General features: G+C 44.3%; 47 protein-coding genes and 1 pseudogene (1 of these 48 running past the window's edge). 37 read left to right on the forward strand and 11 right to left on the reverse strand.

Annotated features, from left to right (window positions below; all coding sequences use genetic code 11):
* The first annotated feature begins 73 nt into the window (after positions 1-73).
* The 15 genes and pseudogenes from B0I27_RS16300 to B0I27_RS16370 all read left to right on the forward strand — a co-directional run bounded on the left by B0I27_RS16300 (position 74) and on the right by B0I27_RS16370 (position 25,981).
* Complete coding sequence (locus B0I27_RS16300) at positions 74-1,552, forward strand: hypothetical protein (RefSeq protein WP_106295327.1); 1,479 nt, start codon at positions 74-76, stop codon at positions 1,550-1,552.
* A complete protein-coding gene (locus tag B0I27_RS16305; protein WP_106295329.1) occupies positions 1,542-2,459 on the forward strand; it encodes a tyrosine-type recombinase/integrase in 918 nt (305 codons plus the stop codon). The genes B0I27_RS16300 and B0I27_RS16305 overlap by 11 nt, the downstream gene beginning before the upstream one ends.
* Positions 2,443-3,405 (forward strand): tyrosine-type recombinase/integrase, encoded by a 963-nt coding sequence (locus tag B0I27_RS16310; RefSeq protein WP_106295331.1) that lies wholly within the window; start codon positions 2,443-2,445, stop codon positions 3,403-3,405. Before B0I27_RS16305 ends, B0I27_RS16310 begins: the two co-directional genes overlap by 17 nt.
* A 1,366-nt stretch (positions 3,406-4,771) precedes the next feature.
* A pseudogene (locus B0I27_RS16315) lies at positions 4,772-5,563 on the forward strand (RHS repeat-associated core domain-containing protein); the annotation flags it as partial.
* 2 nt (positions 5,564-5,565) lie between these two features.
* Positions 5,566-5,973 carry a hypothetical protein gene (locus B0I27_RS16320; RefSeq protein ID WP_106295333.1) on the forward strand — a complete coding sequence of 136 codons (408 nt, stop codon included), beginning with the start codon at positions 5,566-5,568 and terminating at the stop codon, positions 5,971-5,973.
* 575 nt (positions 5,974-6,548) lie between these two features.
* Positions 6,549-10,034: an RHS repeat domain-containing protein gene (locus tag B0I27_RS16325; protein WP_146133148.1), complete on the forward strand. Its 3,486-nt coding sequence runs from the start codon at positions 6,549-6,551 to the stop codon at positions 10,032-10,034.
* Positions 10,035-10,409: 375 nt separating this feature from the next.
* On the forward strand, positions 10,410-11,129 hold the full coding sequence (locus B0I27_RS16330; RefSeq protein WP_106295337.1) for a membrane or secreted protein: 720 nt from the start codon (positions 10,410-10,412) through the stop codon (positions 11,127-11,129).
* 101 nt (positions 11,130-11,230) lie between these two features.
* The gene (locus B0I27_RS16335) at positions 11,231-12,217 is read left to right on the forward strand and encodes a DUF4097 family beta strand repeat-containing protein (RefSeq protein WP_106295339.1); all 987 of its coding nucleotides are present in this window, start codon (positions 11,231-11,233) and stop codon (positions 12,215-12,217) included.
* A gap of 49 nt (positions 12,218-12,266) precedes the next feature.
* Complete coding sequence (gene recD / locus B0I27_RS16340; RefSeq protein WP_106295341.1) at positions 12,267-14,054, forward strand: exodeoxyribonuclease V subunit alpha; 1,788 nt, start codon at positions 12,267-12,269, stop codon at positions 14,052-14,054.
* 1 nt (position 14,055) lies between these two features.
* Positions 14,056-17,244, forward strand: coding sequence for an exodeoxyribonuclease V subunit gamma (gene recC, locus B0I27_RS16345; protein ID WP_106295343.1), 3,189 nt, complete (start codon positions 14,056-14,058; stop codon positions 17,242-17,244).
* 2 nt (positions 17,245-17,246) lie between these two features.
* Entirely contained in the window at positions 17,247-20,642 is a 3,396-nt protein-coding gene (gene recB / locus B0I27_RS16350) for an exodeoxyribonuclease V subunit beta (RefSeq protein WP_106295345.1), read from the forward strand.
* 73 nt (positions 20,643-20,715) lie between these two features.
* Positions 20,716-21,942, forward strand: coding sequence for an MFS transporter (locus B0I27_RS16355; protein ID WP_106295347.1), 1,227 nt, complete (start codon positions 20,716-20,718; stop codon positions 21,940-21,942).
* Between the two features lies 1 nt (position 21,943).
* Positions 21,944-23,428, forward strand: a complete 1,485-nt coding sequence (locus B0I27_RS16360) for an ATP-binding cassette domain-containing protein (RefSeq protein WP_106295349.1) — start codon at positions 21,944-21,946, stop codon at positions 23,426-23,428.
* Positions 23,429-23,590: 162 nt separating this feature from the next.
* The gene (locus B0I27_RS16365) at positions 23,591-24,631 is read left to right on the forward strand and encodes a glycosyltransferase family protein (protein ID WP_106295351.1); all 1,041 of its coding nucleotides are present in this window, start codon (positions 23,591-23,593) and stop codon (positions 24,629-24,631) included.
* A 21-nt stretch (positions 24,632-24,652) separates the two neighbouring features.
* Positions 24,653-25,981 carry a GH1 family beta-glucosidase gene (locus B0I27_RS16370; protein WP_106295353.1) on the forward strand — a complete coding sequence of 443 codons (1,329 nt, stop codon included), beginning with the start codon at positions 24,653-24,655 and terminating at the stop codon, positions 25,979-25,981.
* A gap of 46 nt (positions 25,982-26,027) precedes the next feature.
* On the opposite strand, the gene B0I27_RS16375 is transcribed toward B0I27_RS16370, so the two are convergent.
* Both B0I27_RS16375 and B0I27_RS16380 read right to left on the reverse strand, forming a co-directional pair.
* Complete coding sequence (locus tag B0I27_RS16375; protein ID WP_106295355.1) at positions 26,028-26,756, reverse strand: acyl-CoA desaturase; 729 nt, start codon at positions 26,754-26,756, stop codon at positions 26,028-26,030.
* Positions 26,757-26,802: 46 nt separating this feature from the next.
* Positions 26,803-27,162: a DUF3817 domain-containing protein gene (locus tag B0I27_RS16380; protein ID WP_106295357.1), complete on the reverse strand. Its 360-nt coding sequence runs from the start codon at positions 27,160-27,162 to the stop codon at positions 26,803-26,805.
* Positions 27,163-27,248: 86 nt separating this feature from the next.
* On the opposite strand from B0I27_RS16380, the gene B0I27_RS16385 reads away from it, so the two are divergent.
* The 3 genes from B0I27_RS16385 (at position 27,249) to B0I27_RS16395 (ending at position 32,836) form a co-directional block, all read left to right on the forward strand.
* Positions 27,249-27,893 carry an HAD family hydrolase gene (locus tag B0I27_RS16385; protein WP_106295359.1) on the forward strand — a complete coding sequence of 215 codons (645 nt, stop codon included), beginning with the start codon at positions 27,249-27,251 and terminating at the stop codon, positions 27,891-27,893.
* A 3-nt stretch (positions 27,894-27,896) separates the two neighbouring features.
* The gene (locus B0I27_RS16390) at positions 27,897-28,523 is read left to right on the forward strand and encodes an HAD family hydrolase (protein WP_106295361.1); all 627 of its coding nucleotides are present in this window, start codon (positions 27,897-27,899) and stop codon (positions 28,521-28,523) included.
* A gap of 116 nt (positions 28,524-28,639) precedes the next feature.
* The gene (locus B0I27_RS16395) at positions 28,640-32,836 is read left to right on the forward strand and encodes a hybrid sensor histidine kinase/response regulator (RefSeq protein ID WP_181276811.1); all 4,197 of its coding nucleotides are present in this window, start codon (positions 28,640-28,642) and stop codon (positions 32,834-32,836) included.
* Between the two features lie 32 nt (positions 32,837-32,868).
* On the opposite strand, the gene B0I27_RS16400 is transcribed toward B0I27_RS16395, so the two are convergent.
* The 3 genes from B0I27_RS16400 to B0I27_RS16410 form a co-directional block, all read right to left on the reverse strand.
* Entirely contained in the window at positions 32,869-33,726 is an 858-nt protein-coding gene (locus tag B0I27_RS16400) for a sigma-70 family RNA polymerase sigma factor (RefSeq protein WP_106295365.1), read from the reverse strand.
* A gap of 274 nt (positions 33,727-34,000) precedes the next feature.
* Positions 34,001-34,534 carry a YfiT family bacillithiol transferase gene (locus tag B0I27_RS16405; protein WP_106295367.1) on the reverse strand — a complete coding sequence of 178 codons (534 nt, stop codon included), beginning with the start codon at positions 34,532-34,534 and terminating at the stop codon, positions 34,001-34,003.
* Between the two features lie 55 nt (positions 34,535-34,589).
* The gene (locus B0I27_RS16410) at positions 34,590-35,180 is read right to left on the reverse strand and encodes a Crp/Fnr family transcriptional regulator (protein ID WP_106295369.1); all 591 of its coding nucleotides are present in this window, start codon (positions 35,178-35,180) and stop codon (positions 34,590-34,592) included.
* 273 nt (positions 35,181-35,453) lie between these two features.
* Here B0I27_RS16410 and B0I27_RS16415 point away from each other — a divergent pair, with 273 nt between their 5' ends.
* Genes B0I27_RS16415 through B0I27_RS16455 form a run of 9 tightly spaced genes read left to right on the forward strand, consistent with a single transcriptional unit; the run spans position 35,454 to position 44,085 of the window.
* Entirely contained in the window at positions 35,454-37,133 is a 1,680-nt protein-coding gene (locus B0I27_RS16415) for a GMC oxidoreductase (RefSeq protein ID WP_106295371.1), read from the forward strand.
* A 4-nt stretch (positions 37,134-37,137) separates the two neighbouring features.
* A complete protein-coding gene (locus B0I27_RS16420; protein ID WP_106295373.1) occupies positions 37,138-37,707 on the forward strand; it encodes a gluconate 2-dehydrogenase subunit 3 family protein in 570 nt (189 codons plus the stop codon).
* A complete protein-coding gene (locus B0I27_RS16425) occupies positions 37,695-38,873 on the forward strand; it encodes a Gfo/Idh/MocA family protein (RefSeq protein ID WP_181276812.1) in 1,179 nt (392 codons plus the stop codon). The genes B0I27_RS16420 and B0I27_RS16425 overlap by 13 nt, the downstream gene beginning before the upstream one ends.
* Positions 38,860-39,915 (forward strand): sugar phosphate isomerase/epimerase family protein, encoded by a 1,056-nt coding sequence (locus B0I27_RS16430; protein ID WP_106295375.1) that lies wholly within the window; start codon positions 38,860-38,862, stop codon positions 39,913-39,915. Before B0I27_RS16425 ends, B0I27_RS16430 begins: the two co-directional genes overlap by 14 nt.
* Positions 39,916-39,924: 9 nt before the next feature.
* Positions 39,925-40,368 carry a c-type cytochrome gene (locus B0I27_RS16435; RefSeq protein ID WP_245925539.1) on the forward strand — a complete coding sequence of 148 codons (444 nt, stop codon included), beginning with the start codon at positions 39,925-39,927 and terminating at the stop codon, positions 40,366-40,368.
* 2 nt (positions 40,369-40,370) lie between these two features.
* Entirely contained in the window at positions 40,371-41,075 is a 705-nt protein-coding gene (locus B0I27_RS16440) for a 3-keto-disaccharide hydrolase (RefSeq protein ID WP_106295377.1), read from the forward strand.
* A gap of 15 nt (positions 41,076-41,090) precedes the next feature.
* Positions 41,091-42,317: a nucleoside permease gene (locus B0I27_RS16445; RefSeq protein WP_106295379.1), complete on the forward strand. Its 1,227-nt coding sequence runs from the start codon at positions 41,091-41,093 to the stop codon at positions 42,315-42,317.
* Positions 42,314-43,195 carry a hydroxypyruvate isomerase family protein gene (locus B0I27_RS16450; RefSeq protein WP_106295381.1) on the forward strand — a complete coding sequence of 294 codons (882 nt, stop codon included), beginning with the start codon at positions 42,314-42,316 and terminating at the stop codon, positions 43,193-43,195. Before B0I27_RS16445 ends, B0I27_RS16450 begins: the two co-directional genes overlap by 4 nt.
* Entirely contained in the window at positions 43,195-44,085 is an 891-nt protein-coding gene (locus B0I27_RS16455) for a sugar phosphate isomerase/epimerase family protein (protein WP_106295383.1), read from the forward strand. The genes B0I27_RS16450 and B0I27_RS16455 overlap by 1 nt, the downstream gene beginning before the upstream one ends.
* 5 nt (positions 44,086-44,090) lie before the next feature.
* Here B0I27_RS16455 and B0I27_RS16460 read toward each other — a convergent pair whose 3' ends face one another.
* Entirely contained in the window at positions 44,091-44,960 is an 870-nt protein-coding gene (locus tag B0I27_RS16460; RefSeq protein WP_106295385.1) for an AraC family transcriptional regulator, read from the reverse strand.
* 141 nt (positions 44,961-45,101) lie between these two features.
* Here B0I27_RS16460 and B0I27_RS16465 point away from each other — a divergent pair, with 141 nt between their 5' ends.
* Genes B0I27_RS16465 through B0I27_RS16480 form a run of 4 tightly spaced genes read left to right on the forward strand, consistent with a single transcriptional unit; the run spans position 45,102 to position 49,219 of the window.
* The gene (locus tag B0I27_RS16465; RefSeq protein WP_106295387.1) at positions 45,102-46,766 is read left to right on the forward strand and encodes a UxaA family hydrolase; all 1,665 of its coding nucleotides are present in this window, start codon (positions 45,102-45,104) and stop codon (positions 46,764-46,766) included.
* Between the two features lie 9 nt (positions 46,767-46,775).
* The gene (locus B0I27_RS16470) at positions 46,776-47,540 is read left to right on the forward strand and encodes an SDR family NAD(P)-dependent oxidoreductase (protein ID WP_106295389.1); all 765 of its coding nucleotides are present in this window, start codon (positions 46,776-46,778) and stop codon (positions 47,538-47,540) included.
* Positions 47,541-47,545: 5 nt separating this feature from the next.
* Entirely contained in the window at positions 47,546-48,409 is an 864-nt protein-coding gene (locus B0I27_RS16475; RefSeq protein ID WP_106295391.1) for a fumarylacetoacetate hydrolase family protein, read from the forward strand.
* 21 nt (positions 48,410-48,430) lie between these two features.
* Complete coding sequence (locus B0I27_RS16480) at positions 48,431-49,219, forward strand: SDR family oxidoreductase (protein ID WP_106295393.1); 789 nt, start codon at positions 48,431-48,433, stop codon at positions 49,217-49,219.
* A 47-nt stretch (positions 49,220-49,266) separates the two neighbouring features.
* On the opposite strand, the gene B0I27_RS16485 is transcribed toward B0I27_RS16480, so the two are convergent.
* Entirely contained in the window at positions 49,267-49,596 is a 330-nt protein-coding gene (locus B0I27_RS16485) for a YtxH domain-containing protein (RefSeq protein ID WP_106295395.1), read from the reverse strand.
* Between the two features lie 143 nt (positions 49,597-49,739).
* Between B0I27_RS16485 and B0I27_RS16490 the strand changes: the two genes are divergently transcribed.
* The 3 genes from B0I27_RS16490 to B0I27_RS16500 are packed head-to-tail and all read left to right on the forward strand — an operon-like array spanning position 49,740 to position 51,980.
* Positions 49,740-49,967, forward strand: a complete 228-nt coding sequence (locus B0I27_RS16490; protein ID WP_106295397.1) for a hypothetical protein — start codon at positions 49,740-49,742, stop codon at positions 49,965-49,967.
* A 13-nt stretch (positions 49,968-49,980) separates the two neighbouring features.
* A complete protein-coding gene (locus B0I27_RS16495) occupies positions 49,981-50,661 on the forward strand; it encodes a response regulator transcription factor (protein ID WP_106295399.1) in 681 nt (226 codons plus the stop codon).
* Positions 50,610-51,980, forward strand: coding sequence for a sensor histidine kinase (locus B0I27_RS16500; RefSeq protein ID WP_245925540.1), 1,371 nt, complete (start codon positions 50,610-50,612; stop codon positions 51,978-51,980). Before B0I27_RS16495 ends, B0I27_RS16500 begins: the two co-directional genes overlap by 52 nt.
* Here B0I27_RS16500 and B0I27_RS17410 read toward each other — a convergent pair whose 3' ends face one another.
* The 3 genes from B0I27_RS17410 to B0I27_RS16510 form a co-directional block, all read right to left on the reverse strand.
* A complete protein-coding gene (locus tag B0I27_RS17410) occupies positions 51,981-52,397 on the reverse strand; it encodes a hypothetical protein (RefSeq protein ID WP_146133149.1) in 417 nt (138 codons plus the stop codon).
* 66 nt (positions 52,398-52,463) lie between these two features.
* Positions 52,464-54,521, reverse strand: a complete 2,058-nt coding sequence (locus B0I27_RS16505; protein ID WP_245925541.1) for a M3 family metallopeptidase — start codon at positions 54,519-54,521, stop codon at positions 52,464-52,466.
* Between the two features lie 158 nt (positions 54,522-54,679).
* Positions 54,680-55,480 (reverse strand): SDR family oxidoreductase, encoded by an 801-nt coding sequence (locus B0I27_RS16510; protein WP_106295403.1) that lies wholly within the window; start codon positions 55,478-55,480, stop codon positions 54,680-54,682.
* A gap of 71 nt (positions 55,481-55,551) precedes the next feature.
* On the opposite strand from B0I27_RS16510, the gene B0I27_RS16515 reads away from it, so the two are divergent.
* Positions 55,552-56,169, forward strand: coding sequence for a thioredoxin family protein (locus tag B0I27_RS16515; protein WP_106295405.1), 618 nt, complete (start codon positions 55,552-55,554; stop codon positions 56,167-56,169).
* Between the two features lie 179 nt (positions 56,170-56,348).
* Positions 56,349-56,858, forward strand: coding sequence for a hypothetical protein (locus tag B0I27_RS16520; protein ID WP_106295407.1), 510 nt, complete (start codon positions 56,349-56,351; stop codon positions 56,856-56,858).
* A gap of 56 nt (positions 56,859-56,914) precedes the next feature.
* On the opposite strand, the gene B0I27_RS16525 is transcribed toward B0I27_RS16520, so the two are convergent.
* The gene (locus B0I27_RS16525) at positions 56,915-57,364 is read right to left on the reverse strand and encodes a hypothetical protein (protein ID WP_106295441.1); all 450 of its coding nucleotides are present in this window, start codon (positions 57,362-57,364) and stop codon (positions 56,915-56,917) included.
* Positions 57,365-57,603: 239 nt separating this feature from the next.
* On the opposite strand from B0I27_RS16525, the gene B0I27_RS16530 reads away from it, so the two are divergent.
* On the forward strand, positions 57,604-57,671 hold the beginning of the coding sequence (locus B0I27_RS16530; protein ID WP_106295409.1) for an RNA recognition motif domain-containing protein. It continues 307 nt past the right edge of the window; the window shows 68 of its 375 coding nt (coding positions 1-68); the start codon lies at positions 57,604-57,606; its stop codon lies beyond the right edge, outside the window.

Here is a 57,671-nt window from a genome sequence, read left to right on the forward strand (position 1 = left end):
CTTTCATGCGTGTTCTTTGATCCATTACTTTATCTTTTCCGCAAAGTAAGTTCATTCAGCAAGTCACATCAATATGCAGTTGGTCGGCCGGTTACACCTCGACCTGTATAACAGCATCCAGACCGGACAGCTCACCGAGAAAGCAGCCGAAGCCCTGGACGTTAGTACAAACGAGCTGCATCAAACCATAGACCGTTTGACCAGTGCTTTAGAAAGCTACCGGGCTGAACGGCTGGAAGCCATGAAACCTAGGCAGGCCGAGAAAAAACAGTTAAGCGAAGCGGAGCGTAAAGCGGCCGTGACCTTCCTTAAATCCCCGCACTTGCTTGAAAGAACAAAACAAGCGATTGCAGAAAGCGGACTAATAGGCGAAGAAACCAACAGCCTGATTGCCTACTTAACCTACACAAGCAGAAAACGCCACACCCCTTTGCACCTGATGTGCCTGGGTGCAAGCGGAACCGGAAAGACCTGGCTGCAGGAAAAAGTTAGTGAGCTGATGCCGGAAGAAGATAAACTGGAGATCACCACGCTTAGCAGCAACGCCTTTTACTACTTCGGTAGAGAAGAGCTAAAACATAAACTGCTGTTAATTGAAGATCTGGACGGAGCCGAAAGCGTGCTTTACCCATTACGGGAGCTACAGAGCAAGCGCAGGATAAGTAAAACCGTAACCCTGAAAGACAATAAAGGCAACCTGAAAACAGTCACTCTAAATGTAGAAGGCCCTGTTTGCGTAAGTGGCTGTACCACCAGAGAACAGCTTTATGAAGATAACGCTAACCGCTGCATCCTGCTGTATATGGATAACAGCCCCGAGCAGGATAAAAAAATCATGGACTACCAGCGCAAGTTAAGCGCAGGTCAGATAGACCAGAGCCAGGAACGAAAAGTACAGGAGCAAATCAAAAACGTACAGCGCATCTTAAAACCCATCACGGTTAAAAACCCGTACGCTACTTTCCTGCAACTTCCAGAGGCGATCTTTAAGCCAAGAAGAACCATGCTGTTACTGCTGCTCTTTACCGAAACCATAACCTACTACCACCAATATCAACGGGAGCTGAAAACTGATACCGACACCGGAGAGCAATACATAGAAAGTACACCGGAAGATATAGAAGCCGCTTTTAGGTTACTTGAAACTACTTTGCTAAAGAAAAGTGACGAGCTGAACGATGCTTGCAGAAACTTCTTTGAACGGCTGAAAGCTTACCTCAAAGCGCAGGACACCGAAGCCTTTTATGCCAAAGAAATCCGCTCCGCTTTTCGCCTTAGTCCAAGCAGTTTAAAACGGTATCTGTACGAATTGGAACGCATGGGCTATATCAAAATCACCCGAGGCAACCGCTACAAGGGCTTTGAATATAAAGTAAGCAGCTGGAACGATATGGAAACCTTGCAGGGTAATACCCATGCCCTGATTACAGAAGTATTGGCGCAGATAAAGCAAACCGCAGTAGCCCGTAGTTCAGGAGTAGCCCAAGCTATAAATGGGCCACTTAAATCAAAGAAAATCAGCGAGAAAGCAGCAGTAGCCCATGAAAGTTAAAAAACATAAGGCAGGCAATAATCTGCAACTGAAAAATCCCCTCTATATCCGTTTACAAGCTGGCTTTAGTGAATGGCTTAGAATCCTGAACTTTGAGCCAAGCTCACAAAAATACATGCCTGGTCTGCTGGGTGAGTTCCTTTCTTTTCTGGAAGAAGCAGGATGTAACACCATCGCAGAAATACAGGAAAAGCAAATCAGGGAATACCTCGAATACCTGTCCATCCGGCCAAACCGGAAATGGGAAGGCGGTCTAAGCAAAAACTACATCCGGAAATACTTACAGGTCATCCGGAAGTTTGCAAGGTATCTGGCCGAGAGCGGACAGGAAAGCTTTACGGCAGACATTCAGATAAAAGGTAAGGCAACGAATATCAAAAGCATCTTAACGAAAGCTGAAATCAGGAAGCTGTATGAAGCAACCGCAGACGATAAACTCGGGCTAAGAGATAAAGCCATGCTTGCCCTGTATTACGGTTGTGGCCTGCGGAAAAATGAAGGCTTAAGCTTAAACGTAACTGATATCCTGTTAGATAAAGAGCTGGTGCATGTTCGGAAAGGCAAAGGCTACAAAGAGCGGTATGTACCGCTTGCAGGCGCTGGTAAAACTGACCTTGAAACTTACCTGAACCATAGCAGGCCATATCTTTTAAACAACAGAAAAGAGGAAGCCTTACTGGTTAATATCAGCGGTAAGCGGCTAAAGACAGCTTTTGAACGAATACAAAAACTACGGGCCGAAGCAGGAATAAATAAAGTGATTGGCTTGCATACGCTACGCCACAGTATTGCTACCCATCTTTTACAATCAGGAATGAAGCTGGAGCAGATACAAAGGTTCCTGGGCCATAGCAGTCTGGAAAGCACCCAAATCTACACCCATATTATTCATGAGGCAGGGCTATAAGTTTAATGGGAGGATTAGTTCAATGCTGGAAAGCTTTCAGGTCTACTTAGAGAATGAGCAGCAGCAAAGCAAGCATTATGTACGTCAGAATAAGAACTACGCAGGACTGTTCCTTACCTGGCTGGAGAAAGAAAGCCTGGAACCGGAGCAGGTCAGTTATGCCGAAGTGCTGGCCTATGCAGATAAGTTAAAAGAAAAAGGTCACGCTATCGGTTATATCAACCGGAATATACTTGCTATCCGATATTACTTCTATAGCCTGCAAAACGAAGGAGAACCCAGGCCCAATCCGGCAGCAGGTATCCATCTGAAAGGCGCTGTAAGAACCGTTCCCCATGACCTGTTAAACAAGGAAGAGCTGGAAGCGCTTTACAACAGTTATGAGGCAAACGATGCACGCACACACCGGAATAAAGTAATCCTGTCTCTGCTCATCTTTCAGGGTATTACCAATGAAGAATTGCACAAGCTGGAAGCCCATCATATCAAGCTCAAAGAAGGTAAAATCCATATTCCCGCAGGAAACCAAACCAGCAGCCGGATATTGAAACTGGAAGCAGAGCAAATCATGGAGCTGTACGAATATATCCATGTTACCCGTGCTAAGATACTGGCAGAACAAACTTCAACCCGGCGTAGCGGAAGAAAGCCAAAGCAGTTCAAAGAAGCAGGAACTATCCACCAGCTTTTTATCAGTATGAACGGCTGTGAGAACATCAAAACCAGTTTGTACCACTTTAACCAGGCACTAAGGAAGCTTAATCCAAAATACCGGAATGCCATACAGATAAGGCAAAGTGTAATTACAGAATGGTTAAAAGAAAAGGATCTGCGAACCGTTCAGTACATGGCCGGCCACCGACACGTTAGTTCAACCGAACGTTACCAGACAAATAACCTGGAGGACCTGAAAGAAGCCCTCAACAAATACCATCCGCTCAAATAAACCCTACCCGCAAAAGGCCTCCCCACAAGGCCGACGCTCGCAGGAAAAGCGGTGTTCCCTGCGTCAGCCTGGTACAAAAAGATATGCCAGCCCGTTCAGCCCATTTTTATTGGTGTTTGTTGTTTTTAAGGCATAAAAAAGAGCTTCTCGCCTAAAGGTGCTCCGTGATACTCCGCAGGCTGTCATACTTTTCACCCAGTCTGCCTCCGTTCACGGCAGCCTCCTTTGTCCTTAAGGCGCTATTTATTACGGCTGACCATTCCGGCTATACATTTTTTCCCGGGCCACAGCCCACCACACCAAAAAATGTTTACCCTTCATTGCCTCCATTGCATACCGCCTTAAGTCCACCGGCTGCCAGTGTATGCTCGCCTGCGGGTCGCTTCGGGCTACGGGCGAATGTTTGATTGTAGCCTCCGGCAGGTAGGTTTGCCCTTGTGTAGTGCGTTAAGTGCCGTCCTGTTTATTGCTAAGCAAACACAGTCCAACCCTTAACTTCTACATACCTGCAAACGCCTTTCAGGCTCTCTTTGCAGTACCCTAGCTCCACTCGCTGGACGGCGAGGGCGCACAAGCGGATTGCAAACCATTACGCTGCGCTTCATTCTCCTGCAACCGCTTTTACCCTACGCTAGCTCAAGGCTGTTTTTCCTGCTTTTTTCCTTGCACAACAAAACGCATAGGGCTACTACCAGACTGGGCGGGGGAACAGCCCTGCGTCTCCGAAGCAGGGGCAGCAGTCCCGCCCAACCTCCTTGTGACAGAAAGAGCCGCACAAATCAGCCCTCAAAAACCAAAGCTCTTTCCATCACAAGGAGGTCGTGGTTTGCGCCTAAAAACCGGTAATAGCAAGATGTATTTTTGTATACACAAAAAGGTAAAAATCACATGCAGCAAGATGTACGATTGTGTCACAAATTGCACCATAGCAAGATGTACGTTTGTCATACAAATGCATCTTCATCGCCAAAAGCAAGATGTATTATTGGATACAAAAACGATTGCTCCAAAGTCGTCCGGATTCATCAGAGGTTCGGGGTAATCTTCTGTTAAGCACCAAAGAGCGGGAGAAGGGGAAGCTGTCAAGGGAAGGTGGAATAAATGGCCCTTGTGCGTGAAATGCTTTGTGGGTTTATGCCGCCAAAGTCCCTTTACTGCTTTTCCTTCGGAGGCTACCTTCGCTGTTACAGATGATTATCCTTAACAGTAACGGCGCAAAATAACGGCCAACCACGAGGCTTTTAAATGAAAAACTAACTGCTAACTTTACCGCTACAATCGTTCTTTATAAGCCTGAAAATGAGAGGCTGGAAAGTCTGGGAAATAGCTGAAAAGTTGTGGTAGGCAATGAGATTATGGGGCAAGGTTTTATGATCCGGTAATCGGGAGGTGGAATGTGGTGGATCCGTTGGCAGAACAACGGGTATGGGTGTCTCCTTTTAACTACGGGCAGAATAACCCGATCAACAGAAACGACCCCACAGGGACTTTGGATGATTGGGTTATAGACGAGAACAATAAACCACATTGGGATCCAAATGTTACCAGTGCCAATGACAAAGATTTAAAGCCTGGAAATACCTATGTAGGAAAGGAAGCTGAATATTTAGCGAAAAATGGAAACACAGTTCAGTTAAACTCAGATGGAACATGGAATTACAAAATTATCCAACCCACTAATGAGATTGCTGCTAAAGGAATAAATCCAAGTGCTTCGAGTAATGTTGACTGGAATACTGTGGGTAATGGAGCAATGACATTTACGGGTGGAGCATTAGCGACAGTTGGAGGTGTGGCGGCGTCTCTAACTGGAGTAGGTAGTCCTTTAGGTGTGACTATTTCTATTAGTACAGGAATTTCTGCAATAGGATTCGGTACAGCAATGATAATAGATGGGTTTCAAGGCGGGAATAGGAATCTTCCTGGAGGATTAGGAGAAGCGATTGATAGAGGAATTGGAGGTAATGGAACAATTGGACAGGCTCTGGATATAGGATCAGGCGGGATACCAAATTCTATACCTGATGGAATAATGACTGTACATGGGCTATATAATTCTAATTTAGGAAAACAAATGATGGCTCCTCATTATATTAATGGAAATTATAACATAGATCGTAGAGATAATACAAAGGTGCTTAAACCTAAATTTCGTTAATAATGAATATCTTCAAATTTCAGAATAAACAAAAAATAAATTATACTTTACTCTCAATAATTACGGGAATTATGGGAATAATGGTTATATCAAATTTGCAACTTGACGTTAATAAGTATTTCATATATTTCGTAATTTCAATTGCTTCGTTTTGCTCAACGCTGTTGTCAATCAGAAAGGCCTCAGTTGAAATAGAAGAAATACTTATACAAGAAGAAGTGTTAACATTGCGATTTTTCAATAAAATGAAAAGCGAAATTTCCATATCGAAGAGCGGCGTGGAAATTGAGCCTACTGCAGATGAAATAATAATGAGAAATGCAGAAACAGGGAAACTGATCGGTATTGCTGATAAGCGAAAAATAGATAATCAGGATAGCTGGGAAAGACTAACTAAACTTCTTTGTTGATATTTCTATAACACTCCCCTAGGTAACGGATCATCCAAATCAAATTGACAAATCTCCATATGCTTATGCTTGGAATAATCCAGTAAATCTAACAGCTCCTGACGGGAACTGTCCTTTATGTCCAATAATATGGTGGGCAGCGGAATTGATAATGACCTCCTCCCGCAAAACAGGAACAATTAGAATGGTGTCTCGGGCCTTTGTTAGACTACAATACCTGTAAGTAATCCTTATCACGTGTGATCGATACGCGTGAGTTATAAAACATACTTGAATGCTTCCTTGCGCTTCATAACTAAGGATTTTGCCAATGATAGTTACCTGGGCGCACTCCCGGGTGACCCAATCCAGGAAGACTACAATGGTCTTCTATTATTGTACTCATCCATCCATACCCCAGTATGTACCGTGCGATTTGATTAATAATCTGATATGAAAAGCTAGACTGCAGTATAGCTGCAGTCTAGCTTTTTATATTAGCATCGTGAATTAGAACGTACTTGTGTTTTATATGAAGCTAACAAGGAAGCATACAGCGGAGCTAAATCATCAAACATTTAAATAATTGACTAATTATGGTAAGAAGTTCAAGCACTCAACCGTTCGAATCTAAAAGCCCATCTGAATTCAGACCTTTCAAACGTGGTGGTTTTAGACAATTGATTTGGGTTTTTCTATTGGCTAATCTTTTAGTAACCAAGTGTGTATTCGCCCAGTTTTCGCAAACGACGGATATTACTCCTCCCTCACCAATCGCTCAGAATTTTATGAGGTACGGAGAGATTCCGGTAGATTATAGTACCGGAATTCCCCAAATTGAGATTCCCATTTATACTATAGAAGGGAAGAGGTTGAACCTGCCGATTTCTATTTCATACCATGCCTCTGGAATAAAAGTAAATGATGTCGCATCTGAAGTAGGCCTTGGTTGGGTGCTGAATGCTGGTGGTATTGTATCGCGAACCACTTTAGATAGAAAAGATGGATCAGGCGCGCCAAGAAACTATGGCTATGCTAGCCAATTGCTTTCTAGAATTAACACCGACGCTCATATTTGGGACTCAGCATACTGTAGTCTCAGCGGTATTAAAGGTTTGGAAGACTACTTAGTCGGAAACTTTTTAAATGAAGATAAAATGAGCGACCGATTTTTCTACAGATTGCCAAATGGGACTTCTGGAATATTCAGGAAGGGTCTATTCAGCGATTCTACAATTACTCTGCCTTACAAACCTTACAAGATAGAAAGACAAGGAGGCGCTACTCTAGATAGTTTAAAAATCACTGATGATGATGGTACCGTTTACAAGTTCAAATTATTGAATTCTTATTCTCAGGCTGAAGCTACCGACTGGCATTTAACAGAAATGATGTCCGCAGATAGAACTGAGAAAATAACATTTCATTATAAGACAAACACGGGAAATTATTCCTGGGGCTCTGGTTATCAGATATTTAGCGGGCGTCCAATTCTTCAGACTAGCAACTGTCCTCCTTCTAATATCAATCCCGCTCTAACTCCGATTAGAACGCAGCCTACGTATCATGCACCCGTATTGGAAAAAATCGTAAGTTCTACTGCTATTGTTAATTTTATGTATGCCAGCAGGGAAGATTTCACCATGTTGAGACTCGCCAGGATTACAGTGTCTCCTATCGGTGCATCGACTGAGATAATAAAGAAAATTGACTTTGCACCGAAGTACTTCGGTACAAACACCAGTGACAAGAGACTCGGTCTCGACTTTGTAACGTTCAGAGGATCAGAAGATAGTGATCCACAGAAGTACTCCTTCACTTATGAAAGTCAAGCACTACCCCCTTATCCGTTTAAGATGGGATCTCCCATGAATAACGAGGATTTCTGGGGATATTACAATGGTAGCAACTCGTTTTCATCTATTCAAAGCGACTTCATATCAAATGTTAGTGACAGGTCGGCCTATGGAGGTAACCGGGAGGCGAATCTTCCCCTCTCTCGGGCCTGCATGCTTAAGGAGATTAAATATCCGACGGGAGGCAAGACCGTATTTCAATTTGAGCGGCCCTATTCATCAAATCTCTATCAATATAAAAGTAGTGGTGGATATTTTGGACCGTTCAGAGTGCTTAGTATTACCAACTATACTACGGAAACCGAAGTTGCAGATGTAAAGACATTTGAATACATAAATGCTAGGTGGAAGCCTATTGCTCCTCACATGTTTAGGTATGACCAATCTTATCGTGATATACCAAACTGTCAATCCAATTACTCTAAAGAGTTGGTATTTTCAAACCCGACTTTACCTTTAGAGGTCGCTCCCGGAATACAAGCAATGTACACCACGGTAGTAGTATACGATGGCACACGAGCTAACAACACCGGTAAAACTGTATATAATTATAATGAACCTTACTCCCCTTCTTACTATGATAACCAGCCTAGTCATCCGGCACAATGGGAGCAGGATCAGTTTTATCATTCCTTTAACTATGACAAAGGAAATTATGTTCCAGAGCTGACCAGGAAATCAAGCTATTCTCGTGCGGGCGCAGGATATGTTCCCGTTAAAAGTGAAATCTACAGATATCAAAAGTTATATACCGCCGATTTTCAGACAGGAATAAAGTTAACGAGACCTCTGCTGTACGCGAATCCTGATGCGAATTTTTCGGTTCCATGTGGAGGGCATGATCTGTTAATTCAGTTAGGGCCAGTGATAGCAGAGTATATCGCATCGATAGTCGTAGTAGATACTAAAGCCTTTCAGGAAGCCTCTTTGCTTGTCAACAGTGAAGCCTATATCTATGATAGGCTTGACACCAACAAATATGTGTTTACTTCTACGGATTATACCTACAACCAAAACAATCTGCAAGTGAGTGAAAGCAGGACAGTTGCTAGCAAAAATGAGGAATTGAAAGTAGTTTACAAATATCCGGCTGACTTCGGCGACGCTGCTTCAGTTGCCTTAAAATCCCGCAACCAGATTAAGTTGCTACTGGAAGAAGAAGCTTACCAAGGAACTTCTTTTCTGCGGAAAACAAAAGCCAGCTATCATGATTGGGGAAATAATATTATAGCGCCTAAAGATATTGAGGTGAAAAATGGGAATGGCCCTCTTGAATCTAGATTAAATTATCTCAGTTATGATAAAAAAGGAAATCCTGCCGTGATAAAAAAAACCGGAGGTCCTCCTGTTTCCTACCTCTGGGACCACGTTAGCACTATGCCTGTTGCCAAAGTGGATAATGCCATTTTTGTGAGCAGTTCTCCGCAGGGGTGGTATGAGTCGTTATTTTTCGTGGATGTCATGAATAGCAATCAACGGTACCCCATGTATGGGAGCTATTCTATTCCACAGATTGTCAACACTACGATAACTCGGCAGTACTTCAAAGCTGCCGACCACCAAGCTACATTCAATATCTACGTTTACGATGCAGGTCATAACTTGACGGCTTCATATTCAGATTTCATGCCTTATTCAGATACTTATCTGACAGTATCCTCTCAAGTTTCGCTACCGTCCGGCTCGTATACAGTCGAGGTCAGTTCTACAAATCCAAATGGCTTATCTTACACCCAAGAAGTAGGAGTTACTATGGAAGGTTCTACAGGCAACTCAGCTAGTGTACCATTTTGTACGAGTTTTGAAGAGGATCAAGTTGGAACTAGCTATAGTCATTTCAAAACTGGAAGAAAATCTTATCTCGGTAGCTATAGTATTTTGCTTCCAGGATGCGATCCTGCGAATAACAAGTATATATTATCATACTGGATAAAACGAACAGAGGCAGCGCCCTGGGAGTTTGTGACGCAGAATATAACCATTCCGTCATACGGTTCTACTATATCAATCGGATCAGCAAATCAATATCTAGATGAAGTAAGGGTTTATCCGCAAAATGGGTTAATGACAACATATACCTATGACCCGCTGAGAGGGATGACGAGTGAGACTGATTCCAGAGACCGCACAACCACTTATGAATATGATAATTTCCAGCGGTTGAAGACTGTCAGGAATAACGAAGGAAAGATCTTAAAGACTTATGATCATCATTTAAAGCCTTGACAAGCTCATCACGACATGACGATTTGAATTATCTTAACCTAGAGACTATGAGTGGGCTCCGTTTGTAAAAAAAATCACACGCACACGCTAACGGACAGCCATCCCCTAGAGTCAATTAGAACTCCGAAGAGAAAAGTTGTTGATACGCTATAGTATAAACAGTCAGTTGAACTCCCTGTTGGTACAGATTTGAACGTCCAATCTGCAAATTTCTGTCTATTCAGCTGGAATGTTTCGGGTTTTGATAAAAAGAAACAGATTTGGTCAGGTCATCCGTCTAAGATCGGACGCGTGATCTATAAAGAAAGATTAGCTCCGGCTGGATAAGAGTCGTTTTAATTGAATTGCTAACTTTAAGTATCTAATCAATCGCGTATGAAAAAGAAATGTATATTGGGCGTAGTCCTTCTGGTAGTAACAGTTTTGAAAGCAGCTTCGGCTCAGCTCAATAGCACCGCAATAACAGGTGCATGGCAGATTAAAGAAGCAGGGATTGAACAACTATTGATTTTTCAGGACGGGTTCTTTTTTCATACCGCTTACAATAGGAGTGAAAAGCAATTTGTTTACAGTCACGGCGGAAAATATACTCCCGAGGGGGATGCGTTAAATATTCAGGTTCTTTTCAATTCATCAGATAAGGTAGAGGTAGGTAAGCAGTTCAATACAAAGTATTCTATTGCCGGTCATACCCTTAAGATATCCTTGAAAGGGAAAATGCAAAACTGGAACCGTTTAGATGACAGCTCTGCACCTCTTGCAGGGGTATGGCGAATTACTTCCCGCATGCAGGATGGCAAGCTGACTCCTATTCATCAAACGGGGTCCAGACAAACCTATAAAGTACTTTCGGGAACTCGCTTTCAGTGGGCAGCCATCGATCCTGAGAAGAAGGAATTTTCAGGTACCGGAGGAGGAAGTTATACGTTTGTTAACGGAAAATATACTGAAACTATTGAGTTCTTTTCACGAGACAGCTCCCGTGTGGGCGCCTCTCTGAGCTTTGATGGAAAGCTGGAAAATGGTGAATGGCATCATAGCGGCCTTAGCTCTAAAGGTGCTCCGATTTATGAAATATGGAGCCGGGTGAGATAGCTGGCAGACTTTTACTATTTACTGTAACTATTCACGAACAATTTTCATCTTATATATACTTTGATTAAAGGTTTTTTCCTCACCATCAAAATGTATATAAGATGAAAAAGTTTATCGTTCTTCTTTTAGCCGTAGGCTTGGCAGCTTCGGTACAAGCACAATTTAACGCGGACAAGGATCCCTTGGTCACGAAGTCTTTAAATAACCAGTCCATCAGGAAAGTTATCGCGCGTACTTCGGGTGGTAGTATCACATTGACGGGGGTTAGTGAGGGTGAGGCGCGGCTGGAGGTTTATGTGAAACCTTCGGGAATAAGCTTTGGAAGTATGTCTAAATCTGAACTTCAGGAAAAGCTGGCCGATGATTACGACCTGGTAATTTCTACGGCAAACAATCAGCTCGAGGTGACGGCGAAGTCCAAAAGCAGCATCAACTGGAAGCGCCAGCTAAGTATTTCTTTCAAAATATATGTTCCCCGCAATGTGAGCAGCGACTTATCAACCAGCGGAGGCAGTATCAAACTCGCCAACTTAAATGGTGACCAACGGTTTCGGACCAGCGGGGGAAGTTTGCAGATTACAGATATCCGGGGAAACATTGATGGGAAGACATCCGGAGGAAGCATAAACGCTGATAAATGTACGGGTGGTGAGATTTCGCTTGCTACATCGGGGGGATCGTTAAAGCTTAACAATCTGAAAGGCATCATTCGGGCCAGTACCAGTGGCGGCAGTATCAGAGGAAGTAATATCTCAGGTGAACTGAAGGCACATACCTCCGGTGGAAGTGTCAACCTGGATGGTTTATCCTGCAGTCTGGAAACGTCAACCAGCGGTGGTAGCATGAATATTTCCGTACTGAATCCTGGTAAATATGTGTCTGTGAGTACTTCGGGTGGTAGTGTGAATATGAGTATGCCGGGAAGTAAGGGGATGAATCTGAAGGTAAGCGGACAGTCTGTGCGGGTTAATCCCTTAAAGAACTTCAATGGCACTACCGATAAACGGAGAATAAACGGAACAGTGAATGGAGGAGGAATTCCAGTAAATGTAAGTGGTAGTGGCAATGTGAACGTGTCTCTGATTTAGGTAATATTTAGTTTAATTTCTTGTAGCTTTATCTGCTCAAGACTTTTTAATGCAGACCTTAAAAGACGTTCATCATCAATTCGCCGTATATTTTCAAAACCAGTTTCTGCAGCCTTATATTTATCTGGTTTCCAAAAAGCTGAGCGAAGGGCATATCTGTCTGAAGCTGGAAAATCTGGAAAAAGAAAAGGCTGATTTGTTTGAGAACTGGCAGTCTTATCTGGATGATACAGAGCAACTGGAGAGGGAGGATATCGTTACTACAGATCCGAACGGGTATCAGCCGTTTGTGTTGCACAACAGGCGCCTCTATTTGCATCGTTATTTTCAATACGAAAGCCGGATATTACGACGCATACTTCTTCAAATCTCTCATGAGGAAAGTTTTAGAGCGGAAAGGATCCGGGCACTGACTGAGCGAAGTCAGTTTATAGGTGATCTGTTCAGAGATGAGGGCTTAAGTGAAGCGCGTCCTGACTGGCAGCTTGCGGCAGCCCTGAGTGCGGTATTACAAAACTTTACGATTATTACCGGAGGGCCGGGGACTGGTAAGACTACGACGGTGGCTAAGGTTCTGGCTCTCCTTCATTCCATAAATAAATCGTTGCGGGTAGCACTTGCTGCCCCGACGGGAAAGGCTGCGGCGCGGATGGCCGAATCGCTAAAGAACGCGAAACTTGGCGGATCAGGCGAGCTTGCCGCCTTCTTTGAGGCGCTGGAGCCTTCTACGATCCACCGTCTGCTGGGTTTTATTCCAGACTCTCCATTCTTCAGACACCATGCTGAAAATCCCCTGAACTTTGATGTGATCATTGTGGATGAGTCATCCATGATCGACGTTGCGCTGTTTTCCAAGTTACTGGATGCCATTCGGCCCGATACGCGCCTGATCCTTTTAGGCGACAAGGATCAGCTCTCCTCCGTGGAGGCAGGCAGCTTATTCGGAGATCTGTGTCTGGCTCAGGAGCAGCTCAATATATTTGAGCCTGAACGCCTGAAGCTCATTAATTCTTTTGTGGATGAGCCGGCGAAGATTCCTCTCTCGGCAGCGGGACAGTTGCAACATCCTTTGGCGCAGCATGTGATCGAGCTGAAGTTCAGCAGGCGTTTTAAGGATGAGGAGGGTATTGGCAAATTCAGTAAAGCGATTATTAAAAATGACGTGTCTGTGGTCAGGGAGTTTATCCGCCAAGAAAGAGACGGGCATGTTGCCATTGATACGCAATATTCCGATGACCTCTTTTCAGAATTTGTGCAGGGTTATGAGCGTTATATCGGCGAGCAGGATATCTCGCTCGCTTTAAAGTATTTGAATGACCTTCGCGTGCTCTGCGCGATGAGAGAGGGGCCCAAGGGTCTCTACGCCATGAACCTAAAGATCGAAAAATATCTGGAGGGTAGGGGACTTATTAAGGTGGATAGAGAGTTTTATAATCAGCGGCCGATCATCGTGACAAGTAATAACTATAATCTGGGATTGTTTAACGGGGATATTGGACTGATCCGGCCAGACAAAAACGGTGTTCTCTACGCCTGGTTTGAGAACAAGGAGGGCGAAGTCAGGTCTTATAGTCCCGGCTTTATCACTCATTGTGAAACGGTTTTTGCCATGACCATTCATAAAAGTCAGGGTTCCGAATTCGAGAAGGTCCTGGTTGTTCTCCCCGATGACAGCAATAGTAGTTTGCTCACCAGAGAGCTTCTGTATACAGGCATCACGAGGGCGCGCGATTTTGTCTTGCTGCAGGGATCTGAAGATGTTATAATACGGGCATGTGACCGCTTTGTAGAGCGTGCGTCGGGAATTGTTGAACGGTTAAACCAGACTGAGGCGTAATATGGGATTGTTTTTAAAGGTATCTAACTCCTTAACGAAGCTTGCTGAGAGCCTTTGTTTCGAATTGCAGCAGCAACGATCAGGGGTATTTCAACCGTACACTATCGTCACACAGACAGATGGTATGAACAACTGGCTGAAGCTCTCTCTTGCTGAGAACATGGGCATTGCAGCCAACTATCAGTTCTATAAACCGAGTGATCTGATCAATCAGATCTATTATATTCTGGGTGGCAAAGGTTCGGGTACGACACTATCTGCAGAAAATACTTCCTGGCTTTTGTACCACTTGCTGGATGATGAAGATTTTGTAAAGCGATATCCGGAAGTATCCGGCTATTACAAGCATACTGGGGCCGATAGCAATCTGAAGCGGATGGGTTTGGCTGATAAGCTGGCGGATCTTTTCGATCAGTACCAGATCTACCGTCCGGAAATGATCATGCAGTGGAATGCTTCGAATTTTAAAGAAGGTGTGGCAAACTGGCAGCAATATCTATGGGTGAAGGCACGGGTGCTTTCGGCTATGCAGTTGCCGGATAAGACCCTTGTGGGGGCCTACATTCTGGACACTCTGCGGAAGGGTGAGAACATTGACTTGCTCCGTGCGTATATGCCGGCTATTCATGTGTTTGGCCTGTCGATCACCACGGGTTATCACCTGACTCTATTCTATGAAATTGCTCGTCACGTTGATTTCTCATTCCACATACTCAATCCCGCTCCTGCGGTTTACTGGTTTGAAGACAAGAGCGAAAAGCAGTTGGCCTGGATGAAGAAAAAAGGCTTTGCGGAGCCTGATGAAACGGCGATAGGAAACCCTCTGCTGACCAGCTGGGGTAGGGTCATTCAAAATACTTTTCATCTGTTTTTTCAAAACGATGAGATGCTGAATGTCTACGACGAGGCCGACTTTGAGGAACCGGTTCCGAATACGCTTCTGGGTAAGATACAGCATGATATTTTTTATAATCTGGTAGGGGATGATCGAAACGAGATCTATCCGGAGGATCTTAGTGATGGTTCGGTTACCATCAGCTCTTGTTTTACTCCGGCCAGGGAGGTGGAGGTCTTGTACAACTATCTGGTGCATCTGATCGACAAGCGGAAGGAAGAACTCTCTCCACGGGATATAGTCGTGATGGTGAGTGATATCGATGCCTACGCCTCCTATATCAAGGCGGTGTTTAATAATGTACCTTATAAATTCCAGTATACCATAGCGGATGAGAATTTTACGAACACGGACACCATAAGTAATGCGCTCCATTCGTTGTTCTCGATCAGTGAGGATAATTTCGGTGCTGAGGAGGTGCTTCAGCTCCTGGATTCAAGCTATATCAGGAAGCGCTTCGGGATCACCGATCTGCAGCTGATCCGCTCTGCGGTGGCGAAAGCAAATATCCGTTTCGGAATGGAGGGGGATGTTGCTGATGATACGGTCTATGTAAGCTGGCGGTATGGGGTGCAGCGCCTGATGTATGGCATTTCCATGCTTGGAACTGAAGAGTACGGCGCCGGAGAAGATGGTTTTTATCCAGTAGATAGCATTGAAGGCTCTGCTTCTTATGAGATCATCCGTTTTTGCCACTTCATAGAAGTGCTCATGGATGCTGTGAAGCAGCGAAAGCAGGCGAGAAGTATTGCCGGATGGGTACAGTACACGCAGACTGTTCTGGAAAACCTCGTGTGGGATCCGGAAGAGGGTACTGAAGAAGATTATGAACTGCTGCTCGCCGAGTTGAACAAATATAATCTGCTGACGCCTATGGTAAATGAGGTGATCAGATATGATGTTTTTAGCTATAAATTCCTGCAGACGATCTCGGGTTCTACCCGTGCCGGGGCATTTGTACAGGGCGGAATTACTTTCTGTTCCTTGATCCCGATGCGAAGTATTCCCTTCAAGGTGGTTGCTTTGCTGGGACTTGATTTTGATAAGTTTCCCCGAAAGGAGAATCCGGTGAGCTTCAATTTGCTGGAGAAAGACCGGAAGAGAGGCGACCGGAATGTGAAGGAAAACGACAAACATCTGTTTCTGGAAACCATCTTGTCGGCGAATAAATATTTTTACATCAGTTACATCGGACAGAGTGCGCGGGATAGTACCGCACTTCCGCCTTCGGCGTTAATTGATGAGCTGATTGACTATATGGAGTCGGGAACCGTGGAAAAAGGTTCGGTGAAGGATAGTTTGATCACCCATCATCCGCTTCACGGATTTAGTCAGAAGTATCAGGGCGGTGATGATCGATTGTTTAACTACATCACGCAGGCTGGTTCTGCTATGTCGCTGGCAGCTGAGGCAAAGCAACATAAAGTTTCTGAACTATCTGAAATATCTCTCCGCTCTCTCGTTTCGTTTTTCAAGAATCCGATAAAGGGGTATTACAATGATGTGCTGGGCATCTATTACCATGTGGATAAGGTGCTTATGGATGAGACGGAATTGTTCGAGCTGGATAAGCTGCAGCAGTGGCAACTGAAGCAAGACTTGCTTCGAGCGGATGAAGGTGATATTGCTGAGCGAAGAAATAAATTGTTGAAGACTGGTGGATTGCCATTGAAAAGCATGGCGGAGATTAGTTTAGGTCAGCTCGAGAAAGAGGTTATGCCGGTAAGGTCTTTGTTCAAGAATTGTATTGGGGAAGCGTGTTTGAGAAGTGTATCGCTGGAGTTGTCGGTTGGTGACGTGCTTTTAAAGGGAAATCTCGACCAGGTGTATGGTGATATGCTGGTTTACGTTTCCTGGTCAAAGCATGAGATGAAGTATCTGATTGATGCTTACATTCAGTATCTGTTTGCCCGTGCTGCGGGTGAGGAACTTTCGTTGTTTTTTGTATCTGCGGTGAAAGGTCAGGTCTATGAAGGTGCAGCAATTGGTCAGGCGGATGCTTTGGAAAGGTTGTCTGATCTGGTGAATTTGTATAAGATGGGTCATTCACAGATTCTCGCTTTCTATCCGGACTTAAATGTCGCACCAGCCGAGTTTATTCAGCTGCCCCGGGAAAAGTTTAATACGGTGGTGAAGAAAAAGTTTGCGGATGCTATGTTTCCGAGTTCTGATACTTATGCATTGAAGGAGTTTGAGAAAGGATTTTTCTACGGGGAGGATGCGTTTAACGCGTTTGTGCAGAATACAGAAAGGATACTGGTTCCTTTAACCCAGGTGTTTCCAACTTATTTTTAACGATGGCAGTGACTGAGAAGTTCAAAGATTTTAATGCGAGTCGGGTTCCTCTCCAAGGTAGTAATCTGATTGAAGCCAGTGCGGGTACAGGAAAAACTTATTCGATTGCTATTCTGATGCTCCGCTTAATTCTGGAGAAGCAGCTGCTGGTAAAAGAGGTTTTGATGGTGACCTTTACGAAGGCCGCTGTGGCGGAATTGGAGGAACGTATCCGATTGTTTGTTCGTACAGCCTACAAATACGTGCAGGGGGAAGAGATTGCCGATGGTACCATCATGCAACTGGTTGACGAGGCCATGGAGAATCTGGGCGTGGAGCATGTTGAAAGTCTGCTCCGCGATGCCGTGCTTTTTCTGGATGAAACGTCTGTACTGACGATCCACAGTTTTTGTCAGCAAACACTGACGCAGTTTGCTTTTGAAACCAAGCAACTTTTCGGAGCGGAGACGCTTCAGGATACGAGTGCCGTTTTGCAGGATGAAGTTAACAAGTTCTGGAGAAAAGAGGTGACGACTTTGCCATCAGAGCTGCTGGAGTACCTGATCGGCGCGGGTCTAAGTCGCGCCAGTATATTGAACGTGGTGAGGGAACACCTGGGAGGGAAGCATTATATGTCCTTCAGGGAGGATGAGGAATATTCGTATTGCGAGGATGATCACAAAGAGATACTTCAGATGCTGAGGCAGCTGAAGGCTACGGAAGATGATCTGCGGCAGTGTTTGGTGGAACATCTCGATGAGCGGGCTGAAGAGATTCAGCAGCTGGCGATGGGAAACTCCTATGCTAAAAAAAGTCTACAGGCTCATTTCGGCGATTCTGAAGCTTTGTTAAGCGCCATCGTGAGTAAAAAGTCGACGGGCTATATTCAAAAGCTCTTTCCGGACTTGCTTGAAAGGCATGACGAATGCGACGACGCTGCGGAGAAATGGAACGGGGAAGTTTACAAAGTGATCAGTCGGTTCAACTGCATGGCCATAGGGCAAATTTCCCGCGGTATCAGGGAGTATAAGATGCAGAGCAATCAGATGTCTTTTGATGACATGATCGTGAACCTGCATGAGGCTCTTGTCGTTCGAGATCAGTATCAGCTGGTCGTAGGTTTGAGGGAAAAGTATAAGGCTGTTTTCATTGATGAGTTTCAGGATACGGACGATCTGCAATACGCCATTTTTCAGAAGGCCTTTGGTGAGGATACCATTCTTTTCTATATAGGCGACCCGAAGCAGTCGATATATGCATGGAGGAAGGCGGATATCGAGACTTATTTCGAGGCTTTCCGTCAAGCAGGACAGCGTTATTCGATGAATACGAATTACCGTTCTTCTGCCGGATTTATTGCTTCAATGAACTTGTTCTTTCAGCCAGTGGAAGGCTTTGATACGTTTTACTTCCAGGGAGCAGCAGATAGCATTGACTATATTCAGGTGGAGTCTCCTGTCAATAACACGAAGGGCGAGCTACTTAAAAATGGCTTGGCTGATATTCCGATGAGCATCATCGGGAAGCCCAATAAGGATGCGATTTCAGAGGGAGTTGCTGCGCAGGTGATGGCCTTGCTGGATGACGAAACGTATTCTATATTAAAGAACGGTAAGGAGCGGCCGGTAAGACCATCGGATATTGGTATTTTGGTTCGTAAGAACTCGGAGGGCCAGGCTATTAAGCGGATCTTGTCTAAATACAATATCCCTGCGGTGACCATAGGTGATACGAAGGTGCTGAAAACCGAAGAGGCGGTAGAGCTGCTTTATATTCTCGACGCGATGCTCAATATCTCCTTATCGACCATTAACCGCGCCTTACTTTCTCCGCTTACAGGCTTGTCCATCGAGGATGTTTTGCTTTTGAATGAAGAGCAGGCAACGGAAAGGTTCGGTCTGTACAAGTCGACCTGGGAGAAAAATGGGATCTATAATGCTTTGATGGACTTTATTTCAGATTTTAAGGTTCAACAAAACTTGCTTGAGGGGCAGGTGGAAAATGGCGAGCGAATTATCACGAACCTCTATCAATTGGTGGAGTTGTTTCATAAGGTGCAGTCGTCCAAAATACTCAATCCCCAGGAACTCCTGAGTTGGTTAAAGCGTGGGATTGACGGAATGGAGACCGAGGGGGATGAGTATCTGCAGCGGGTTGAGAGCGACGAAGAGGCGGTGAAGATTGTGACCATTCATAAGAGTAAGGGACTGGAATATAATATTGTCCTGGCTCCTTATCTGGATTTTACCTTTTTCGAGAAGCGGGAGATATTCAGCTTTAAGCATCCGGAACTGAAGAAGTATGTTTCGGCGGTGAAAAGGGAGCTGACCGACACGGATATGGTGCTGATCAGCGCACAGGAAGAACAGGAAAACCGACGCCTGCTTTACGTTACCATTACCCGGGGGGTATATAAATGTTTCATTTATAAAAATACCGGTAGGAGGAACTCGACTTTGGAGACGTTCACTCAGGTTCTTAAGAATGCTGATCAATCGCTTATTGCCTTGGAAGAAGGATTGGAAATTCCGGAAGATTACTCGTTTAGAAAAGGTGCTCAGGCCTGGAAGCCGTTCGTTCCTGAAGGGGAGGTTGATTTCAAGCTTGTGCAGCAAAACTGGACGCGGATGAGTTACAGCAGGCTGAATGTTCAGCACGAGCGTTCGGCCAAGTATGTTTACAGGAAGCACAGTGGTTACGAGGAGTTTATTTTCAATCAGCTGCAAAGGGGTGCCAATACAGGAAACATGCTTCACTTTTTATTCGAGACGATCAATTTTACGGATTCGGAAAGATGGAATGATAAGATTGATGCGGCGATTAAGCGTTTTGCTCCAAGGTATCAGGAAGATCTTCCGGCCATGTTGCATACGCTGTTGAGCCATGCGATGAATGCGGTGATACCTTTTGATAGTGCTGCGTTTTCTTTGGCTGGTGTTAACTATACCAAGCGAATCCATGAGCTGGAGTTCGACTTTACAGTACCTTCGTTTAACCCTTACCATCTAAGGTCTTTGTCTTCGGAAGGGATGTCAGTCGACGTTCATGCTCCGGGCTCTATGGAAGGGCTGATGAATGGGAAGATCGACTTGTTTTTCGAGCATGAAGGGAAATATTATGTGCTCGACTGGAAATCCAACTATCTGGGAGATACGCTGGAGGACTATAGTCAGGATCAAATTGCTCTGGCAATGAATGAGAATAATTATCATCTGCAGTATCTTTTGTACACGCTCGCGGTTAAAAAATATCTTCAAACCAGGCTGCCGGACTTTGATTATTCCCGGGATTTTGGCGGTGTTGTCTACATGTTTCTAAGAGGGGTCAGGGCCGGTCAGGCTACGGGAATCTATGTTCAGAAGCCCTCTGAGGATACTATTGGAAAGCTGGAAGGATTGCTAAGCTCTGATGTAATATAGTTGTTAGCAACTCTTTATTGCTTATTTTTGCGGCTTATGAGAGGCAGACAGTATTACTGTATTGCGGAATAATATGAAAGAACAAGCTTTACAGTCAGGTGGCTCCTCCACTAAAGAAATTCTGAACAAGACGGCATACCCCGTTTTGTTCACTATCGCCTTTACACATTTATTAAATGATTTGATGCAGGCGATTGTGCCGGCAGTCTACCCGATGTTCAAATCAAACTTCAACCTAACTTTTGCGCAGATAGGACTCATTACCTTTGCGTCTCAGCTTACCGCATCTATCCTTCAACCCTTTATTGGTTACTATACTGACCGTACGCCCAGACCGTTTTCTCTGGCTATCGGTATGATGTTTACGTTGGCGGGCTTGATCGTACTTGCTCTGGCGCCGGGCTTTGGGATAATCATTGTGGCGGTGTGCCTCATGGGTGTGGGCTCAGCCATTTTTCATCCGGAGTCATCACGGGTTGCCTATCTTGCGTCGGGCGGAAAGAGAGGATTGGCTCAATCCATTTTTCAGCTTGGCGGGAATGCAGGAAGTGCTATCGGTCCGCTTTTAGCAGCGGTGATTATTGTTCCTTACGGACAGTTTAACATTCTCTGGATTACGCTGGTATCTGTTTTGGCTATTCTGATCTTGTTTCGGATAGGTAAATGGTATAAAGGTCATTTGATTATGCGTGCCGCGACGAATCATCCGGCGGACGTGCAGCCAAATCTTTCGAAGCTTAAGATTTGGGCATCTGTAGGTATTCTTCTGATTCTGATTTTCTCGAAGTATTTTTATATGGCCAGTATGACCAGTTACTTTACTTTCTATCTGATTGAAAAGTTTGGCGTCTCTGTTCAGCAATCGCAGATGTATTTGTTTATTTTTCTGGGCTCTGTCGCTGCAGGAACGCTGATTGGAGGTCCGCTGGGCGATGCTTTTGGACGTAAATATGTGATCTGGTTTTCGATATTGGGCGCTGCTCCTTTTACATTAATGCTGCCTTTCGCCAGCTTATTTTGGATCGGGGTATTGGCGGCGATCATCGGGGTGATCATCGCTTCGGCGTTCTCTGCTATCCTTGTTTATGCTCAGGAGTTATTACCGGGGAATGTAGGGATGGTATCAGGCTTGTTCTTTGGTTTTGCCTTTGGAATGGGCGGATTGGGGTCTGCGATTATGGGTAAGCTGGCGGATGCGACCAGTATTGAGCATGTGTTTTATATCTGTTCTTTTCTTCCGCTGATCGGGGTAATAACCGGTTTCCTGCCTTCGCTTAATAAACTTAAATCGCGAGCTTAAGATGAATACAACCATCCTGGCATTTAATAATATCACCGTTCGCAGCCTGAACCAGGTAATTTTTAAAGATCTGAGCTTTGAGATTCGTGAGAATGAAAACTGGGCGCTGATTGGTGAGAGCGGCTCGGGTAAAAGTGCGTTGCTTGAGACAATTGCCGGAAGGCTTGGGGTAAGTAAAGGGCATATTGACCATACCTATTTCGGCAGCAGACAGGGTGTAGCCGGAGAATTGGTGAATTGGCATAAGGGGGTGTCTTTCGTTTCTTCGCGACATAGTTTCCGGAATCTTTCCAACACAACAGAATTTTACTACCAGCAGCGGTACAACTCCTTCGACTCCGATGATGCACCTACAGTTGCCTCTTACCTGGCCGGCTTAAATTTAGTTGGGCACTCTGCGTATTGGACTATGGACAGGGTTGTCGAGCGTCTGAATTTACGGGACCTGTTGGCTGAACAGATTATAAAATTGTCGAACGGTGAAACCAAACGTTTGCTATTGGCTGCTGCTCTTCTGAAGAACCCCATTCTTTTATTGCTGGATAATCCCTTGGCGGGTCTCGATGTGGGGCGTCGTGCTGACTTCAATAATTTGATAGCTGAGATCAATCAATCAGGGATCAGGATTATTATGGCTACATCCCCACTCGAAATACCAGATGCGATAACTCATATTGCTGTATTAAGTGGGGGGAAGGTTCGAACTGCATGCACGCGGGCTGAGTTCGCAATTGATAAGTACCAAGCGGATTCGCATGTCGAAATTGACGAGGGGGAGCTGAGGGAATTGATCGAGAGAAAGCCGGTGGAATCGTTTGAGTTTATTGTGCGTATGAATAATGTACAGATCCGCTATGGTGATGCTGTAATTCTGGACGATGTCAACTGGACTATACGCCAGGGAGAGCGCTGGGCGCTGGTGGGAGCCAATGGATCAGGCAAGTCGACTTTGCTAAGCTTAATAAACGGTGATAATCCGCAGGCATATGCAAACGATATCCTGCTATTCGACAGGAAGAGAGGAAGCGGTGAAAGTATTTGGGATATTAAAAAGAAAATAGGTTTTGTCTCCCCGGAATTGTTCCAGTATTTTCCATCAGCGATGACTTGTATACAGGTTGTTGAGTCGGGATTCTACGATACCCTTGGCCTTTTCCGGCCGTCGAATCATAAGCTCGCGGAGATCGCACGCCGTTGGATGAGACTAATAGGGGTTGATGTTGATGAGTCTCAGCTGTTTCGTCATGTTTCGGCCAGTAAGCAGCGTCTTTGTTTATTAGCCAGAGCAATGGTAAAGAACCCACCACTTCTTATCTTTGATGAGCCTTGCCAGGGGCTGGATGCACACCAGCAGGCGCACTTTAAACAGGTGGTAAATGTTGTTTGCAAAAATAGTAAGGCTTCGCTAATCTATGTCAGCCATTATCATGATGAACTTCCGGAGGTGATCGAGCAGACTCTGACTCTGGATAAACAGAATTCATAGTGCAAAGTCTTTATGAAACCATTACATAAACTACAGATAGAGTTTACATTGCGGTCATAACTTAGCGTTATCAAAAGTTACAGCTATGAGATTAAATCCGGTTTGTATATACTTTTACGTTAAAGAACGTTATTTTCGTGCAAGGATACGGTCCTTTTTTCTATGAAAATACTTTATGCTATCCAGGGTACCGGTAACGGACACTTGAGTCGCGCGATGGATGTTATCCCTTGTCTGCAGCAGCTGGGGGATGTTGACATACTTGTCAGCGGCATACAAGGCGACCTTGTTTTGCCTTTTGAGGTGAAGTATGAGCTAAAAGGACTCAGTTTTATTTTCGGAAAATCAGGCGGCGTTAATCTTTGGAAGACGCTTGTCAAGGCGAATCTCCGCCGGTTGGTGAAAGGGATTAACTCATTGCCTATTGAAAAATACGATTTAGTGCTCAATGACTTCGAGCCGGTTTCTTCATGGGCCTGTTATATGAAGAATAAGCCCTGCATCGCTCTTAGCCATCAGGCAGCAGTTTTATCCCCCAACGCTCCGCGTCCTGAGCACCGGGATATGATTGGTAATCTGGTGCTTAATAATTATGCTCCTGCAAGTTCCCGACACGGATTCCACTTTCAATCTTATGATGAAAATATTTACACACCTGTAATAAGAAGTCAGGTTAGAAATCAGGAGCTGAGGGATGATGGCCATTATACCGTTTATTTGCCTGCCTATGATGATGCACGCCTGATCAGGCAGCTTTCGACGTTTAAGGATATTCAATGGGATGTGTTTTCCAAGCATAATAAGAAGAAACTGACCGTGAAGAATATCACCATACAGCCAATTGATAATGAAAAGTTTACCAGAAGCATGGCCCGTTCTGCCGGTGTGCTCACTGGTGCGGGGTTCGAAACTCCTGCTGAAGCATTGTACATGGGTAAGAAGATATTGGTGATTCCTATGAAAAACCAGTATGAACAGCATCTTAACGCGGCTGCTCTTCGTGAAATGGGCGTACCCGTAATCAAGAGCCTTAAAGATAAATATGCTCCTGCCATACAAAGCTGGATAGAGTCAGGTGAAATTATTCCGGTTCACTATCCGGATATGACGCAGGAAATCGTAAATGCCGTCGTTGGTAGTTATACCGGCAAAGAACCCGGACAATGGTCTGTTGACGACCAATTTCGTTCAACCATTCTTTAATCGTAAACGGAGAAACGAGGCTTGGAGAAGGAATTATTTGGTAAAGATTTTAAATGGGGAGTTTCTACGGCTGCGTTTCAAATAGAAGGCAGCTGTTCTTCGGACGGCAAAGGTGCTTCCATCTGGGATACGTTCACAGCCAGGAAAGGCAAGGTACATGGCGGGCAGAATGCCGGGGTGGCCTGTGATTTCTATAATCTGTATGAGAAAGACCTCGACATTGTAAAGGCTCTCAATATTCCAAACTTTAGGTTTTCGATTGCCTGGAGCAGAATATTGCCCGTTGGAAAAGGTGCTGTAAATCAGAAGGGACTGGATTTTTATAACAGGCTGATAGATGCTTGTCTGGAACGCGGCATCGACCCATGGCCTACTTTGTATCATTGGGACCTTCCGCAGGCACTGGAAGACCTCGGCGGATGGACCAACCGGGATGTGGTTGAGTGGTTTTCGGCTTATGCGGATATTTGTGCGAGGAATTTTGGTGACCGGATCGGTCATTGGATGGTGATGAACGAGCCTATGGTTTTTACTGGTGCGGGTCATTTTTTAGGAGTTCATGCTCCAGGGAGGACCGGACTCAAAAATTTTTTTCCGGCAGTGCATCATGCAGTTTTAAGCATGGCCGCCGGTGGTAGAATATTAAAGGCGTCTCAGCCTCATGCTGAGATTGGTACGACTTTCTCGTGTTCGCATATTGAACCTTATTCTCAACGGTCGTGGGATGTTTCTGCGGCTAACCGGGCAGATGTATTATTCAACCGACTGCTCATCGAGCCGGTTCTTGGAATGGGTTATCCGGATAAAGATGTTTCTGTGATGAAGGGGATTCGTAAGTATATGCTTCCGGGAGATGAGGAGAAGATGGCCTTTGATTTTGACTTTATCGGGATCCAGACGTATACGCGGGAAGTCATCAGATATTCTCTTTTGACGCCTTACCTGCATGCTAAGCTTGTAAAGGCTGAGAAAAGGAAGGTACCTCTGACCGCTATGAAGTGGGAGGTGTATCCTGAAGGTATTTATCCGGTCATCAAAAAGTACAGCCAGTACAAGCAGATTAAAAAGATCTATATCACGGAGAATGGTGCTGCTTTTCCGGACACGGTTACGAATGGCACCGTAGATGACCAGGAAAGGCTTGCATTTATTCGGACGAGTATACAAGAGCTTCTGCGAGCGCGGGAAGAGGGATGTCCTGCAGAAGGCTACTTCGTATGGACCCTCACTGATAACTTTGAATGGGCGGAAGGATATCGTCCGCGGTTTGGCCTGGTTCATGTGGATTTTGAGACGCAGGAACGCAGAGTCAAGTCATCGGGGAAGTGGTACCGGGATTTTTTAAAATAGTAAAGGCTCCTTTGAGGGAGCCATTCGTTATATCTTGGTTGATTTGTTATGCCTTGCGCAACCGGATGAGTCTGGTCCAGTGCAGAAACTTGATGATCGGGTAGATAGGATCTACTTCAAACCAGCGGTATCCGAAGTTCGGACTGTTGGGAAAGCGATGGTGGTTATTTTGAAATAGCTCACCTAACATTAAAAAGTCAAACGGCGTTGTGTTTTTTGAATGGTCATTGTTGTCAAAATTCGCGTATCCGTACTTATGACCGCACCAATTCACAATAGCTCCGTGTAATGGTCCCATCAGGAAGTGGATAGGTAGAAGAAGATACATCCACCAATGAGTAGCAAATTCCATGTAGAATGCGATATACAGCGCTCCAAACATCAATCGTGAAGCGATGGAAGAACCTATTCGGTCGACGATTGGCCACTCGGGATAAGTGGCAGAGCCCCTCGCCGTTTTGTCCTTAGTCATCCTGACGTGATCTTTGAACGTTAATACTGTAGCCCACATCAGTTGAAATACATCTTTGAAGAAATGCGGGGAATGTGGATCTTTTTCGGTGTCGCTGAACGCATGATGATCCCGGTGCATGGTTGCATACGCCCGTGGATTCAGGAAGGAGGAGCCCTGGCATATATAGGTCATCAGATATAGAACGCGTTCAAAAAATTTGCTTGTGGTAAACACCTTATGAGAAGCATAACGGTGCAAAAAGAAGGTTTGGAAAAACAGAGACAGAAACCAGTGTCCGACGAAAAATAATAAAATATACATTGGTACTAAAACGAGTAATGGGCAATAATAGTTCTATTCGGCGAAATTAAACTTTAATATCTTCCAAAGATACTGTATTCGGTGATAAATTGTTTTTCGCGATTGAATCTGCTTCATTTTTTAGTTCTTTATCAAGAAAAAATGTGGCAAGTGGGATTAACGAAGCTACAAGGTATTTGAATGTTCTGGCAAAAGACCATTTCGCCAGGAAGGTTACTTTAAACACGGCGGCTATGTAAAGGACAAATAAGATGCCGTGTGCCCAGCCGGTGTATTTTACCAGGATAGGGTAATCGAACATGTATTTTAACGGCATGGCGATGACCAGCAAGAATACATAGGAAATACCTTCGGTGATTCCGACAACGCGGAGTTGATTAAGTGCTTTTACGGTGACGTTTGTCATAATCAATCTATATTAAGGAGTTTTGATGATGTTTGGCAAAAATCAGTAATTGTTTTCAGTATCAAACGCATATTTTTGCCCGCAACATGGATATTACATTAAAACAACGGTTTGACAGCATCATCTTCGATCTGGACGGTACGCTCTGGGATTCAACCGAAGGTGTGGCTGCGGCCTGGCAGGCTGCCAAAGAAGAATTTGGTTTTGTGAAAAATGATATCACGCCTGCCAGTATAGGCGGAATAGCTGGAATGGCTTATGATGCTATATATGATCACCTTTTTCCGGAATTGACTGATGAACAGCGTCAGGAATTTAAAGCGAAGTGTGCAAAAAAAGAACTGGAAGTGTTAAGCGCTGAGGGAGGTATTTTGTATCCGGGATTGGTTGACGCATTGCAAGAATTATCTGCGAAGTACAAGCTATTTATTGTGAGTAACTGCCAGTCTGGTTATATTGAAGCCTTTCTGGACTATTATAAACTTCATGAATATTTTGTGGGACACCAATGTTATGGAACTAAGAGTCGCCCAAAGGCAGATAATATCAGGGATATTGTTGTTGATCATCAGCTCCAGTCTCCGGTTTATGTAGGTGATACGCAAGGTGACTACGAATCAAGCAAAAAGGCAGGCGTTCCATTCATCTTTGTCTCCTACGGGTTTGGTAAAGTTAAGGAAGGTCAGATTGCAACGGCTGAAACTCTGGCTGAGTTAGCGAAAATATTATAGTCCATGGCAGAAACTGAAAGTAATGCGTTGAAGCTCGCTCAGTTGATGGAGCTGAGCAAGGGAGATTACGAAGCTTTTTTGTATGACTGCGACGGAACTCTTGCCGATAATATGGCAGCTCATAAGGAGTCATATGCACAGGTAGCCCTCGGGGCAGGCCTCCAGATAGATCCGGCCATCATCGATGAGTTTGCGGGACTTCCGATCCCTGCGGTGGTAGAGAAGATTAACGAACGATATGGGTCTGCATTTGATCCTCAAAGTTTCGAGAAGGAAAAGTATACTATATTTTATAATGACTATATCGAGCACACGAAACCGGTTCAGTTCGTGGTTGATCATTTGCTTGCTCACGTAGGGAAGGTGAAGATCGCTGTAGTGTCTGGCGGGTCCAGAGAAGCTATTCTGAAAACGTTGCGAGTGCTGGGGATAGAATCGGAGGTTGAAGTACTGGTATGTGCAGGTGAGACCCCAAGAGGTAAACCTTATCCTGATCCTTTTTTGAAAGCAGCTGAACTGCTCGGAGTGGATCCTGATGCTTGTTTGGTGTTTGAAGACGGGCAGGCGGGGGTGGAAGCAGCAGAATCCGCCGGCATGGACTGGATTAGGATAGATAAGGTAAACCGGTAAAAATGTGTATATTAGAACCAACGATTTACTTGAGATTTCGGTTCTAATTTGTTGCCATGCCCGACCGTCCTAACCTTTATCAAACTCTCTGTACACTATTCTTTTGCTGTCTTGGAATGTTATCTGTACAAGCGCAGAGCTCATTCACATTTAAACGACTTACGACCAAGAGCGGTTTGTCACAAAGTAACGTGACAAGCATAGCGAAGGACGCGAAAGGGTTTATGTGGTTTGCCACGCGCGATGGACTGAACCGTTATGACGGTTATCAGTTTAAGATCTACCAATATGACCGAGAAGACAAAACAAGTCTGAGCAGTAGCTATGTGAGTGTTGTATATGTCGATTTGCGGGGAAGAATATGGGTGGGCACTGCGTCGGGACTTGATCTTTACGACCCGGCGAGTGATTCTTTCAAACATTATCGTCCGCACGGAACAGATACCTATGTTAAGACGATACTGCAGGATTTCGACGGGAACATGTGGATTGGAACAAAAGAAGGACTCTTTCTTTTTGATCCTGACAAGAATCGCTTTGATGAGTTTTATTACGACGGCTCTGACCCTGAGTCTATCAGTAATAATGATATTAACGTTATTAGCCAGTTTGACGACGGCAATATTTGGGTTGGAACGACAAGTGGTCTGAACAGGCTCGACTTAAAAACAAAAAAGATCAAGCGTTATGATGCTTCTATTGACAAGTCGTACTATTCACCCGGCTCGGTCAAGGGTATAGTTCAGGGGCGGAACGGCTCTATATGGGTTGCCTACGAAGGCAGAGGGTTATTTAACCTCGATCAGCGGACCGGTCATCTTGTTGGCATTGGTAAAGCAGGTCAGAGTTTGCGACTCCCCAGCAATAACATGATATCGATGAAGATGGGTCGGGATGGACGTTTGTGGATTGGGACTGAATCAGACGGACTAATTATTTACGACTACATTAGAAATAAATTCGAGCAATACAAGCATGACAGCTTTGACGAGAGTACGATTTCCCATAATATCGTCCGGTCTATCTATCATGATCCATCGGGAATAGTGTGGCTGGGAACCAATAGCGGCGGCGTTAGTTATATTACCAGGAACGCGGATAAATTTATTCATTACAAGCCGATACCGTACCGTGCGAACACGCTACGGAATGCGGGTGTCAAGGGCTTTGCGGAAGATGATGATAAGCGGATATGGATTGCAACAGAGGGAGGCGTAGATGTCTTCGATCCTGTTAAGAAGACATTCAAACATTACCAGCATACTTTAGACAGAAAGGACGGCCTTTCTGACAATAATATTTATTGCGTTGCTCGCGTGGGCAAAGATTCGATGGGCTTCGGCTCATTTGAAGGCGGGCTGGATATTCTGGACATAAAAACGGGTAAATTCAGTAACTTCAGGAAAGATCCACTAAATCCCAATTCATTATCGGATAACCGAATCTATAAGATCTTTTTGGATAGTAAAGATAACGTGTGGATAGCAACCTGGGCAGGTGGATTAAACAGGTTCAATAAAAATACTAAAAAAATGACTCGTTACTCGATCTCCAGGGATCTGCAAAAGATGAATCAGGCCCTGATTTACACGATTAACGAAGACTATGACGGAAACATTTGGTTGGGCACGGAACAGGGCCTATATCGGTTAGATGTAAGTACCGGCGATTTCAAACGCTATGTTCATAAGAATGACGATAATACTTCATTAAGTAATAATATTGTAACGTCTATCTTACTCGATTCGAAAAAGAACCTTTGGATAGGAACAGCAGGTGGCGGAATTAACTTATTTGACCGGAAAAAGGAGACGTTTAGCCTGTTCAATAAAAAGAAAGGGTTTGCCAACGACTATATTCATGGCTTAATCGAAGACCAGACAGGGGATCTTTGGATCAGTTCAAATAACGGGCTGACGCGGTATAATATTCCAAGTGCAAGGCCAACGAATTATGGGCTGGCATACGGGCTCCAGGGTCTTGAGTTTAAACAGGACGCCAGCTTGAAAGCCTCTGACGGATCGATCTATTTCGGTGGAACTAACGGCTTTAATGTTGTGCGTACAAGTGAGATTGTCACAAATACGTTAGTGCCTAATATCGTGTTTACAGGATTCAATATTTTCAACAAGCCGGTGTCATCCCGTGATGAGAAATCTCCCCTGAAAAACAATATTACGGAAACCACACATATAACTCTAAGTAGTGATCAGGCCACGTTTTCCCTTGAGTTTGCAGCGCTGAATATGATCGCGCCAGAGAACAACCAGTATGCTTATAAGATGATCGGTTTGCATGACAGCTGGATTCCGCTGGGCAATCAGCGTACAGTTGCCTTTTCCAACTTACCACAGGGAGACTATACGTTTGTTGTCAAGGCGTCCAATAACGAAGGCGTTTGGAATGAGCAAGGGACGATAATGAAGATCCGGATTATCCCGGTATTCTGGAAGTCTGTATGGTTTAATATTTTATTGTTAATTCTTTTCTGTGGTTGTATCTATGGCGTGTACCGTCTTAGGGTAAAGGTTATAAGGAGACAGAAAGCGGTATTGGAGCGGTTGGTTAAACAACGAACACGCGAAGTCTACGCGCAGGCAGAAGAGATTCAGCAACAATCTGAACGACTGCAGGCTACGAATGAGGAGTTACAATCGCAATCGGAAGAAATTCAACAACAGGCCAATTATTTGCATGATCTCAATGAGAAGTTGAGGATTCAACGAGAACATGAAGCGGAAGCGAGGAAGGAGGCCGATAAGGCAAATCAGGCGAAGAGTGTTTTTTTGGCGACAATGAGTCACGAGATACGTACACCTATGAATGGGGTATTGGGAATGGCTTCGTTGTTATACGACACAGACTTGAACAGCGAGCAACGAGAATATGCAAAAACTATCAAGAGTAGCGGTGATAACTTGTTGGCAGTGATTAATGATATTCTGGATTTTTCTAAAATTGAATCGGGTAAGATGGAACTTGACCCACACGCATTTCACCTTCGTAATCTTATCGAGGATGTGATGGATGTATTTGCCTGGAAAGCCGCACAACAAGGGATTGATCTGGTATTTCACATAGATAATGATTTGACTAACTCGTTGGTGGGTGACGGTCAGCGCCTCTCTCAGGTGCTAATCAATTTGGTAGGCAATGCCGTTAAGTTCACTCATTCAGGCGAGGTATTTATTTCAGTAAGCCGAGGAAGGTGTTTGCAAGGAAACGATATTAACGTATTATTTGAGGTAAGTGACACGGGGATTGGAATACCGGAAGAGTTTCATGGTAATTTGTTTGGCGCATTTTCGCAGTTAGATTCCTCCACGACGAGAAAATATGGAGGTAGTGGGTTAGGACTTGCGATTTCTAAGCGTCTGATCAAACTTATGGGTGGTAACATTCATGTACGTAGCGAACTTGGTAAAGGGTCAACTTTTACGTTTGATGTTGTTTGTCAACGCGGTAGTCATACCCAGGAAGAGCCACTTTTACTGGACTCGCTCCATGGGAAGAAAATTTTGATTCTGGACGACAACGCCACAAATCTGAAGGTTTTAAGCCTTCAATTAAAACAGTGGCAACTAGATGTTAGTGATTTTCAGACTGTTTCGGAAGCTCTAAGCAAGATTCATAGCGTGGCTTACGATATGGTAATCACGGATATGCAAATGCCTGAACAAGACGGCATAGATTTCGCTTTGTTGGTAAAAAAGCAGATGCCTTCAATCCCCATCCTGCTTCTGACTTCGATAGGTAACGAATCCGCTAAAAATTTCCCTGATCTTTTCTGTGAGGTTCTGACGAAGCCTGTAAAGCAGCGTATCCTGGCGAGGGTAATTCAGAAGTATCTTTCCAGCGGAGATACATTTGTTGAGAGCCGAAAGCAAGGTCCTATGCTGGACGGTGAATTTAGTAACAGATATCCGATGGATATTTTGGTCGCCGAAGACAACCAGATTAATCAAATGCTGATCAACAAAATACTTCATAAGTTAGGTTACAATCCCGTAATAGTGAGTTCAGGACTTGAGGTTCTTGAAATAATGGAGAAAAAGCGATTTAACCTTATTCTAATGGATGTTCAGATGCCTGGATTGGATGGTTTGGCAACTACCGAAAGGATACGTTCTGAAAAAGATCGTATCCAGCCTGTGATAATTGCCCTGACTGCGAGCGCGATGAAGGAAGATAAAGACGCTTGTATGGCCGCAGGAATGGATGACCATATATCAAAGCCGATTGATATACCTGAACTGGTCGGCATGCTGGAAGTATATCACCGAAGACTTGAAACGCAAAAAGCCGAAATATAATCTCGGCTTTTGCATATTACTTTGAAAGTAGCTTACAAATAAGATTGTAAAATTTTGCTTCTTGAAGCATGTTTTAAACGCTGAAGCGACTTGTCTTTCAATTGTCTAACACGCTCTCTCGTTAGATTAAACTTCTCGCCAATCTCCTCAAGTGAAAGCGGATTGTTACTTCCGATGCCAAAGAATAGAATCAGCACTTCGCGATCGCGCTCTGAAAGAGTAGCCAAAGAGCGGCTGATTTCCATAGCGAGTGAGTCGTTAATTAAGTGGCTGTCTGTTCCCGGATCATCACTTTGCATGACGTCTAACAGGGTGTTTTCTTCTCCTTGAACGAATGGTGCATCCATTGAAACCTGGCGACCAGCATTGCTAAGAGAGTCAGAAATTTTGTCTACGGTCGTTTCCAAAATATCTGCAAGCTCCTCCGGCGAAGGCTGACGCTCGTATTCTTGTTCAAGTTTCGAGTAAGCCTTGTTTATCTTGCTTAATGAACCAATTTGGTTCAAGGGAAGGCGTACTATACGTGACTGTTCAGCTACAGCTGATAGAATGGACTGTCTGATCCACCAAACAGCATAAGATATGAATTTGAATCCTTTGGTTTCATCAAAACGTTTAGCGGCTTTGATTAGTCCCAGGTTACCTTCGTTGATAAGGTCACCTAAAGTTAATCCCTGATTTTGGTATTGTTTTGCCACAGAAACAACGAAACGTAGATTCGTCTTTGTTAAACGTTCTAAAGCTGCCTGGTCACCTTCACGGATTTTCTGTGCGAGGATTACTTCTTCTTGTGCAGTAATTAAATCTACTTTTCCTATTTCGTGAAGGTATTTATCCAGGGACTGGGATTCACGATTGGTAATAGATTGGGATATTTTAAGTTGTCTCATTTTTAATCAAATGTGTTAATGCAACGTAGTCGCCACATTAACGGAAATTTTTATAAACTATTTTGCTTATCTCGATTATTGTTATAACATTTACAACGGAAAATACCGCACAAGGTTGCAGATATTTTCAAGTAAATATTAAACTAAGTCGGTTGGCTTATTGTTACAGCTATAAACATTGCGGCGAAGATAGCAAATTTAAGTTAAAAAAGTGTGTGTATAGTGTAAAGAGGGCGCAAATTCCGCATTGGGAAAATGCCTCGTTTTATAAAAATCACCAGCCTCGCCGATTTCGCAATGATCTAATCTGCTCCATGTGGTGTCTGCTGTGCCAGGCGTAATGTGCAGTCGTCTGCCATAGGGCGACTAGCTCTTTAGATTCTGGATGATAATATGTTCTGAACCAGTCTTCTCCTGTTAAAGATCGTAAAGCTTCTACCCAACGTCGGTGAAGAGCATGCAGAAGTGTTATTGAAACGTTAACGGGAACCAGCTTGTTATCTGGTAGTTCGGCCCATAGCGCCTCATTATAAGGTTTGACTGTGGGGCTTTCTTCTGTCAGCGTAAGCTTCAAGCGGATGTAAGCGTTCATGTGGCTGTCTGCCAGATGATGGATTACTTGATTGACCGTCCAGCCTTCCGGGCGATAAGGAGTGTTCAACTGGCTTTCATCGAGGTTCTCGATGCAGACGTCAAGCCAAGAGGGCAAGGCTTCAATTAGGGATATAGATTGCTTAGCAATCTCATGAGTGAAGATCTCGGGTGGCTGATATCGTCCGATGGGGTAGGCCCAGGCCTCTAAGTTCATAGCGTTGTATTTGTTTCAAAGCTAAAATATTTAATAAAAGGGAACTTTTTTGTTATTACTTCTTGCCCGACTGCAGTAAATTTTTTAAGGTGAAATTATAGGTCTGACTATTTGTTCTCAAGTACGATACGATATCCCTTTTTCGGCAAGTATCCATAACCATCGGAAGCTCGTCTACCAGCATCTTTACACGTTTTTCGATTGGTTCAGTAGCAAGGAAATCTTTCGTTTGAATGTAGCGTCTTGAATAGTGTTCTTTAACTATAGTGACAAGCTCCCGCAGGGAAGAATTTGCGTCCAATAGCGCTTTGAGCTTGAAATAATCTAAACTATATATAACACAGGAGGTTTCCGTGTTGAATGTAGAGTTAGATGCTTTTCTTCGCTCGAAACTATCCAGATCAGTGAAGAAGGTGCAGTTCGGGATAAAACCAGTCGTTTTCTGATGTCCCACCTGGGATATATTATATCTTCTGACGATACCGGTCTCCAGGAAATAGATATTCCTATTGGTAAAACCTTCTCTCAAAACGACTTTCTCTTTTGGAAGTTCAATCAGTTTTAACGCGTCCAAGATTTGTGCAATAACTTCGTCGGAAAGATTACCAAACTCGCTTAGTTTCTGGATCAAAGGGTGATTACGCATACGTCAATTTATAATCGCTAATCTATCAAAGCTAGTGACAAGCAAAAATGACGGTGGTCACTGGGATTGAGTATCTGCAACATATTTTTTTGATATTTTAATAGTTAAGTCCTTATAATATTTATATTTATGGCTAACTAAGGATCGCTTCTTGAGTAATCGGTTCCTTGTGACTAACTAATTAAACGCTGAGTATTCGTCTTCCAACAGACTGATGGGCGCGAATTGAATGCACAGCAAATGTAAGACCTACTTCATATCAAGAGAACCAATATGGCTAACCAATCATATGATGCGATTGTAATCGGTTCTGGAATATCCGGCGGCTGGGCGGCAAAGGAATTAACCGAACGGGGTCTGAAGACACTGCTTCTGGAACGCGGAAGGAACATTGAGCACATCAAAGATTATCCGAGTACAAGTAAGGCTCCCTGGGAATTTGAGCACAGGGGCGGGCGGACTCAGGAGATGATTGAAAATTATCCCGTCCTAAAGCGCGATTATCCCTTAAATGAAGCAAATCTTGACTTCTGGGTAAATGAAAAAGAAAGCCCTTACGTTGAAATAAAGCGTTTTGACTGGTACCGCGGGTATCAGGTAGGAGGAAGGTCTCTGACCTGGGGCAGGCAAAGCTATCGGTTCAGCGACTTTGACTTTGAGGCTAATGCTAAGGAAGGAATCGCCGTTGACTGGCCTATTCGCTACAAGGAAATAGCACCCTGGTATAGCTATGCCGAACGCTTTGCAGGAATTAACGGCAACGCCGACGGTTTAGCTCAATTACCAGATGGTGAATATTTACCGCCGATGGAGTTGAACTGTGTGGAAAAGGATGTGGCTGCCCGCATTAGGTCGCATTATAAAAATGCACGAGCCATGATCATTGGCAGAAGTGCTAATCTTACTGCTAAACACCATCACCGAACGAATTGTCAGTATCAAAACAAGTGCTGGCTCGGCTGTCAGTTCGGGGGATATTTCAGCACTCAGTCTGCCACTCTTCCGGCAGCAATGGCTACTGGCAACCTAACGTTAAGGCCCTGGTCGATTGTTACACGCGTTCTTTATGATAAAGACACTAAAAAGGCTTCAGGCGTCGAAGTTCTCGATGCCGAAACCAATCAGACCTATGAGTTTTCATCCAAAATTGTGTTTGTCTGCGCATCTACATTAAACTCAACATGGATCCTAATGAATTCTGCCACCGATATCTGGGATGGAGGCTTAGGCAGCAGCAGCGGAGAGCTTGGGCATAATTTGATGGATCATCATTTCAGATGCGGAGCCTCGGGTGTAGCGGAGGGCTACGATGATAAATACTATTACGGCAGGCGTCCCAACGGTATTTATATACCAAGATTTCGAAATCTTTTCGGCGACAAACGTGACTACCTTCGAGGCTTTGGTTATCAGGGTAGTGCTAGTCGGGAGAACTGGGGAAGGGAAATTGCAGAATTTAATATAGGCGGAGAGTTCAAAGATGCTTTATGTGAACCTGGTCAGTGGAGAATAGGGATCGGTGCTTTTGGGGAGACTCTACCATACCATGAAAATATGATTTCGTTGGATAAGAAGGTGAAAGACAAATGGGGGCTGCCGGTACTTGCTATTGATTGTGAGATCAAAGCGAATGAGCATGCCATGCGTAAGGATATGATGCTCGATGCAAAAGAGATGTTGGAGGTATCGGGTATGAAAGATGTTAATACGTATGATTCAGGTTATGCAATGGGCCAGGGTATTCATGAAATGGGTACTGCGCGTATGGGAAAAGATCGAAAAACTTCAGTCCTTAATCAATGGAATCAGGTCTGGGATGCTCCCAACGTCTTTGTTACAGACGGATCCTGTATGACATCGGCAAGCTGCGTAAATCCTTCATTGACGTATATGGCACTCACCGCCAGAGCAGTGGATTTTGCGGTTGGTGAGATGAAAAAACGAAATATTTAATCAGATGAACAGAAGAGAGGCTATTGCCAAAGTCGCCTGGATAATGGGCGGCGCCGTAATCGGTGCCGAGCTCTTTTTGAGCACCGGTTGTAGCTCGTCACAAAATAGCAATGATGGTCTTTTTAATGCGGACCAGGTCAGACTGCTCGAAGAGATTGCGGAAACAATTCTTCCGGAAACAACCACGCCCGGAGCCCGTGCTGCGGGGGTAGGGGCGTTTATAGCCTTAATGGTGAAAGACTGTTATGCAAGGGAAGATCAGGCGGTATTTACAAAAGGCCTGTCAACCTTGGAGAATAAATTTAAGGAACAATATGGACAATCCTTCATGAGCAGCGATCAGGCAAAGCGTACCAACTTTTTGACCGCACTCGATAGAGAGCAAAAGGAGTTCTCCCGTGTAAAGAAACCCGATGAGCCCAATCATTATTTTAGTATGATGAAACAACTAACCTTACTCGGCTTTTTCACATCTGAAGTGGGGGCCACCCAGGCACTACGATATCTCCCTGTTCCTGGAAAATTCGATGGATGTATTCCTTACAAGAAAGGTGACAGAGCATGGGCACTATGAAGTTACGTTTAGGAATGATCGGTGGAGGTCAGGGCGCTTTTATCGGTGCGGTTCACCGGATCGCGGCAAGGATGGATGATGAGTATACGCTGGTATGCGGCGCTTTCAGTAGTGATGCCGAGAAATCGAAGGAAATGGGTTTGATACTTCAGCTTGACGCCGCTCGTGTCTATGAAACCTATCATCAGCTTCTCGAAAGTGAGAGTCGGCTTCCGCCAAACGAGAGGGTGCAGGTTATCAGTATCGTAACACCCAACCATCTTCACTTTGAACCTGCAAAGCTTGCACTGGAAAATGGATTTCATGTTATCCTGGATAAACCTGCCACCTTTTCGTTGTTTGAGGCGGTTCGTTTAAAAGAGATATGTCGAGAATCAGGCAAATTATTGTGCCTGACTCATACCTATACCGGATATCCAATGGTCAAAGAAGCCAGACAAATTGTGGCGGGGGGCAAGTTAGGGGAAATCAGGAAGATCTATGCTGAATATCCACAAGGTTGGTTAAGCCGCTTTGAAGAAGGCTCAGGTAATAACAAACAGGCCGCCTGGAGAACAGACCCCTCCAGGAGCGGTATAGCAGGTGCTATGGGAGATATTGGCACGCATGCGTTTAATCTGGTCGAGTATGTGAGCGGACTACAGGTGACAAAGCTATGTGCAGACATTAATACTGTTGTTAAGGGGCGAAAACTGGACGACGATGGAGCAGTTCTCCTGAAATTTTCCAATGGTTCCAGTGGTGTGTTGATTGCATCACAGATCGTTACCGGGGAGGAAAATAACGTTAAGATACGTGTTTACGGAGAGCAGGGCGGCCTAGAATGGCAGCAGTCTGATGCCAATACACTTAAACTGATGATGATAGACGAACCCGTCCAAATACTACGCACAGGTAGTGCTTATTTAAGTTCGTATGCCTCCCATAATACACGCACACCTGCGGGGCACCCAGAGGGATATCTAGAAGCTTTCGCTAATTTATACCGGAACTTTGCACAAACGATAAAGGCACTTCTAGCCAATGAAGAACCTTCACCGGAACATCTCGACTTCCCCGGTGTTGATGAAGGAGTGCGAGGAATGGCATTTATCGAAAGTGTTATCCGCTCGGGACAATCAGACGTAAAGTGGTCAGAATTTAGCTTGAAGTATGAAGACAATTAAAGGACCAGCTGTGTTTATCGCACAGTTTATTGGATCGGAAGCCCCGTTTAATAGTTTGAGCGCTATATGCAAATGGGCCAGAGGCCTGGGATTTGAAGGGATACAGATCCCCACTACAGATAGTCGCTTTATTGATCTGAGAAAGGCTGCTGAAAGCCAGACTTATGCGGATGAAATTCGAGGCATTGTCGAAGAAGAAGGTCTTAAAATAACTGAACTTTCCACACACTTGCAAGGTCAGCTAATTGCTGTTAATCCGGTTTATGATCCTTTATTTGATGGTTTTGCACCGGAGAAATATCGAAATAATCCAGCCTTGCGAACAGAATGGGCAGTCCAACAACTCATGTTTGCTGCACGTGCTTCAGCTAATCTGGGACTAAACGCACATGCAACATTTAGCGGTGCCTTACTTTGGCCGATGGTATATCCCTGGCCTCAGAGGCCAGCAGGATTAGTAGAAGAAGGATTTACGGAACTGGCACGCCGCTGGTTGCCGATCTTGAATGCCTTTGATGAGCAGGGTGTGAATGTCTGTTATGAAATACATCCCGGAGAAGACCTGCATGACGGTATTAGCTATGAAATGTTTTTAGAGAAAGTAGGTAACCATCCAAGAGCCTGTCTCCTTTACGATCCTTCGCATTTTGTTCTGCAGTGTCTGGATTACCTTTCGTACATCGATCATTATCATGAGCGGATCAAGGCGTTTCACGTTAAGGATGCTGAGTTTAATCCCACAGGAAAACAAGGTGTGTACGGGGGATATCAGTCCTGGATTGATCGCGCCGGGCGTTTCCGCTCTCCGGGAGATGGTCAGGTTGACTTTAAAGCGATTTTTAGTAGGCTAAGTGCTTATGATTTTGATGGCTGGGCGGTAATGGAGTGGGAGTGTGCGCTGAAAAATTCAGCTGATGGAGCAAGAGAAGGCGCTAAGTTTATAAGTGACCATATTATTCGCGTAACGGAAAAAGCTTTTGATGATTTTGCGGGCACCGGTATGGACGCGAAGCTAAATAGGCGTATTTTAGGGCTGCCTTAATATATTTGAATGAAAAAACTAATCTTTTTACTGGCTGTTGCAATGACAACTGCTTGTGGTAATCAATCCGAAAAAGGAAATAGCAGAGACTCTGTGAGTGCAGGCGATATGGCTGCTGCAACCCGGCAATCTGAAGTTGACACAAACGTAAATGACATTGGTACCAACCGAAGCGCCGGATCTCCGCCATCCGGTTCATTTGAGAAAGGTGCGCAACTGATTTCGTCATCAGACTGCCTTAGCTGTCATAAGGAAAAGATTAAAATCATCGGTCCTGCCTATGAAGAGGTGGCAGAGAAATATGAAGCCACAGACAAAAATATCGACATGCTTGCCAGCAAAATTATTGATGGTGGCAGCGGCGCCTGGGGCGATATTCCTATGACCCCACATCCTTCGATATCCAGATCCGACGCAAAAGAAATGGTTCGCTATATACTTTCATTAAAATAGATATGAACGCTCTCTCATTTTCTACTTTGTCTCTTATGGTCATCCTTGGATGTTCAAATCCCGAGTCCTCGCGTCAAGCCGAGGAGCCCTGGCGGGTGCTTTTCGACGGCAAGTCGCTGAATGGATGGCACTCCTACGGGAAGCCCAAGGCCGGAACCGCATGGGTTGTGGATGACGGCGTCTTACATTTTGATGCTTCTGCCAGGAAGGAGGGCGCTTCAGGCGGCGACCTTCTTACCGATCAGGAATATGAGAATTTTCACTTACAGCTCGAATGGAAGATCTCCGTTAACGGAAACAGTGGAGTTATTTTTTATGTAAAAGAGGATGCTGCCAAATATCCCGAAACATACAATACTGGTTTGGAGATGCAGATCCTGGATAACGATGGCCATCCGGATGGGAAGATTCACAAGCACAGGGCGGGAGACCTATATGATTTGATCCCGTGCTCTAAAGAAACCGTCAATTCTCCGGGCAACTGGAATAGGGTAGATATTATTAGCGATAAGGGGCATCTTGAGTTCCATCTGAATGGAACCAAGGTCGTCGAAACCACCCTTTGGAATGCCGATTGGAAAGACCTTATTTCCAAGAGCAAGTTTGCCTCCATGCCGGGATTCTCTACTTATAAAAAGGGAAGGATTGCCTTGCAGGACCATGGCGATGAAGTGTGGTACCGCAATATCCGGATCAGAAAGCTTTAACAATCAACCCATTCTATGATACTAACCAATCGAATTAAGCTCTCAATAATGATGTTCCTGGAGTTTTTTATCTGGGGAGGATGGTTTGTCACGCTAGGTACGTTTCTGGTTAAAAATTTAAGCGCCTCCGGAACACAGATAAGCATGGCGTACCTGACACAGTCTATCGGCGCCATCATCGCACCATTCATCATAGGACTCATTGCTGACCGCTACTTTTCTGCACAAAAGATCCTGGGGGTGTTGCATCTCGCGGGAAGTGTGATCTTATGGTTTGCCTCCCAGACTTCTACGTTTGATGGCTTTTTCCCTCTTATCGTAGTTTACATGATCTTATATATGCCAACACTGGCGTTGGTGAATTCGGTGTCTTTCCGGCAGATGAAAAATCCCGCACTCGAGTTCCCTCCTGTGCGTGTTCTTGGAACGGTGGGATGGATTGTCGCAGGGCTTACAATAGGTTACTTTGGATGGGAGCAAACAAGTCAGTTGTCGCTTACATTCAAGATGGCTGCTGCAGCATCGGCATTACTGGGGCTGCTCAGTTTTTCCCTGCCCCCTGCTCCGCCAACGCAACGCAACGCCAACGTAAGTATTAAAGAGATGTTGGGACTGGACGCCCTTAAACTGCTGAACAATAAGTCATATCTCCTGTTCTTTCTGTCCTCAATCGCGATCTGCATCCCTCTGGCCTTTTATTACAACTTCACCAACCTCTTTCTAAACGAAGCAGGGATGAAGTCGGCCGCGGCTGTACAATCCCTGGGACAAGTTTCCGAAGCTCTGTTTATGTTACTGATACCCGTCTTCTTTCTACGGCTTGGAGTAAAGAAGATGCTTGCAATTGGTATGTTGGCCTGGGTGTTGCGTTACATCTTTTTTTCCTTCGGAAACGTGGACCAAAATCACTGGATGCTGATTGTCGGCATCGTCTTGCATGGCGTATGTTATGATTTTTTCTTCGTTACTGGTCAGATCTATACCGATTCCCATGCTGGTGAACGGTTTAAAAGCGCCGCTCAGGGAATGATCACGTTGGCGACGTACGGAGTGGGTATGATGATAGGTTCGCTGATATCAGGACCGATAGTAGACGCTTACGCAACGTCATCAGGTCATAACTGGGCGATGATCTGGATGATTCCAGCATCTGTATCAGCGCTGGTGCTACTCTTATTTATAGCCTTCTTTAAAGATAAAAAGATTCCTGCAAAGGCAACCGAAAACAGCAAGCTAACATGAAAGACAGAAGATCTGCAATAAAAACAATCTTAGCGGGCGCTGCCACATTATCAACCTTGTCTATGGCAAAAAGTACATCCGCAGCGGTAGCTTCTGCACTGCAGGGCGCTCAACTTAAGGGAAATATTAATCATTCTGTATGTCGGTGGTGCTTCAATAATCTGAGTTTAGAAGACCTGTGTAAGGTTTCTAAAGAGTTGGGCCTCAAAGCTATTGATCTTGTTGGGCCAAAGGACTGGGCGACACTGAAAAAGTACGGTCTGGATTCTTCCATGTGCAATGGAGCAGAGATCAGTCTAACCGAAGGTTGGAATACAATTAGCCACCATCAAACGCTGATTCGGAATTATACCGAGATGATTCCTCTTGTAGCTAAGGCAGGCTATAAAAATCTGATATGTTTTAGTGGAAATCGTCGCGGTATGGATGATGAAACCGGACTTAAGAATTGTGCAACCGGACTTAAAAGCATCCTTCCTCTCGCCGAAAAGCATGGGGTGGTTTTAGTCATGGAATTGCTGAATAGCAAAGTGGACCACAAAGACTACCAATGCGATCATACGGCTTGGGGTGCAGCACTAGCTAAAGCTCTTGGTTCTGACAATTTTAAGCTTCTATACGACATCTATCACATGCAGGTAAATGAAGGAAACGTCATACAGAATATCCGCGAATATCATGAGTATATTGCTCATTATCATACGGCTGGAGTGCCTGGGAGACACGAAATAGATGAAACACAAGAGCTTTACTACCCCGCTATCATCAAAGCCATAAAAGACACCGGTTTTAAAGGCTACATCGCTCAGGAATTTATGCCTGCGCAAAAAGACAAAGTAGAATCCTTAAGAAAAGCCATTCAAATTTGTGATATATAATGATTAACAGAAGATCTTTCATTCAGCAAGCTGTTCTAATGGCAGCTGGTGCAGCTATCCTTCCTCAGGTATCATGTGCAGGCTCAGCGCCTGAAAAGCGGCTTGGCCTTCAATTATACACACTGAGAAATGAGATTTCTAAGGACGTTGTCAAAGTATTGGAACGGGTAGCAGCTTCCGGTTATCAGGAAGTGGAAGTCTTTGGATACAGTCCCTCGACACATTTCTGGGGCTTCAGCCCGAGTGCTTTCGCAGAGATCCTGGATTCCAACAATCTTAAGGCAATAAGCGGACATTATGATTTTGATGAGTATTTGGGTCCTGAGACGAAAATGCAACGCTTTGATGCCTACCTCAATGCCGCTTCAGTACTGAAACACCGCTATCTTACCATTCCCTATTTAAATGAAAAGCTACGCAGCTCTGCTGATGATTACAAAAGGTTGGCTGAGAAATTCAATCGGGCAGGCGAAAAATGTCTGAAGAGCGGACTGCAGCTCGCATATCATAATCATGACTTTGAATTTCAGCAGTTTGGAAATACGACAGGCTATGATATCCTTCTAGCAGAGACAGACCCCAAGTTTGTCAAATTTGAACTTGATCTATACTGGGTAGTCCGGGCGGGAAGGGATCCAATAGACCTATTTAGCAAGAACAAGGGACGTTTTGAATTGTGGCATGTGAAAGATATGGACAAGCAGAACCCAGCACTTAATACAGAAGTAGGATCCGGCTCAATTGATTTCGCCAAAATTTTCGCATCCGCCCGACTTTCAGGCGTTAAGAACGTCATCATTGAACAGGAGAATTTTTCTATAGATCCTTTCGAAAGTATCTCGAAGAGCGCTAACTTTACAAGATCCAATCTGTTGCCAAAAATGCGTTGATCTTTTTAGTCGCCCACAACATCTCTCCGGTAATTCAGAGGGCTTTTTCCTGTGATGTTTTTGAAATGAGAATGAAAGCTGGTGAAATTGGAGTAGCCGCTTTCGTAACATATTTCTTTTACGCTCATTTTATTTTCCAGCAGCAATTTGCAGGCATAGCCTATCCTGATTTCATTAATGAACCCAGAGTACGTCTTCCTCGTACGGGATTTAAAGTATTTGCAGAAGGACGTGGGGTTAATTCCCGCGATAGCGGCAACGGTATCTAACTGGATTTTCTGCCTGAAGTTGACAATGGAGTAATTATAAATATCCTGTATTCGATCTCTCCCCGATGACGAAATGCTATGCTTGAATCCAAAAGAGGCGAGAGCTTCCGTGCTTCTCGTTTCAGCAATGTGTAACAGGATCTGCATCAGAAGAATAATTTTGGACGGGCCTTCCGCTTTCACAATCTCTTTAATCAGTGAAATCGCTGGGTTTCTTTGTAGGCCGCTCAGATGAAGTCCCAGTTCTGATCGCGAGATTAGCTCTTTAAGCGGCCTGTTTTCTGGTAGCTCTAAAAAAGACTTTCCCCAGAAGTCGTCATTGAAGTGGATGACATATACCTCAGCCGCCAGCTCCTTTTTTGAGTCAAAGTAAGAGTCATCAAACCGGAAGTGATGCGGTAAATTAGATCCTATAAGTACTATATCGCCTGAATGAAATGGTTTGATCCTGTCGCCGACGAACTGCGTTCCTGACCCACTCTTGAAGTATACCAATTCAATTTCATGATGGTAATGCCATTTATTATTGATATCCGGACTTACATCTTTCCGCGCGCTGAAAGAGTGAGAAATGTTCTTGGATACTTTTAATAGTCTGGCTTTCATTTCTGAGCTAATTAAGCTAATATATGCAAAATTGTCTCCAAGCCTGCTTATATTGGATAATATCGTTTAATAATATGACAAAAACGGAGAATCATATACACTGCACTTATTCTTAATTTGTGGAACCCAATTAAGGAGGTAATGCAACTAGCTAGAAAAAATTCGTATATACAAATTCATCCGACAGACAATGTCCTTGTCGCCTTAGTAGATCTTCAGGCGGGAACCGCGATTGAATTTGGAACGCAAACTTTCTGTCTGACCACAAACGTGAGTGCGAAGCATAAGTTTGGCTTAACAGATTTTGCCCCGGGAGATCCCATATTCATGTATGGTGTACTGGTAGGAAAGGCTTGTGAGCCGATATCAAGAGGCGCAGCACTTACTGTTGAGAATATTAAGCACGCATCTGAAGAGTTTAAACTAGGTTCCCGTAAAACAGAATGGACCCGGCCGGAAACTTCTCGCTTTGAGACGGCTACCTTTCAAGGTTTCCACCGTGCAGACGGAAGCGTAGGCACGGCGAACTATTGGCTCATTATTCCTCTGGTTTTTTGTGAGAACAGGAATGTTGATATGATCAGAGAGGCGCTTACGGAGAAGCTGGGCTTCAGAAAGCCCCGTGGCTATGAATCGGAAGTCCAAGCCATCCTCGACATGTATCAGGCGGGAAAAACAGCTGCAGAGATCCTCGACGCTGATATCACAACATTTGCAAAAACAGGGCAGTCAAACAAGATTTTTCCCAATGTGGATGGTATCAAATACCTTAACCACAGTCTCGGCTGCGGAGGAACACGCACAGATTCCGATGCTCTTTGTGGCCTGCTTGCAGGATATATCACCCATCCCAACGTTGCCGGAGCGACGGTATTGAGTCTCGGCTGTCAGCATGCACAGGCCAGTATTCTAAGAGCGGAGATTGAAAAGAGAGATCCGAACTTCTCTAAGCCGCTGTTTATTCTGGAGCAACAACAGATTGGGACAGAGGAGAAAATGTTGCAAATGGCCTTAAAGCAAACCTTCGCAGGACTAATCGAAGCTAATGAATGCAATCGTCAACCAGCTCCAATCTCCAAACTGTGTATAGGACTTGAATGTGGTGGTTCAGACGGATTCTCCGGGATATCTGCAAATCCAACCTTAGGTAGGTTATCCGATATTTTGGTTTCCGCAGGTGGCAGCGTAATCCTGGCAGAGTTTCCTGAATTGTGTGGTGTCGAACAGGAATTAAGCGACCGTTGTACCAACGAAGAGCTGGCCAACAAGTTTATGCATCTGATGCGCACGTACAACGCGAAGGCCGAGGCCGATGGCTCCGGGTTTTATGCAAACCCCTCGCCCGGTAATATCAAAGACGGCCTGATTACCGACGCGATAAAATCTGCTGGCGCTGCTAAGAAAGGTGGCTCTTCTCCGGTGACAGACGTTCTTGATTATCCTGAAAAGGTAAGCAAAGCCGGCTTGAACCTTCTTTGTACCCCCGGCAGTGATGTGGAAAGCACCACTGCGGTTGTCGGATCGGGCGCGAACGTAGTTCTGTTCACCACAGGGCTCGGCACTCCAACCGGAAATCCAGTAGCACCTGTTCTGAAAATTTCCACCAATTCTGCTCTGTATACGCGCATGCCTGATATTATTGATATTAACTGCGGTACAATCATTGAGGGCGACGAGAGTATCGAGCAAGCGGCAGAACGTATGCTGGATTATGTTATTCAGGTGGCAAGCGGAGTGATAATGCCCAAGGCAGTAGGTCTGGGCCAGGATGATTTTATACCCTGGAAGAGGGGTGTTTCACTATAATTTGATAAAATGTTCAGTTTAAAGAATAAACATGCCGTTATTACTGGCGGTGGAAGCGGTATCGGAAAAGCAATAGCGCAGGTTTTTGCGAAACAAGGTGCATTCGTGCACATCATTGAACTTAATGAAGAGTCCGGAAAACAAGTCACAGAAGAGATTCAGGCCCTGGGAGGGCAGGCTAAGTCCTATGGACTCAATGTCGTTAATCAAAGCGAGGTCATCGCAACTTTTCAAGCTATTGGTAGAATCGACGTGCTTGTCAACAATGCCGGTATCGCACATATAGGAAACGTCGAAAACTGCCCGGAGGATGATTTCGAACGAGTCTTCCAGGTAAACGTCAAAGGGGCCTATAATTGCATATATGCCGCTGCACCATCGATGAAAGCCAATGGCGGAGGCTGCATGTTACATATGGCTTCTATCGCTTCGGCGGTGGGAATAGCCGATCGCTTCGCTTATTCCATGAGTAAAGGAGCCATCCATGCAATGAGTATGTCTGTTGCGAGAGATTATCTAACTGACAATATTCGCAGCAACACCATATCTCCAGCTCGCGTGCACACACCATTTGTAGATGGCTTTATATCGAAGAATTATCCCGGGAAGGAATCGGAGATGTTTGAAAAGTTATCTGCTAGTCAGCCTATCGGAAGAATGGCAGAGCCTGAGGAGATTGCCAATCTGGCTTTATACCTGTGTTCGGATGAAGCAGGTTTCATTACCGGAAATGACTACCACATAGACGGAGGATTTATAAAACTAAACAACTAAGAAAAATGAAATTAATCAGATTCGGAGAACCCGGAAAAGAGAAAACCGGAGTAATTATAAACGATGTTAAATACGATACCTCAGCATTTGGAGGCGACTACGATGAGAACTTTTTCGAGAGCGACGGTCTTAACAGACTCAAGGCTTTCCTGAAAGAGAATGAAGGAAAATTAAACGTAGTTCCAGATTCTGAAAGACTGGGAGCGCCTACAGCCAGGCCATCGAAGATCGTTTGTATTGGATTAAACTATGCTGATCATGCAAAAGAAACGAACGCAGCACTTCCGTCAGAGCCCATCTTGTTTATGAAAGCCAGCACCTCATTTGCGGGTCCTAATGATGACATAATTATTCCGAGAAACTCAGAAAAGACAGATTGGGAAGTTGAGTTATCGGTGGTAATTGGAAAAAAAGCCTCATACGTAGAAGAAGCTGAAGCGGAGCAGTACATAGCTGGCTATGCTCTTCATAATGACGTTTCTGAGCGGGCTTTTCAGCTTGAGCGTAATGGAACCTGGGATAAAGGAAAAGGCTGCGATACATTTGCACCTACAGGCCCATATCTGGCCACACCCGATGAGATAGATGATGTAAATAATCTGCGTTTATGGCTGAAGGTAAATGGCGAAATGATGCAGGACGGTACTACAGCCAATCTCATTTTTAAAATCCCTTTCCTGATCTCCTATGTTAGCCAGTTTATGACCTTGCTTCCGGGGGATATCATCTCTACAGGTACGCCTGCCGGAGTAGGCTTAGGCTTTACTCCGCCGGTATTCTTAAAGCATGGCGATGTCGTAGAGCTTGGAATTGACGGATTGGGTGTCTCAAAGCAGACCGTCAAGGCATACGAAGCTTCCAAAGCATAAAACCATTTAACCAACCAATATATGGATCTGAAATTAAAGGATAAGGTAGTCATTGTTACAGGAGGAGCCAGAGGTATAGGCAAAGGTATCTCCCTCGCGTTAGCGCGCGAGGGGGCAATACCTGCCATCGTGAGCAGAACGGCGTCTGAAAGTTTGAAGACTATAGCAGAAATAGAAGAGGCAGGAGGAACCGCTTTTCAAATTGAAACCGATCTGAAGGATCCGGAGGCATGTAAGAGGGCCGTTAATGCCGCTTACGCTGTTTACGGGCGAATAGATGGTCTTGTCAACAACGCCGGTGAAAACGACGGCGTTGGACTGGAGCACGGCGACTTCGACTCATTCATCTCTTCTTTGCATAAAAATCTGATCCATTACTATATGATGGCCCATTACGCCGTTCCGTATTTGAAAGAGACGCAGGGATCTATTCTGAATATCAGCTCAAAGACTGCCGACACGGGACAAGGGGGCACCTCCGGATATGCCGCCTCTAACGGTGGAAGAAATGCTCTGACAAGAGAATGGGCAGTTGAATTGCTTAAGTATAATGTCAGGGTTAACGCGATTGTAATCGCTGAATGCTGGACTCCTCTTTACGAGCGCTGGATTCAGACGGTAGAAGATCCGGAAAAGGCCCTTAAATCCATAGTAGCCAATATTCCTCTAGGTCAGCGAATGACTACGCTGGAGGAAATAGGTAATGCCTCTGCATTTTTACTTTCTCCCTTGTCGAGTCATACGACAGGCCAGATAACGTACGTCGACGGAGGCTATGTGCATCTCGACAGAGCATTGCTGAACGCATAAAAAAAACCCGGACTAAAATAAATAGCCCGGGTTTCTTATATTAAAACTTAAATAGCTCCTTCTACAGCATCATTTGCGTCGTTCGTCGCTTTCGTGTATTTGTCTTTTGCTTTATCTAAAGCATCGGTTGCGGAGTGTTTCAACTCATCAGCTTTTACAGATAGTGAATCCTTGGCTGTCTGTACTTTATCTTTAACTGTACTTGCCAGGTCTTTCGCCTTGTCGGAGATCTGAGTTCTTGTCTCAGAACCGCTGTCTGGCGCAAAAAGTATTCCTATTGCAGCACCAACCGCCACTCCTGCCAACAGGGCCGCGATAATTTTAGCTGAATCGTTATTGTCAGATAGACATCCGTTTAGATAATTTTTATAGTTCATGACGTGTTTTCTTTTGTTATATGACTAACATCTTTGTACTCATTGTGTTTACAAAAATTTTATTTAAATAGTTTGTGAGCTTCAAACGGATCATTAATCCAGAAAATATACGTATTTAACTAAAAATTGATGAACTTTGCATCGTGATTAGACACAGCAATAAACGGATCATTTACCTTTTACTCGTTACCTTCCTACTGAGCTATCTGCCTGGTGCTAAGGCTTCAGCGTTGCAAGACAGAAGAGGAGGAGGCAAAGGCAGGACTGAACGAACGCAGAAAGGCGGTAGCTCGGGGAAACCGGTCAAAGAAGTTCCGAAGTCCCGAAAGCAAGATAAGCCTGAACCGGTAAAAGGTAAAGGTCGCCGATAAAACTTACAAGGATTTGAAGGTATTATTAGTAGAGGACGAAAAAACCCTGGCTTTTGAAATAGAGCTGTTCCTGAAAAAATCATTTTATTTATGTGATATGGCACATACTGCACAATCATCCCTGCAGTATCTGTCAGCCAATCAGTATGATTTCATCCTGCTGGACCTGGGTCTTCCCGATATGGACGGATTAAAGCTGCTGCTTGAAGCGAAGAAGCTCAATCCTGAAGCCGCATACATCATCCTTACTGCACGCGGAAAAACAGAAGACCGGATAGCGGGACTGGATCTTGGAGCGGATGACTACTTACCTAAACCTTTCTCCCTGCCAGAATTGCATTCCAGGATGCAGGCCATTGCCCGCAGAAAATACCGCCTAAACAATTCCGAAGTATCTATCGGAGAGTTTGTCGTGGATATTCAAAAGAGGATCATACGTCATCACGAAACAGAGATCGAGCTATCGAGGAAAGAATTCGATTTACTGAGCTATCTTCTTCTTCACAAAAACCGTCCCCTCACGCGGATGCAGTTAAGCGAGCATATCTGGGGCAATTTTATCGAAGATGATAACGAATCGAATTATATAGATGTGCACGTGAAGAACGTTCGCAAAAAGCTTGGTGCCTTTGCCAGCACCGAATGGCTGGAAACAATAAGGGGCGTAGGTTACAAAATAAGAAAACAGGCGTGAAGCTGCTCAATAAATTAACCCTCTCCATCACCTTATCCAAGTTGGGTATCGTCTTGCTGTTCATTATTATCTTACCTTTTATCGTCGAGAGGGTTGCGTCAGAATACACCAATTATCATCTCAGGAACCAAAAAGAGGCGGTGATGAAGTCGATTGCATGGAACGGCGTTAACTATTATCTCGAAGGCGACGATAGCTACGGAAGCTACACCATGCTGAAAGAGGAGTATATATCTCTCGAAGCTTCACCCGATATTCGATTGGATACTATTGAAACCACCAGACGCCTTGTTGAGCGGGATACTTTGGTCTACAGGGTTCTAAGCTATACCTTTCAGGAAAAAGGCAAAACCTACCTGCTGGAGGTAGGTAAAAAATTAACCTCAATAAACGAATACAACAGGCCCCTGCAGCGTATTGCGCTATATGTCTTGATCGGACTCATTATTCTATCTTCCATAATCGACTTGTTGTATACTCGCTACCTGCTCCGCCCCCTGCAGCTCATTATCAAATCTAAACTCTTAAAACAATCTTTCCCATTTAAGGAAACAGCTAAACCGGTACAAACCACTACGGCCGACTTTAAATATCTGGATAGTTCACTTATCAGCCTTATGGATCAGATCAGAGAGGCTTTTGAGAAAGAAAGGGAGTTTACTGCAAATGCTTCACATGAGCTGATGACGCCTATCAGTATCCTCAAAAGCAAGATTGAGAATATGATAATCCAGGAAGATGCCAGCGAGGATAATTTGCAGAGGCTAACAGAACTGATGACTACCGTGAGCCGTCTTAGCAGAATCGTCAACTCTCTTCTAATGATATCAAGAATCGAGAATGACCAATACCTCATGAAGGAAGAAGTTGATGTGAAGGAATTGGTACTTGAGGTCGTGACAGAACTCGAAGATAGGATACAGGGAAGCGAAATACAGATAGATCTTAGCTTAAAAGAATCATTTATCTTTCAACCCTCCAATAAAGATCTTTTATTTCAATTGATCTACAACTTGCTCAATAATGCAATAAAGTACAATGTCCCAAAGGGATCCATCCGTATTACGGACAGATACTCCCCGGAACATCGTTATGAACTGATGATTAGCGATACCGGTATAGGTATCTCATCAGCTGATATCCCCCTGATTTTTAACCGATTTAAAAAAGTGCATGTTCAGCGGTCCTCAGGGGGCTACGGTCTCGGGTTAGCAATCAGCAAGACTATTGCCGATTACCACCATATCGAGATCGGAGTGGAGTCAGAGCCGGATAAGGGAACAACCTTTACATTGCTGTTCCCGGTTTCCAAAGCCTGATTATCTATGGTTCCCATGGCCACGCCCACGTCCGTTACCTCTTCCGTGATTGGCTTTATGATGTTTTGGTTGGCGGTGGTCCCTCTTATAATAAGAATGCCTTGACCGCTCAGAGCGCGAGTACCTGTCTCTGTAATAATGATGTCTCAAGTAGGGTCTTGGCTCATGAACCTCGATATGCCGTACATTATAGACGTTGTAATTTCTGTATCTGCCAGGCAGATGTGACCGGTGTACCCAGCGTCCTCTATCCTGATAATAGTAGACCCGTTCGGTTGTATGGTAGTAGGCACCTACATCCGGCATGTAGTAATAGGCTGGTTGTCCTATGTTAACATTTACACTAACCTGTGCTTTTACAGTTCCTGCTGTGATCAGTGTAAATAGAATGGCGAGAGTTAATGTTATCTTTTTCATGTTGCGCTTGCTTTTAATCAAAGAACAAGCAGCAACATGAAAATTAGATGAATTTTGGAGTTTATTTTAAATTGGCTTCTTATCTGGTTGAATATCAAGGCCTCTTTTTTTCAATAAGGCTTTAATACCTGGCTCAGCTCCTCTGAATCTCTTGTACAATACCATCGGATCTTCGGTTCCTCCCTTTTCAAGTACATTCTTTCTGAAGCTCATTGCTTTCTCCTGATTAAACAAATCCCCGGTTTCTTTAAAAGCAGAGAATGCATCAGTATCAAGAACGCCTGACCAGATATAGCTATAGTATCCGGCCGAATATCCGCCCGCAAAAATATGGCTGAAATAGGTGCTTTTATAACGCGGAATAATCTCGTCATTAAGCCCAACCTTTTTCATTGATGCAGCTTCAAATGTTCCGATGTTGTCCTTCAGCTCGCTTGTCTGTGTATGATAATCAAGATCCAGTAAAGAGGCAGCCAGATATTCTGTCGTAGCAAAACCCTGGTCAAAAGTTCCTGCATTCTGCAGTTTTTTAATCAGCGCATCCGGAATTACCTCATTTGTTTTGTAATGCTTTGCGAACATCTTTAATACTTCCGGTTCAGCAGCCCAGTTTTCCATGATCTGAGAAGGCAACTCCACAAAATCACGGGATACCGATGTTCCTGCCAAGCTTTCGTAGTTTACGTTTGAAAGCAAACCGTGAAGTGCATGTCCGAATTCGTGAAAGAAGGTTGTTACCTCGTCAAAAGTCAGCAACGCTGGTGCATCACCCGTAGGTTTGGAAAAATTGCATACAATCGAAATAACCGGAGCGATACGCTTTCCTTTTTCCATTTTCTGCGAGCTGTAGGATGTCATCCATGCACCGCCACGTTTAGAAGCTCTTGGAAAGAAATCAGTATATAAAACTCCTACAAGTTTGCCGTCTGCTTCTGTCACCTCGTAAGCTGCTACTTCTGCATGATATTTAGGGATGTTGGTTATTTCTTTAAACTGCAAGCCATATAACTTGTTCGTCACGGTGAATACCCCTTCACGTACCTTTTCAAGACTGAAATACGGCTTTAATTCCTGCTCGTCCAGATCGAAACGTTCCTTACGCACTTTCTCGGCATAATATCTCCAGTCATAAGGCGCAAGCTTGAATTTCTCACCTGATGCGTCAATCATTTTCTGAATATCGAATGCTTCGCGCTCTGCAACACTTAATGCAGGCTTCCAAAGCTGATTCAGTAGTTTATAAGCATTTTCCGGAGTCTTAGCCATAGTCTCCTCCAATGCATAGCTGGCATGGTCTTTATATCCAAGAAGCTGTGCCTTTTCTCTACGGAGGTTAACAATCGATTTGACAACTTCTTTATTATCAAAATTATTGTTCTGATCACCTCTTAGCGTATAAGCTTCCCAGATTTGCTTTCTCAGTTCACGCTTATCTGCATACTGAAGAAAGGGCATTACACTGGGGTTCTGCAAGGTGAAAATCCACTTTCCTTCTTGTCCCTTAGTTTTAGCCTCTTCCGCTGCTGCGGAAATTAATTCAGCTGGCAGACCTGTCAGATCTTCTTTCTTGTCGACTACCAACAGGTAATTGTTGGTCTCTGCCAATAAATTCTGACCGAATTTCAAACTTAAGAGCGATAGTTCGGAATTGATCTTTCTAAGCTTGGCTTTGTCTGTATCGTTCAGGTTAGCTCCGCTGCGGACAAAAGATTTGTGAGTTTTCTCCAGAAGCTTGGCCTGCTCAGAATTCAGCTTCAGCGATGCTCTGTTATCCCATAGATTTTTTACTCTCGCAAATAATTTTTGATTAAGGGTAATATTGTCGCTATGCGCTGCCATCTCCGGAGAGATTTCGCGCGCTATATTCTGAATCTCTTCGTTGGTGTTAGCGGAGTTCAGGTTATAGAATACTGAGCTCACGCGACTTAATAAGGCTCCCGCCTTATCCATCGCCACGATGGTATTCTCGAAGGTTGGCTTGGATGAGCTGTTTGCAATCGCATTAATTTCCGCTTGGTGCTGCTTGATCCCCTCAAGCAAGGCCGGTTTAAAATGTTCGTTCTTTATCAGATCAAAGGGCGGAACCTGATGAGGGGTAGTATATGCTTTAAAAAACGGATTCATAGCGTTTGTTTGACTGAATGCATATTGACTGGTAAATAAGCCAAATGCAAGCGTTGCAGTTAAAATTTTAGTTTTGTTTATCATACAATATTTAATATCTCCACAAAAGTAATTAGCTTTTTACGGATTTCTCGAATTTGTACCGTTGATATTACTATTTATTCCAAGATATTACATCTAAAATAGTAATCAAGCAGATTTGGTACATTCACACTCTCTATTATTTTCCAGCTAAGCAATTCATCGTGGAATTTAGGAGCTGTATACGCTGATGCCAGAGCGGCTTTAGAATAAAATGATTGTTTTTGGGGATGTTGCGGAGCCACGGCATGGAAGACATGACCAAATGCCCGGCGCTGTAAAATCGTCAGCGTTATTCCCAAACAGTCATCCAAATGAATCAGATTAACGGGCGCCTGCCCATTAGGGATATCGGTTTTTCCGGCAAAAAATCTTCCCGGGTCACGGCCGGGGCCGATTAAACCCGCAAAGCGTATGATAGTCGTAGTGAACCTGGCGCAGTCTTGCAAGCATAATTCCGCGGCAAGAATTGCCTTACCCGAAGCCGTTTCAGGGGAGGGAAGGTCATGCTCATAAAGAACTCTGCCGCCGTCCGAGAAAACGGACGTCGAGCTAATAAAAAGCACCTGTTTTACAGGGCTTCTCTTCAAACGCTCTGCTAGCCGCCTGATTTTACCTTCATAATCATCCCCGCTGCCTGATCTCAGCTTCGGAGGAACCCCAAGAACCAAAATCTCACTATTGAAGAAATCGCCGGCATCTTCATCCTGATCCAGACTGAAGAGGCAAGGTTCTATACCCGCCGATTGTAGATCTGCTAACTTGCCCGCTGTAGTGGTAGACCCTTTCACCTGATGCCCCAAATCCACAAGCTGTTTTGCGAGAGGATAACCAAACCAGCCGCAGCCGAGAACACTCACTGTATATCGTTTCGTCATATCATTGGAACGTTTTTTCAAATTTAGAGATTACTAGTCCGCAATAACTAAGTTTGTTCAAAAGAATTAAAATGGGGTTCAAGTATACACACAGCCTGATAGATCAGGGATTTACCTATGCTGCATACAGGAAAAAGATTGCAGACCAGCTTGCCGAACAGGATTCAGCTCAAGAGAGCGTTCGCAAATTGTTAAAGTACACCGATAAGAATGAAGTCAGGATGGCTTCGATCGATAAAAGCCTGAATCTTATCCCGGAGGTACAGCATACATTCGGGAATGCTAAACCAGTGACATGGCTCGTCCTTACTGAAGGCTGGTGTGGCGATGCCGCAAGTAGTGTACCGATTATAGCGGCGATAGCGGCACAATTTCCAGAGAAGATAAACCTGCGCTTTTACTTCCGGGATGAAAATCCTGAGTTAATGGATGCGCACTTGACGAACGGGGGGAAATCCATCCCAAAGCTAATTGTGTTGGATGAGTCTTTGCGATTCCTGGCCAGCTGGGGACCAAGACCTCAGGTTCTCCAGGATCAGATGGATATTTGGAAAGCCGAATATGAGAACGACTTCAGCGGGCTCATCAGAAGGGTGAATGCCTGGTATGACGAGGATCGTGGGGTGTCGATCCAGAAGGAGATTGCTAATATGATGGACGATCTGTCCGCCGGACAACAGCCTGTATAACTCTGCCAACATATTATTAATTTATAGACAATCACGCTTTGGCATTCTTACACGGATTAACTTCTAGGAAAGTGCTAATTATGAATGTCTTCCGGTAAGGCACATATCAAGCTATTGACAGGATTGCTAGTTTGGCATGCAAATTGTCCTGAATGGACTGCATACATTAATTTAAAAATATGAAAAAGTCATTTAAACTATTTACAGCGGCAGCTTTTGCTTTAGGCACTTTATTATTTTCGACAAATTCAAATGCACAGGATTCTGAAGCCTGGAGATTAGGTGTAGGATTAAACGCAGGAGTGGCTACAGATGATCCTTATGGCTTAGTGCTAGGAGGAGACTTGAAATTGCAGAAAGACTTTGTCGGTCCAGTATCTGCCACGTTAACGACTGGTTATACCAATTTCTTTGCTAAAGATGATTTCAATGGCGTATCTGATTTAGGTATAATTCCGTTGAAAGCAGGTGTTAAAGTTTTCGTAACCCCAAATTTTTACGTAGGTGGTGAAGTAGGTGCCGGATTCGGTACAAATGACGGAGCTGAAACATCTTTCGTATGGGCACCAGCTATTGGTTGGGGATTTGGTAATGGTCTTGATCTTGGTGTAAGATATGAAGACTATACAAAATACAACACAAGTCAGGTTGCTCTGCGTGTAGCTTACGGATTTAACCTGAGCAAATAATCATTTCCAGGACACAGATGAAGAGGTGGTTCAGACTAAAGCTGAGTCACCTCTTCTTATTTTACCAACTCAGCATCCATCAAAAACAACTCCGACCGATAGTCTCCGGTCTCGTTTAATACTAGCTTTCCCTTGATCTTAACAGGTTTGTCACTATAACGTATCGGTTTTTTCGAATGCACCTCGATCATCGCGGGGATATCGCCCTCCCCACAAAATTGACATTGATCCGTGGGTAAAACAGAAAGCATAAATAAAGAATGGTTCATGCCCGCTTTTACCGGTATAATATAACCAGGAAATTCCAAAACCTTATTTTCAAGAGCTTTCAATGCAGCAGGGAAGGATGCAGCCCATACTTTTTTACTGTTCAGCTTATAAGTACGGTCGCCAATCAATTCCCATGTCTTTGTCATCAGCGGTATGTCACCAACATGTTGAGATTTAGCGGCAGAGGAGAGCAGGATAAATAGCGTCACCGACACGATTCTTTTTAACGTATTCATAGAGGATTCTTTCATCTTAAGACCGCAAAGGTAGCTAATCCCTACTGTTGAAAGCGCTGTTTCAACAGTGTTTTGTAAAAGAATAACCTTTTAGGTTAAGCTGAATAATATAACGGCGCTTCGGGCGTTTTTTCATTAATTTTATATTATTTTTGAAAAAGTATCATTAATTGTAACAATCATTATTGTTATTCAGTATAAACGAGACTAGACCCCATCATCGCATACACACATAAGTAATGGTTAAGTTATTTGCAGGCGGATTTCCCCGCGATTTAGAAGAAATAGAATTAAAGGACATCTTCGA

The sequence above is a fragment of the Arcticibacter pallidicorallinus genome (assembly GCF_003002875.1).
In the GTDB taxonomy this organism is placed as follows: Bacteria; Bacteroidota; Bacteroidia; order Sphingobacteriales; family Sphingobacteriaceae; genus Arcticibacter; species Arcticibacter pallidicorallinus.

Bases quoted from the DNA above. Each gene is read 5' to 3' on its own strand.
- recD (WP_106295341.1), top strand. From the start codon at position 12,267: ATGCAGACCTTAAAAGACGTTCATCATCAATTCGCCGTATATTTTCAA.
- B0I27_RS16390 (WP_106295361.1), top strand. From the start codon at position 27,897: ATGGCAGAAACTGAAAGTAATGCGTTGAAGCTCGCTCAGTTGATGGAG.
- B0I27_RS16515 (WP_106295405.1), top strand. From the start codon at position 55,552: ATGGGGTTCAAGTATACACACAGCCTGATAGATCAGGGATTTACCTAT.
- B0I27_RS16410 (WP_106295369.1), bottom strand. From the start codon at position 35,180: ATGCGTAATCACCCTTTGATCCAGAAACTAAGCGAGTTTGGTAATCTT.
- B0I27_RS16520 (WP_106295407.1), top strand. From the start codon at position 56,349: ATGAAAAAGTCATTTAAACTATTTACAGCGGCAGCTTTTGCTTTAGGC.
- B0I27_RS16500 (WP_245925540.1), top strand. From the start codon at position 50,610: ATGGCTGGAAACAATAAGGGGCGTAGGTTACAAAATAAGAAAACAGGC.
- B0I27_RS16510 (WP_106295403.1), bottom strand. From the start codon at position 55,480: ATGACGAAACGATATACAGTGAGTGTTCTCGGCTGCGGCTGGTTTGGT.
- B0I27_RS16395 (WP_181276811.1), top strand. From the start codon at position 28,640: ATGTTATCTGTACAAGCGCAGAGCTCATTCACATTTAAACGACTTACG.
- B0I27_RS16355 (WP_106295347.1), top strand. From the start codon at position 20,716: ATGAAAGAACAAGCTTTACAGTCAGGTGGCTCCTCCACTAAAGAAATT.
- B0I27_RS16470 (WP_106295389.1), top strand. From the start codon at position 46,776: ATGTTCAGTTTAAAGAATAAACATGCCGTTATTACTGGCGGTGGAAGC.
- B0I27_RS16455 (WP_106295383.1), top strand. From the start codon at position 43,195: ATGATTAACAGAAGATCTTTCATTCAGCAAGCTGTTCTAATGGCAGCT.
- B0I27_RS16400 (WP_106295365.1), bottom strand. From the start codon at position 33,726: ATGAGACAACTTAAAATATCCCAATCTATTACCAATCGTGAATCCCAG.
- B0I27_RS16310 (WP_106295331.1), top strand. From the start codon at position 2,443: ATGAGGCAGGGCTATAAGTTTAATGGGAGGATTAGTTCAATGCTGGAA.
- B0I27_RS16335 (WP_106295339.1), top strand. From the start codon at position 11,231: ATGAAAAAGTTTATCGTTCTTCTTTTAGCCGTAGGCTTGGCAGCTTCG.
- B0I27_RS16450 (WP_106295381.1), top strand. From the start codon at position 42,314: ATGAAAGACAGAAGATCTGCAATAAAAACAATCTTAGCGGGCGCTGCC.
- B0I27_RS16480 (WP_106295393.1), top strand. From the start codon at position 48,431: ATGGATCTGAAATTAAAGGATAAGGTAGTCATTGTTACAGGAGGAGCC.
- B0I27_RS16420 (WP_106295373.1), top strand. From the start codon at position 37,138: ATGAACAGAAGAGAGGCTATTGCCAAAGTCGCCTGGATAATGGGCGGC.
- B0I27_RS16320 (WP_106295333.1), top strand. From the start codon at position 5,566: ATGAATATCTTCAAATTTCAGAATAAACAAAAAATAAATTATACTTTA.
- B0I27_RS16440 (WP_106295377.1), top strand. From the start codon at position 40,371: ATGAACGCTCTCTCATTTTCTACTTTGTCTCTTATGGTCATCCTTGGA.
- B0I27_RS16325 (WP_146133148.1), top strand. From the start codon at position 6,549: ATGGTAAGAAGTTCAAGCACTCAACCGTTCGAATCTAAAAGCCCATCT.
- B0I27_RS16385 (WP_106295359.1), top strand. From the start codon at position 27,249: ATGGATATTACATTAAAACAACGGTTTGACAGCATCATCTTCGATCTG.
- B0I27_RS16445 (WP_106295379.1), top strand. From the start codon at position 41,091: ATGATACTAACCAATCGAATTAAGCTCTCAATAATGATGTTCCTGGAG.
- B0I27_RS16425 (WP_181276812.1), top strand. From the start codon at position 37,695: ATGGGCACTATGAAGTTACGTTTAGGAATGATCGGTGGAGGTCAGGGC.
- recB (WP_106295345.1), top strand. From the start codon at position 17,247: ATGGCAGTGACTGAGAAGTTCAAAGATTTTAATGCGAGTCGGGTTCCT.
- B0I27_RS16435 (WP_245925539.1), top strand. From the start codon at position 39,925: ATGAAAAAACTAATCTTTTTACTGGCTGTTGCAATGACAACTGCTTGT.
- B0I27_RS16505 (WP_245925541.1), bottom strand. From the start codon at position 54,521: ATGAATCCGTTTTTTAAAGCATATACTACCCCTCATCAGGTTCCGCCC.
- B0I27_RS16405 (WP_106295367.1), bottom strand. From the start codon at position 34,534: ATGAACTTAGAGGCCTGGGCCTACCCCATCGGACGATATCAGCCACCC.
- B0I27_RS16380 (WP_106295357.1), bottom strand. From the start codon at position 27,162: ATGACAAACGTCACCGTAAAAGCACTTAATCAACTCCGCGTTGTCGGA.
- B0I27_RS16300 (WP_106295327.1), top strand. From the start codon at position 74: ATGCAGTTGGTCGGCCGGTTACACCTCGACCTGTATAACAGCATCCAG.
- B0I27_RS16305 (WP_106295329.1), top strand. From the start codon at position 1,542: ATGAAAGTTAAAAAACATAAGGCAGGCAATAATCTGCAACTGAAAAAT.
- B0I27_RS16415 (WP_106295371.1), top strand. From the start codon at position 35,454: ATGGCTAACCAATCATATGATGCGATTGTAATCGGTTCTGGAATATCC.
- B0I27_RS16430 (WP_106295375.1), top strand. From the start codon at position 38,860: ATGAAGACAATTAAAGGACCAGCTGTGTTTATCGCACAGTTTATTGGA.
- B0I27_RS16330 (WP_106295337.1), top strand. From the start codon at position 10,410: ATGAAAAAGAAATGTATATTGGGCGTAGTCCTTCTGGTAGTAACAGTT.
- B0I27_RS16375 (WP_106295355.1), bottom strand. From the start codon at position 26,756: ATGTATATTTTATTATTTTTCGTCGGACACTGGTTTCTGTCTCTGTTT.
- B0I27_RS16485 (WP_106295395.1), bottom strand. From the start codon at position 49,596: ATGAACTATAAAAATTATCTAAACGGATGTCTATCTGACAATAACGAT.
- B0I27_RS16360 (WP_106295349.1), top strand. From the start codon at position 21,944: ATGAATACAACCATCCTGGCATTTAATAATATCACCGTTCGCAGCCTG.
- B0I27_RS16525 (WP_106295441.1), bottom strand. From the start codon at position 57,364: ATGAATACGTTAAAAAGAATCGTGTCGGTGACGCTATTTATCCTGCTC.
- B0I27_RS16475 (WP_106295391.1), top strand. From the start codon at position 47,546: ATGAAATTAATCAGATTCGGAGAACCCGGAAAAGAGAAAACCGGAGTA.
- B0I27_RS16465 (WP_106295387.1), top strand. From the start codon at position 45,102: ATGCAACTAGCTAGAAAAAATTCGTATATACAAATTCATCCGACAGAC.
- B0I27_RS16365 (WP_106295351.1), top strand. From the start codon at position 23,591: ATGAAAATACTTTATGCTATCCAGGGTACCGGTAACGGACACTTGAGT.
- B0I27_RS16460 (WP_106295385.1), bottom strand. From the start codon at position 44,960: ATGAAAGCCAGACTATTAAAAGTATCCAAGAACATTTCTCACTCTTTC.
- recC (WP_106295343.1), top strand. From the start codon at position 14,056: ATGGGATTGTTTTTAAAGGTATCTAACTCCTTAACGAAGCTTGCTGAG.
- B0I27_RS17410 (WP_146133149.1), bottom strand. From the start codon at position 52,397: ATGAAAAAGATAACATTAACTCTCGCCATTCTATTTACACTGATCACA.